General features: G+C 64.9%; 49 protein-coding genes, 2 tRNA genes, 1 rRNA gene and 1 pseudogene (1 of these 53 running past the window's edge). 23 read left to right on the top strand and 30 right to left on the bottom strand.

Annotation, left to right across the window (positions count from 1 at the left end; translation table 11 throughout):
• On the top strand, positions 1-1029 hold the 3' portion of the coding sequence (locus CH291_RS26880; protein WP_179276608.1) for a hypothetical protein. It extends 252 nt beyond the left edge of the window; 1029 of the gene's 1281 nt are visible here — the last part of the coding sequence; its start codon lies off the left edge, out of view; the stop codon is at positions 1027-1029.
• A 114-nt stretch (positions 1030-1143) separates the two neighbouring features.
• Positions 1144-1476 (top strand): hypothetical protein, encoded by a 333-nt coding sequence (locus CH291_RS18950; protein WP_094688367.1) that lies wholly within the window; start codon positions 1144-1146, stop codon positions 1474-1476.
• Positions 1477-1520: 44 nt separating this feature from the next.
• Here CH291_RS18950 and CH291_RS18945 read toward each other — a convergent pair whose 3' ends face one another.
• Positions 1521-1880, bottom strand: coding sequence for a hypothetical protein (locus tag CH291_RS18945; RefSeq protein ID WP_094688366.1), 360 nt, complete (start codon positions 1878-1880; stop codon positions 1521-1523).
• Positions 1881-2734: 854 nt separating this feature from the next.
• Here CH291_RS18945 and CH291_RS18940 point away from each other — a divergent pair.
• From CH291_RS18940 to CH291_RS18930, 3 genes are all read left to right on the top strand, one after another.
• Positions 2735-2965 carry a hypothetical protein gene (locus tag CH291_RS18940; RefSeq protein ID WP_094688365.1) on the top strand — a complete coding sequence of 77 codons (231 nt, stop codon included), beginning with the start codon at positions 2735-2737 and terminating at the stop codon, positions 2963-2965.
• A 390-nt stretch (positions 2966-3355) separates the two neighbouring features.
• Positions 3356-3844, top strand: coding sequence for a hypothetical protein (locus CH291_RS18935; protein ID WP_094688364.1), 489 nt, complete (start codon positions 3356-3358; stop codon positions 3842-3844).
• A gap of 76 nt (positions 3845-3920) precedes the next feature.
• Positions 3921-4490: a hypothetical protein gene (locus CH291_RS18930; protein ID WP_143545954.1), complete on the top strand. Its 570-nt coding sequence runs from the start codon at positions 3921-3923 to the stop codon at positions 4488-4490.
• Between the two features lie 300 nt (positions 4491-4790).
• Here CH291_RS18930 and CH291_RS18925 read toward each other — a convergent pair whose 3' ends face one another.
• From CH291_RS18925 to CH291_RS18910, 4 genes are all read right to left on the bottom strand, one after another.
• Positions 4791-5213 carry a hypothetical protein gene (locus CH291_RS18925; protein ID WP_094688362.1) on the bottom strand — a complete coding sequence of 141 codons (423 nt, stop codon included), beginning with the start codon at positions 5211-5213 and terminating at the stop codon, positions 4791-4793.
• 98 nt (positions 5214-5311) lie between these two features.
• Positions 5312-5692 (bottom strand): hypothetical protein, encoded by a 381-nt coding sequence (locus tag CH291_RS18920; RefSeq protein WP_143545953.1) that lies wholly within the window; start codon positions 5690-5692, stop codon positions 5312-5314.
• Positions 5693-6087: 395 nt separating this feature from the next.
• The gene (locus CH291_RS18915) at positions 6088-6846 is read right to left on the bottom strand and encodes an SMI1/KNR4 family protein (protein WP_179276607.1); all 759 of its coding nucleotides are present in this window, start codon (positions 6844-6846) and stop codon (positions 6088-6090) included.
• Positions 6847-7305: 459 nt separating this feature from the next.
• Positions 7306-7632, bottom strand: a complete 327-nt coding sequence (locus CH291_RS18910) for a hypothetical protein (RefSeq protein ID WP_256980906.1) — start codon at positions 7630-7632, stop codon at positions 7306-7308.
• A gap of 189 nt (positions 7633-7821) precedes the next feature.
• Here CH291_RS18910 and CH291_RS27275 point away from each other — a divergent pair.
• Positions 7822-8025 (top strand): annotated as a pseudogene (locus tag CH291_RS27275) (IS110 family transposase); the annotation flags it as partial.
• Between the two features lie 169 nt (positions 8026-8194).
• Here the strand turns inward: CH291_RS27275 and CH291_RS18900 are convergent.
• The gene (locus tag CH291_RS18900; protein ID WP_094688359.1) at positions 8195-9136 is read right to left on the bottom strand and encodes a hypothetical protein; all 942 of its coding nucleotides are present in this window, start codon (positions 9134-9136) and stop codon (positions 8195-8197) included.
• 622 nt (positions 9137-9758) lie between these two features.
• Between CH291_RS18900 and CH291_RS18890 the strand changes: the two genes are divergently transcribed.
• Entirely contained in the window at positions 9759-10379 is a 621-nt protein-coding gene (locus CH291_RS18890; protein WP_143545952.1) for a hypothetical protein, read from the top strand.
• A gap of 49 nt (positions 10380-10428) precedes the next feature.
• Here the strand turns inward: CH291_RS18890 and CH291_RS18885 are convergent, their stop codons facing one another.
• Positions 10429-11001 (bottom strand): CGNR zinc finger domain-containing protein, encoded by a 573-nt coding sequence (locus CH291_RS18885; protein WP_094688356.1) that lies wholly within the window; start codon positions 10999-11001, stop codon positions 10429-10431.
• A 24-nt stretch (positions 11002-11025) separates the two neighbouring features.
• Here CH291_RS18885 and CH291_RS18880 point away from each other — a divergent pair, with 24 nt between their 5' ends.
• Positions 11026-12111: a threonine aldolase family protein gene (locus CH291_RS18880; protein WP_094688355.1), complete on the top strand. Its 1086-nt coding sequence runs from the start codon at positions 11026-11028 to the stop codon at positions 12109-12111.
• 696 nt (positions 12112-12807) lie between these two features.
• On the opposite strand, the gene CH291_RS18875 is transcribed toward CH291_RS18880, so the two are convergent.
• The 3 genes from CH291_RS18875 to CH291_RS18865 form a co-directional block, all read right to left on the bottom strand.
• Positions 12808-13620 (bottom strand): hypothetical protein, encoded by an 813-nt coding sequence (locus CH291_RS18875; RefSeq protein WP_094647464.1) that lies wholly within the window; start codon positions 13618-13620, stop codon positions 12808-12810.
• 581 nt (positions 13621-14201) lie between these two features.
• A tRNA-Lys gene (locus CH291_RS18870) sits at positions 14202-14275 on the bottom strand.
• 92 nt (positions 14276-14367) lie between these two features.
• Positions 14368-14589 (bottom strand): DUF3618 domain-containing protein, encoded by a 222-nt coding sequence (locus CH291_RS18865; RefSeq protein WP_032375974.1) that lies wholly within the window; start codon positions 14587-14589, stop codon positions 14368-14370.
• 77 nt (positions 14590-14666) lie between these two features.
• Between CH291_RS18865 and bcp the strand changes: the two genes are divergently transcribed.
• Positions 14667-15140 (top strand): thioredoxin-dependent thiol peroxidase, encoded by a 474-nt coding sequence (gene bcp / locus CH291_RS18860; RefSeq protein ID WP_094688354.1) that lies wholly within the window; start codon positions 14667-14669, stop codon positions 15138-15140.
• On the opposite strand, the gene CH291_RS18855 is transcribed toward bcp, so the two are convergent.
• Positions 15129-16493: a dipeptidase gene (locus tag CH291_RS18855; protein WP_094640365.1), complete on the bottom strand. Its 1365-nt coding sequence runs from the start codon at positions 16491-16493 to the stop codon at positions 15129-15131. The two genes, bcp and CH291_RS18855, sit on opposite strands and share 12 nt — an antisense overlap.
• Before the next feature lie 74 nt (positions 16494-16567).
• Complete coding sequence (locus CH291_RS18850; RefSeq protein WP_094688353.1) at positions 16568-17905, bottom strand: hypothetical protein; 1338 nt, start codon at positions 17903-17905, stop codon at positions 16568-16570.
• A gap of 339 nt (positions 17906-18244) precedes the next feature.
• Here CH291_RS18850 and CH291_RS18845 point away from each other — a divergent pair, with 339 nt between their 5' ends.
• Positions 18245-18964 carry a TetR/AcrR family transcriptional regulator gene (locus CH291_RS18845; RefSeq protein WP_094688352.1) on the top strand — a complete coding sequence of 240 codons (720 nt, stop codon included), beginning with the start codon at positions 18245-18247 and terminating at the stop codon, positions 18962-18964.
• Positions 18965-19041: 77 nt separating this feature from the next.
• Here CH291_RS18845 and acpS read toward each other — a convergent pair whose 3' ends face one another.
• Positions 19042-19434, bottom strand: a complete 393-nt coding sequence (acpS, locus tag CH291_RS18840) for a holo-ACP synthase AcpS (protein WP_008715184.1) — start codon at positions 19432-19434, stop codon at positions 19042-19044.
• Positions 19434-28733: a type I polyketide synthase gene (locus CH291_RS18835; protein WP_094688351.1), complete on the bottom strand. Its 9300-nt coding sequence runs from the start codon at positions 28731-28733 to the stop codon at positions 19434-19436. Before CH291_RS18835 ends, acpS begins: the two co-directional genes overlap by 1 nt.
• Before the next feature lie 435 nt (positions 28734-29168).
• Here CH291_RS18835 and CH291_RS18830 point away from each other — a divergent pair, with 435 nt between their 5' ends.
• Positions 29169-29900 carry a hypothetical protein gene (locus CH291_RS18830; protein ID WP_094688350.1) on the top strand — a complete coding sequence of 244 codons (732 nt, stop codon included), beginning with the start codon at positions 29169-29171 and terminating at the stop codon, positions 29898-29900.
• Here the strand turns inward: CH291_RS18830 and CH291_RS18825 are convergent.
• Complete coding sequence (locus CH291_RS18825) at positions 29867-30658, bottom strand: TetR/AcrR family transcriptional regulator (RefSeq protein ID WP_094640443.1); 792 nt, start codon at positions 30656-30658, stop codon at positions 29867-29869. The genes CH291_RS18830 and CH291_RS18825 overlap by 34 nt on opposite strands.
• Before the next feature lie 108 nt (positions 30659-30766).
• On the opposite strand from CH291_RS18825, the gene CH291_RS18820 reads away from it, so the two are divergent.
• The 4 genes from CH291_RS18820 (at position 30767) to CH291_RS18805 (ending at position 32411) form a co-directional block, all read left to right on the top strand.
• A tRNA-Leu gene (locus CH291_RS18820) sits at positions 30767-30851 on the top strand.
• 62 nt (positions 30852-30913) lie between these two features.
• Positions 30914-31570, top strand: coding sequence for a maleylpyruvate isomerase family mycothiol-dependent enzyme (locus CH291_RS18815; RefSeq protein WP_068050422.1), 657 nt, complete (start codon positions 30914-30916; stop codon positions 31568-31570).
• A gap of 89 nt (positions 31571-31659) precedes the next feature.
• On the top strand, positions 31660-32061 hold the full coding sequence (locus tag CH291_RS18810) for a transcriptional regulator (protein ID WP_068050413.1): 402 nt from the start codon (positions 31660-31662) through the stop codon (positions 32059-32061).
• The gene (locus tag CH291_RS18805) at positions 32058-32411 is read left to right on the top strand and encodes a DUF3817 domain-containing protein (protein ID WP_068050412.1); all 354 of its coding nucleotides are present in this window, start codon (positions 32058-32060) and stop codon (positions 32409-32411) included. Before CH291_RS18810 ends, CH291_RS18805 begins: the two co-directional genes overlap by 4 nt.
• 2 nt (positions 32412-32413) lie before the next feature.
• Here the strand turns inward: CH291_RS18805 and CH291_RS18800 are convergent, their stop codons facing one another.
• From CH291_RS18800 to clpS, 8 genes are all read right to left on the bottom strand, one after another.
• Positions 32414-33217, bottom strand: a complete 804-nt coding sequence (locus CH291_RS18800) for an esterase/lipase family protein (RefSeq protein WP_068050421.1) — start codon at positions 33215-33217, stop codon at positions 32414-32416.
• Positions 33218-33226: 9 nt separating this feature from the next.
• Entirely contained in the window at positions 33227-33841 is a 615-nt protein-coding gene (gene rdgB, locus CH291_RS18795) for an RdgB/HAM1 family non-canonical purine NTP pyrophosphatase (RefSeq protein WP_094688349.1), read from the bottom strand.
• Positions 33834-34619, bottom strand: a complete 786-nt coding sequence (rph, locus tag CH291_RS18790) for a ribonuclease PH (protein WP_094688348.1) — start codon at positions 34617-34619, stop codon at positions 33834-33836. Before rph ends, rdgB begins: the two co-directional genes overlap by 8 nt.
• Before the next feature lie 21 nt (positions 34620-34640).
• Positions 34641-35399: a cyclic nucleotide-degrading phosphodiesterase gene (locus CH291_RS18785; RefSeq protein ID WP_179276606.1), complete on the bottom strand. Its 759-nt coding sequence runs from the start codon at positions 35397-35399 to the stop codon at positions 34641-34643.
• Positions 35400-35510: 111 nt separating this feature from the next.
• Positions 35511-36140 (bottom strand): rhomboid family intramembrane serine protease, encoded by a 630-nt coding sequence (locus tag CH291_RS18780; RefSeq protein ID WP_094688529.1) that lies wholly within the window; start codon positions 36138-36140, stop codon positions 35511-35513.
• A 59-nt stretch (positions 36141-36199) separates the two neighbouring features.
• Complete coding sequence (locus tag CH291_RS18775; protein WP_068050409.1) at positions 36200-37285, bottom strand: P1 family peptidase; 1086 nt, start codon at positions 37283-37285, stop codon at positions 36200-36202.
• A 9-nt stretch (positions 37286-37294) separates the two neighbouring features.
• Complete coding sequence (gene aosR, locus CH291_RS18770) at positions 37295-37864, bottom strand: oxidative stress transcriptional regulator AosR (RefSeq protein ID WP_068050408.1); 570 nt, start codon at positions 37862-37864, stop codon at positions 37295-37297.
• A gap of 44 nt (positions 37865-37908) precedes the next feature.
• On the bottom strand, positions 37909-38268 hold the full coding sequence (clpS, locus tag CH291_RS18765; RefSeq protein WP_176460293.1) for an ATP-dependent Clp protease adapter ClpS: 360 nt from the start codon (positions 38266-38268) through the stop codon (positions 37909-37911).
• 58 nt (positions 38269-38326) lie between these two features.
• Here clpS and CH291_RS18760 point away from each other — a divergent pair, with 58 nt between their 5' ends.
• On the top strand, positions 38327-39676 hold the full coding sequence (locus tag CH291_RS18760) for a nicotinate phosphoribosyltransferase (protein ID WP_094688347.1): 1350 nt from the start codon (positions 38327-38329) through the stop codon (positions 39674-39676).
• Between the two features lie 50 nt (positions 39677-39726).
• On the top strand, positions 39727-41775 hold the full coding sequence (locus CH291_RS18755) for an ATP-dependent DNA helicase (RefSeq protein WP_094688346.1): 2049 nt from the start codon (positions 39727-39729) through the stop codon (positions 41773-41775).
• 7 nt (positions 41776-41782) lie between these two features.
• Here CH291_RS18755 and glgP read toward each other — a convergent pair whose 3' ends face one another.
• Positions 41783-44305 (bottom strand): alpha-glucan family phosphorylase, encoded by a 2523-nt coding sequence (gene glgP / locus CH291_RS18750; RefSeq protein WP_094688345.1) that lies wholly within the window; start codon positions 44303-44305, stop codon positions 41783-41785.
• Between the two features lie 205 nt (positions 44306-44510).
• Here glgP and CH291_RS18745 point away from each other — a divergent pair, with 205 nt between their 5' ends.
• The 3 genes from CH291_RS18745 to CH291_RS18735 are packed head-to-tail and all read left to right on the top strand — an operon-like array spanning position 44511 to position 50179.
• Positions 44511-46517, top strand: coding sequence for an alpha-1,4-glucan--maltose-1-phosphate maltosyltransferase (locus CH291_RS18745; RefSeq protein ID WP_094640374.1), 2007 nt, complete (start codon positions 44511-44513; stop codon positions 46515-46517).
• Positions 46518-46528: 11 nt separating this feature from the next.
• On the top strand, positions 46529-48730 hold the full coding sequence (glgB, locus tag CH291_RS18740; RefSeq protein ID WP_094640448.1) for a 1,4-alpha-glucan branching protein GlgB: 2202 nt from the start codon (positions 46529-46531) through the stop codon (positions 48728-48730).
• The gene (locus tag CH291_RS18735; RefSeq protein WP_068050403.1) at positions 48731-50179 is read left to right on the top strand and encodes a metallopeptidase; all 1449 of its coding nucleotides are present in this window, start codon (positions 48731-48733) and stop codon (positions 50177-50179) included.
• A gap of 9 nt (positions 50180-50188) precedes the next feature.
• On the opposite strand, the gene CH291_RS18730 is transcribed toward CH291_RS18735, so the two are convergent.
• The 3 genes from CH291_RS18730 to CH291_RS18720 form a co-directional block, all read right to left on the bottom strand.
• Positions 50189-51076 (bottom strand): tetratricopeptide repeat protein, encoded by an 888-nt coding sequence (locus CH291_RS18730; protein ID WP_094688528.1) that lies wholly within the window; start codon positions 51074-51076, stop codon positions 50189-50191.
• A 104-nt stretch (positions 51077-51180) separates the two neighbouring features.
• Positions 51181-51552: a DUF3817 domain-containing protein gene (locus CH291_RS18725; protein WP_176460304.1), complete on the bottom strand. Its 372-nt coding sequence runs from the start codon at positions 51550-51552 to the stop codon at positions 51181-51183.
• Positions 51553-51621: 69 nt separating this feature from the next.
• A complete protein-coding gene (locus tag CH291_RS18720) occupies positions 51622-52812 on the bottom strand; it encodes an acetyl-CoA C-acetyltransferase (RefSeq protein ID WP_094668831.1) in 1191 nt (396 codons plus the stop codon).
• Positions 52813-52917: 105 nt separating this feature from the next.
• Here CH291_RS18720 and mce point away from each other — a divergent pair, with 105 nt between their 5' ends.
• Entirely contained in the window at positions 52918-53400 is a 483-nt protein-coding gene (gene mce / locus CH291_RS18715) for a methylmalonyl-CoA epimerase (protein ID WP_373454768.1), read from the top strand.
• Positions 53401-53459: 59 nt separating this feature from the next.
• Positions 53460-54410 (top strand): hypothetical protein, encoded by a 951-nt coding sequence (locus CH291_RS18710; RefSeq protein WP_094688344.1) that lies wholly within the window; start codon positions 53460-53462, stop codon positions 54408-54410.
• A 30-nt stretch (positions 54411-54440) separates the two neighbouring features.
• On the opposite strand, the gene CH291_RS27270 is transcribed toward CH291_RS18710, so the two are convergent.
• Together CH291_RS27270 and nucS are read right to left on the bottom strand one after the other, a co-directional pair.
• A complete protein-coding gene (locus CH291_RS27270; protein ID WP_082898788.1) occupies positions 54441-54758 on the bottom strand; it encodes an ATP/GTP-binding protein in 318 nt (105 codons plus the stop codon).
• Between the two features lie 41 nt (positions 54759-54799).
• Positions 54800-55471, bottom strand: coding sequence for an endonuclease NucS (gene nucS, locus CH291_RS18700; protein WP_094640377.1), 672 nt, complete (start codon positions 55469-55471; stop codon positions 54800-54802).
• 42 nt (positions 55472-55513) lie between these two features.
• Here nucS and CH291_RS18695 point away from each other — a divergent pair, with 42 nt between their 5' ends.
• A complete protein-coding gene (locus tag CH291_RS18695) occupies positions 55514-57103 on the top strand; it encodes an adenylate/guanylate cyclase domain-containing protein (protein WP_068050400.1) in 1590 nt (529 codons plus the stop codon).
• Positions 57104-57574: 471 nt separating this feature from the next.
• On the opposite strand, the gene rrf is transcribed toward CH291_RS18695, so the two are convergent.
• Positions 57575-57671 (bottom strand): 5S ribosomal RNA (gene rrf, locus CH291_RS18690); the annotation flags it as partial.

Genomic DNA, 57671 nt, shown 5'->3' with positions numbered 1-57671 from the left:
TGGCAACAGGTCAGCGAGGACCGACTCGAGATCGGTCCTGAGGGTGTCCTTCAGATCGATTCGACGACCATGGACCCAGTCGATTGCCTCATCCCGCCCGGCGACTATCTGGTGCAGGTCAGCGGGCGCGGCTTTGTGAACTACGGGTGGCCCGGTAGCACCACTCCCGGCGACGTGTGGCGAATCCGTCTGTGGCCATCGCACGCAGCCGCGACTCGCGCCGCGATCCGCTGGGACATGCCGGGCTACGGAGTCCCGGACGACGACAAGCCCGTCGTCGATGATCCAGGTCCAGCGTCCGAACCGTCCTCTTCTGCTTCGGACTTTCACGTCGACAGTTCCGGGTCGCAGTCCGAATCACCTGCCTTCATCACCATCTTTCACGAGGACGGAACGACGCAGTTACTCAGCAGCGCCGAGCTGACACAGCAGAGAATCGATCGTGAACGATCTGCGTGGGGTGGTGAGCCGATCCCACAAGTGTTGTCCTACAACGGCGGACAGGACCTCACCCGGTTCGACCGAGAATTGGTGATGTCGATACTCGCCGCCGACGACGCCACCGCGCGCAGTATCGCTACCTGGTGCGCCATCGCAGCCGCCGAGTTTTCCGGCCTCTCGGACCGGCCGTGGGTGCGACCGGCACTCGATGCCCTCGCCGCGGGGCGAGCGTTGCCGTCGCCGTTCACCGGCTACCACGAGATCGGCAGAGTCTTTGCGCAACTGGGCGCGGATCGGGAAGCCGAACTTGCCGCGCACGAGGACATCGACGACGAGACCGAGACGACGTCGGTTTCGTACTCGGGATCCTACGAACGAGTGGACGAAACCCTCGACAACCCGTATGACATCGTGGTCGACGCCGCCTCCATGGCGATCCCGAGCGTGCTCAGCGCCGCCGACGAAGATCCGCACAAGGCGGCTGTGGAGACGCTCGGACACGCGTCGCACGCGTATGCGGCAAATGTGGCAGAACTACACGCCGAACTGAGGTCTGCGTTTCCAGGCTTACAGAAAACCGCCGATTGACGCAGAGCAAGTGCAGCGACTCTTTCCGTCTTGGCCGAACGAACACGAATCAATCGGCACCAAGAATAAGGCGAACGTCGACCAAACGTTCCGTACCCCGAGGATGGCAAGCGCATGTCCAGCGATGACAACCTGGTCGACAAGATTCTTCACGGGATCACCGAAGTTGGCGACTGGCTCTCGATCGCGGATGTACTGAAGCTCATGGGGACTAACTCGTGGCATGCAGTTCGCTCGGATGTCAGGTCAATCCTCGATTGCGTCAACAACAGCGATCTCTTGAAGCTCGGAAAGGTCAGCGACAGGTATGACGAAATTCCGAAACCAGTTCCGGTAGAGGCTCTGCTCGATCACATTTTCGGACCGGTGGACTCCTCCGATAGATCTGGGCTGATGATGGCGCTCTTCCTCGCCGATGTTGCAGCGCCAGGTCGACCACCTGATTAACGGGCGGCCCGGTAGGTAAGCGATTTGCCGACCGACTCGCCAAGTTACGGATCTATTCGTTGATCGCTGACACGTGGCCACCTTGGCCCAGCTGCGATCAAAGCGATCGCGACCCCGCAGAGGATGAGTACCGCAAAGTTGTCTATCGGAATCACCGGATCACTCGATGTGTACCGCACCTGCTCGTAAAAATAGCTTTGCCCGAACTGGAACGCCGCCAACGCAGCTACAACCACCGCGGCCCACCTGTTGCGCCATCGGGATGTGAACAGCCCGAACGCAATTACTACTTCAGACGAGGCCATGACGGCGAACGCGATCCACAACGATTCCTCGAAAATCGACAACCCCGTCCAGGACAGGACAAGGATGACGACGAGCCCGGCCATGATGCACTTCTTCATGAATACCTTCCGATTTCAAACCGCAAGCGGGTATTGAATACGTCCCGTTGCGCTTCTTTGTGGACGTTTGTGCTGGGCAGCGCGCCTGCTCGCGACACGTGGTGCATCGGTTTCGGACATCGCGACCGGAGTGACGTCGAGTGGCGGGCTAGTGGTTCCAACGCTCGCACACCGAGGTAGCGGGCGATAGAGTAGTAACACCTACATCGATAGGGACAAGCTGTCGGCGGCGACCACATGCGTCAGCGAGGCTCTGCAACGCACACCCTTGCTGAGTGCTTGTATGCAGCCGGTCGTTTGCACCTAATGCTGAGCGTGGAGTGTGTAATCCAGGCACTATTATCGGACTGGCCGCAATTCAGCAATTCCTGGTATGCAGAGTTACCAGAAAACGTCTGCATGCACTGTGCTGCAATAGGTTTCGATGATCTGCGCGTTTTACCGCAGATAACGAGCAGTGTCTGGTGACGCCGACCAGCAGCCTGGCTTATCGGGCTGCATCGACGTTGGTGCTGCCGTCTACCCGCAGTGGCGTCGCGGTTCTTCCGGTGGCTTTCCAGGCAACCGTCCGCGCTGGCTGTAATCCCAGGGCCTCCTCCGGGCCGAACAGGGAAATCGACAATGACGCGTTTTACATGAGCGCTGCCTGTAGAGCGCTGCTACCGATCGTGCCGAACGTCAGACCCTGACAAGTACGCTCGGATCACGCGGTAACCGCTCTTCGAGGAGGTCGAATGCGACGATACGCCGCCGCTGGCGCGGCACTGGGCGTAGTGACAATCGCCTGCGCAGTTGTCTTGGTGCTCACTGGCGGACCGACTGCAGGGCAACCGAACGAAAAGGAAGGACCAGCGATGTCGACGAGCGAAAACACTCCCCCCGATCTGCCAGAAGTCATCGAAGAACCAGCAATCGACTATCTCGAGGAACCCTCGATCGACGGACCTGAACCAATGACCCGCGAGGAGTTCGCGCGAGACTCCAAACCGGACGCGAACACCGCAGACCAGCCTCCTCAACCCATCGGTGAGGAGGGAAGCGCCAGCGGCGGCGAATCTTCGGTGATAGAACGCACTACTGAGTAATCCGTCGGTGATGCGTACACAGTGACGGCAAGGAGAGCAGTCCCGATGGATCTGGACCCTCAGGGAACCTTGACAGCGGCTGCCCGCGCATGCCCCCGCGTCGGGGCGTAGGCAATACGACCAGTTCTGGTATGCAGGGTAGCCAATAAGCCTCTGCATATGCTGTACCGCACTGCATTTCAATCGTACCGCCATTCAGGGGCTCATCGGGTGCACCACTGTCGATGAGACCCTGGGCGAGCACACCAGTTCAAAACCTGGTTCAGCTACGAGGTATGGAACCGCAGTTCGACATCGGAGACACGGACTTCTCGGCAGGTATGTCACAGCGCGATACTGCCGGATGGCAGCCGTCAAAACTTGTGCGACGATTCGGGTATGTCTTGCTTTATGACCGACCCGTCGAACGCGCACGAGATCGGCGCGGTCGCGCACGGTCCGTTGGTGCTGACTCGAAACGAGGGCATCACGGTCGCTCTGCGTTCGATCACGGCCTACTCACGCGGACTCGAAATCGCCGTCACGGTCGTCGGCCGCGGAATCCATGCCGAGGCAATCCAACGTCAATACACCGCGCCCGCGGTCACAGATCCGGAGACCGGCCGGAGTCGCCCCGGACAGAAGCGCGATCGACCCATGAAACTACGTGCACTCGACGACCCGATCCTGCAGCCGGTGCTGCGAGCCGATAGCCAAGGTTGGTACAACACAATGGATCTGTATCAACGCGAGTACCTGTACGAGATCTCCGACCTGCCGAACACTCGCCACCTTCCGCTGATCGCCGAGTGGCCCGAAGTCGGCCTCAACCCGGCGACGACCGATCTGCTGCTGCCCGAGCCGGCCGCCCTGGCCGCGTCGATCATCCCACTGACATGACACGAGCAAGAAGACCATCGAAGAACATGCTCATCGGCGTCCATGCGGGAACTGCACAGATGGGTAGGTGGGAACTGTGAGCTTCGAATACTCGACCTTCGACGAGGCGATCCGCAGTGAGCGACCAGTCGTGTTGCCGGAGACTCCGGACCTGAACCGAACCGGCAGCGCGCTCATCTGGCTCTCGGGCGTCCACGTCTATTCGTTCGGAGTGATTCTCCATGTCGCAGCTCTGACCGAGCAGTCGGATTATGGCCTCGCGCTGAACGATTACGACATGGCCGACCGGTGGTCGGACGAAATTGCACCGATTCGGTTCGGGATCGAGTTCTCGGACGGCACCGCCATAGCGTTGGACCGCGCCGCGCCCGCCGGGACCGTCTTCGAGGTCCGGCGCAGTTCGGGCAATCCCGGTTCACTATGTGCCACCGTGTTTCTTCGTCCCATACCTCCACCCGGGCCCGTTCGGATCATCACCGCCATCCCGAAGCTCGGCGTCTCCGAGGCCGAAGCCAGCATCGATGGCCAACAGATCGTTTCGGCCTCGGAGAGTGTGGAGCGCCTGTGGACCACCACGCCACGGACATCGCGCGGACTGGGCGGAGCAGGGCTCCGCGGCGGCACCTGGTTCAGCCGCTGGGACTGAAGACTCCGCGACTCGCCGACGATGGAATTCGTGCCTTGCGGTCGGAGATCGTGACGGCGATGGGGTCAGCGTTCATGTAGATCGCACCAAGTTGGGCTCCACGCTGCGTGTTCCGACACCACACTCGAAACCGCGGCACGTCCGGTTCGCGAACCGTATCTCCGAACTGGGGCAGTACGACGAGTCCTGACTTACAACACATCCGGTGAATATCTGAATATCTTGTGTCGCAATATAATTCGCTAACGCGTGTTGGACCCGTCTGAGGCTAGCGCAGCGGGCGAACGCGAGCTCTTCTCGTCAGTAGCGGTAGGAGACTTCTGCAGGTGTTCTCCGTCGTGGGGCAGCCGGTTGGAACGTCGCGGCAATCGCTCCGACGGCGGCGATGGGAAGAGCGAAGATGAGCAATTCTGAGTAGGAGTCACTGGTGACGCTCAGTAGCCCTACGACGAACAGACCGAGGAGGACGACGACGGCGAGCCAGGATATCGACTTTCGCATTGCGATGGCCGCCACCGCGGGTGGCGTTGCGAGTAAAAGTCCGACACCGACCAGTGGCCATACGCCCAGCACATCTATCGCTCGATCACCACATTGGTAGGAACTGCCCTCGGCGATTTTCGAGCATGACATCGACACATCGAGCATTGTCAGCGATGCCGCGTTCCACGCGGTGAATGCCAGCGCGGCCACGGCCAAAGCCCACCACACTGCTCTCGCCATGCCAACAGCCTAACCTTCACGTGCGGCGAGACCGAGCCTCAGCGTCGAGCGCGACTCCACGGAATCGCGATGGTCCGGCTACCGGCGGCGCTGCAGGTCTACGGAAAGTCCCAGTAGAGTTCGCCGCCCTCGACGAAAGGAACCCATCCTTTGCACGGGTTGCTGGTCTCGAGGGAGTCTGCGACGTCGTGCAGCATCGCTCCGATCGAGGGCCAGCGCATGGTGCCTTCGTCGACGACGTCATCGCTCGCGAACCCCACGACGCATCCTGCGGCGTCCCCGTCGCGAGTGTCGACGACGAGTCGGCAGCGGGTGTCGTCCGACGCAATCGGGATGAAGCCGGGAAGGTAGGTGAACGCGGTCGTTCCGGCAGGATCTACCGTCAGCTGCCGACCTTCGATCTCTTCCAACGCTGTGGTGGAGTCCGCCCAAATCCCCACGAGGCTACGCCAATCGACGACGAGCTCCGTAACAGTCATCGGCCTATGACCCGGCAAAACCTGAGGGAAGGCGCGGCCCTGTTCGCTACCGTTGTGCAGAGCGAACCACTCCCTCAACTCTGGCGTCCATGTCCGACCCGTCGCACTCTCGGCGTCTCGAACAGTCCTGAGATCGGAGGGTGGGTTGAGTCCAGCGGCTGTGGCGGGCGCGTACGCGTCGCACCAAGAAAGAAGTCGCGCCCACTGGTCCGCAAGCTGCGTCATGGACCGATCGTAATGGCAGAGCAAAACACGCCTCGAGTCATCCGGGTGCGTCATTCGTGCGAATTCGAGAAGCGATCCTTCGAGGTCGCGACGAACCCTTCGTATCCGCCGATACCGAGTGAGTCCAAGGCCTACAGCCACACGATTGCGGAACTCGGTGAATGTCGCTGTCAGCCTGTCCACGTCCACGTCAATTGGCCGTCGACGACGTCTGGACTCCAACCGCCAGCGAACGCACGGGTGCCATCCAGAGCGTCTGCGAGGTCCGCCAGTAGGGCACTCAGGGACATCCATTGGGGTCCCGAGTTGTCGGCGAACGTTTTGTCGAACCCGCTGATGCAGCCGTGCAGAGATCCTGGCCTGGTGTCGACGAACAAGAAATTTCCGTCGACTCCTGCGAACGGAATGAACTCACGTAGCCATGTATTTGCGACGACCCCCGCTGGCTGATCAACTTCGTCGCCGCTGAACTCAGCCCACACTTCCAACTCGACTTGCCGCTCATCGACAACACGGTCGAGATCGAACAGCTCGTGCTCGGGGAGCAAGTTGATCCACTGTTCCATGGGAAATCCGTTGACAAGGGCGAAGAAGGTGCGAAGCTCTTCGGGCCAGTCGGCCTCGGTACGCGTGGCCGTCTCGTTGACAGCATCCGGCATCGCCTTCGGAATGTTCGGTGATGCGAGATGCCCACCGAGCCACTCTTCGATTCGGCACCACTGCTCTACTACTGAGCTCGCAGGTGTGGCGTACCGCGTGGGACCATGCGCGGCGAGAGGGACGGTTTCAGGCGTAGGCAGTGGGGATCGATCCCGTTCGTTCTCGATGGCCGCCTGGATCATCCGGGCCATCTCGTCGTCGGTTACGTTCTCGTCGCCGAACGGCACCGAATAACCCCGCTCCCCGTCGATTCGGACTTTGCCGAGCATGCTGATCAGCGTTTCCGGCTGAGGGCGAGCGAGCGAGCGGCCTGCAGTGATTACCTGTTCTATCGCGGATCTACGATTCGGTGCGTCGCCGCTCAGGGACCGATTTTGTCCACGTGCGGCGTCCCACACTGATGCGAACCATTCCATGTGCTCAGCCCCTCAACTTTCACGATCTGAATTGCGGCAGCATCCACTACATGGGGACTCCGCCTGTCCTAGCCCTAGGAGATTTCCTCCCGGCGCGATGCACGGTGCCCCGGGAGTGGTGGGTTGAGGCCGGCTGCGGTCACTGGCGCTCGTTTGCCGCCACGAGACTATGCGCGCCCACTCGTCGGAGAGTTGGTGCATAGGCGAACCATAGCCGTGCAATACGGCCACGTTTCGAGTAGGTCGACGGCCGTTGGACGGCCGTATCGTAGGCTTCTGTCAGCTATGCGCTTTCGCGACCTGATGCGGCGTCTACCCTTGGCCGCAGAGGGATCCGATATCGGCCACAATGGTTCGGTCGTGCGGGTCGACCCATTGCGCACCGGTTTCGCTGGCTTGTGCACTCAACAGATGCCGTCCCTTACTCGGCCACTGCACGAACTCGTACCCAGCCAGGTCCGTTTGCACTGTCTCCGCAACCCACGCGGCCGCGTCTGCGTACGACGCATCCATCGACATACCCTCGCCGCGATTGAACCCGCCGATGCCATCGACACTTCCCCAACCGATACCTACGTAATAATCGGAGTTGATCTCGAACTCCCACACCAGGCGATCCAGTGTGACCTCGCGTCCCACCCGACAGCACCTCAAATCGCGGGCGACCGCATCGAGCGCACGCATCCATGCCTCGGGCGGCTCGAACTCAGGATTACCCATCGACTGACCTCCACCCGGGTAGAGAGGAAATCGCCAGACCAGACTGTCGTACCGCATCCAGTCGAAAAGGCTGTGCATCAGTTCCTTTCGTTCGATCTTCCTCACTATGCGCTCAACAGCTCCCAACGCGATAGACCGTCGCGGGAGTTCTACCAACGCAAACGTGGCGAGAAGCGATCGGCCGTCCACGCGCTGATCGCCCTGGCTCGCCGCCTCGTCGACGTCGTGTGGGCGTTGATCCGCGATGATCGCGAGTGGACCCGCACCGTTCCAAGTCCCGGGGACACCCACTCTGCACCGGTAGCCGCATGAGCTGGTAAAGGTCGGGCACTCAGTCAGCTGGTCACCGTTGTCGCGGGGGACTGGTTCCTGCACTGTCACTTCGAATGCCCGGAACCGTCGGTAAGAGTGAAAGAGACCTTCCTCGTCGACGACACCGGCCACTCCACGAAAACACTCGAACGGTGTCCGGCGACCGCGACTAACTTCTTATCTGCCAGTCGAGTTCGCCATCGGTGACGGACGGCAGCCACATGCGATCGAAGACGGTCTGACCCGCAAGGCTGTCGGCGAGGTCTGTCAGCATGGAACTGATGGACACCCACTTGGGGCCGGCCTCGTCGTTCGATTCGCGGCTGTATTCGGCGACGCACCCGTGCATCGGACCCGGGCGGGTGTCGACGAACCAGAAGTATCCATCCAGTCCAGCGAACGGAATGTACTGCTGGATGAAGGCGTAGGCCGGTGTTCCCGCGGGTTGCGCCGACGCGCTCGCGTCGACCATCTCAGGATCTTCGGCTGCCAACCCCGCCCAGACCTTGGACATCGATCGGCGTGCACCGTGAATCTGTTCGACGGTCAGCAATGCATTCAGCGGCAGAAGTCGATAGGGCGCACCGGAATACAGCTCGAGGAACTCGACGAGCTCGTCCGGCCAACCGTCGATGCCCGTCAATTCCTGTGTCGGCATACGATTGTCAGCTGTGTAGTCGGTGTTCACTGTCAGCCAGGATTCGACGTCGTGCCACGCCTCGCGTACCGAGCCTGCGGGCGTGGGGCTCAGTACCGGGATGGCGTCGATCTCGCGTTGACGGCGTTCGCGTTCGGCATCGGCGGCGGCGATGGCATCGTAGGCGGCGGTGATTCGAGCGACGATGTCGTCGACGCTGAGATTCGGGTCGGTGATTCCCTGGACCTGGGTGTGCTTTCGGTTTACGTGGAGTGCGGTGCGGTCGATGAACGGGCCCGGCTCTTGGGCCATGTAGGCCCGGGCCTTGACGACCATGTCGTGCAGGGCGGCCTCGTGTGTCTGCGAGCGACCCGCCAGAGGCACCGGACGATTGGCCGCCGTGAAGACGCTGATGCGCCAATCGAATTCGCCGATGTCGTCGCGGTCGGGCCACTGCGATGAAACGATCGTCACTGAAGCTCTCCTGGTCTCTGTCGAATCCGGCGTTTCAATCCTATGGTGATGACGCTAGCCGCCGAACTCAACCTGCTCGCGATCGAGCGGATACTGCACATCCGCCGATATTCAAGCGAGATGTTGGCGTGCTCGATTCATAAACCCGATGCTCGAATCCGTGAGCAGCCGTACCTCTATAGTCGGCCAATGACTAGTTCGCGAAAGAATGTCCACCACTGACCGGCTAGAGGAGTCGCTGCAGGTCTCGCAAGCAGTGAGCTCAGCCCACCAGAACGAAATCAGCCGGTTTCGAAACTGGGTGCAACGAGCAATCATCGCCGGGTTCCGCTCCGAAGATCGGATCGCTGCCCCCGATCGCCTCCGCGGGCCGTCAGTCGTTGATCGCTCCACCACCGTCTCCGTCCGTCACAGTTTTTCGCCGACCGGGCGGGACCTTGCCTCACCCACACTGATATCTCCAAGATTCTTTCGCATCGAGGTACGAAGCTCGATCTCACCAGGACTAAACCCGGCGTCGACGGCACCCACGGTGACCTACTCAGAGGCTGAAGGGTGGCTCCGTGCAGCACTAGGCCCACACTGGGCCGACTACGCGTACCACCTCGTCAGCGGATCGCCCGTGAATTTCTACGAGCCGGCTTCATCGGTGAGGTTCGCGGTCATCATCGACTCGGCTGGCAGCCCGCTGCTCGCGCCGACTGACCTCGAATGGCCCAAGTTCACCAAGCAGGACGATGTGGCCGTCCGCAAGATCGATCCGCATCCGCAGAATCGTGTCTTGATTGCGAATCTTATTCGCAATGGCCCTTTCGATGTTCCGAGTGGCAAGCAGGCACGTGGGATCATCCGCGACAAGCAAATCGATCTCATTGTCATGATGAACCGGCCCGAACCATCATCAATCCCTGCGTTTCGAGCGTTGGTGTCTGCATTGAGAACGCCAGCCAGGGTCGATAGCCGCTTCCTACCTCTGGCCGCGACCCTCAATGGCACTACTGGTTTGGTCGAGTTTCGGCGGGAGGGCCACGAACAGGTGTTCCATGAAGCGTTCCCTGTTCCAACGTACGAGCATCTGACTACCGTGCCGTCCTCTTCCGAATCGTGGACTGCTCGATTCGGGTTTCCCTCGATGTCCATTCCTGCAACACCGCGCACGTGGGCCGCGGGACTTTGTGCCCACTGGCGCGAGGGGGTTGCTTACGGAGGGCTTGGTGCGCCCATCGACCGAAAGCCAAGCTAGAGCTGGTGTTTTGGCCACCGGACTGGAGAATTCTCAGCCTAGTAGCCTGCTAATGCCGTTCTTGTCGGACAACTGACGTTCGGGTATGCACGCGTCGGTAAGCAGCCGACTTCTCGCGGTTCTGACACTGCAGGCTGCAATAGCGTCGCTGTTGATTGCGCCCGCGGTCGAGGAACAGTCGGTCGCAGGAGCGACCGGTGCAACGACCGATGCGGGATGCCTGATCAGTGCTGTAAGCAAGTGCGAGGGCGGTGTAGATTCCGCCGGCCCAGCCGTCCGCGAAAGATGCTGTGCTCGTGTGGAAGTGAAGTACGCAACCGTCAGGGCCATTGTCGACATACGGGGTGACATCGAACTCGGAGAGCTCGTTGTTGATCTTTTCGATGGCCGTGTCGTGATCGCCGGCGGCGATGCGGTGCAGCAAACCGTCGAGTTGTTCCGCGAGTTCTGCAACGTCGCTCCAGTCGCAGGCGATGTCGGGGGGTTGGTAGTGGTGAGTTTCGAAGATCCGCGCGGGACCGGTGTTTTGGCCGCCAGGTAGTAGTGTCGCGGCGGCGTGGGCGTTCGCTAGCTTCACTGCTACGGCAATCCGTTCGAGAACGTCACTGTTGAACGTGTCCACGGGGCCTCCCTACGCTCACTGGTCATGGACTTTACATCAGTGACGGCGACGCCGATCGTCTCTGTTCACGGAACCGATCGTCGTACACCGCGGGCCGAACTCGCCCGGATGTCTAGGGCGTTGGAGCGATATCCCGAGGTGGCCACCGATCCACTTGCAGCCGTGACTCTCTTACAGGGCAGCGTCTGCTCGAAGCTGGGAAAGCAAGCGACACTGTTCATGCCGACCGGCAAGATGGCCCAGCAGATCGCCCTGCGCGTGCACGCCGACCGAAGATCGGGAAGACGCTCCTTCCTCGCGCACCAGACCAATCACCTGTCCGAGTGGGAGGACGAGAACTATGCGGTGCTGCACGACATGCACGCGCGGTTGGTGGGTGACCGGAACGAACTGATGACGACTGTCGACCTACGCGCCGGCCTCGGCGAGGAAGCAGCGACGGTGGTCTGGGAGCTACCGCAACGTGAACTCGGCGGGGAACTGCCTTCGTGGACGGACCTGCAGACCCAGCTGTCCTATGCCGCAGCGGCGGGCGTCGCCACACATCTCGATGGGGCGAGGGTCTGGCAGACCACGCCCTTCTACGCCCGGCCTCTCGACGAGATCTGCGCCGGCTTCGACTCGGTGTACGTCTCGCTTTACAAAGACCTCGAAGCGCCGCGAGGCGCGGTCCTGGCCGGAGACGAAAACTTCATCGCCGCAGCCCGTACGTGGCGGCACCGCTTGGGCGGCACCGTCGACGAAGCGTGGCCCCTCGCACTCCTCGCTCTCGACGGAATGGAACGGGCGTCAGCTGCGATGCCCGCGTACGTAGCGCACGCAAAGACCGTCGCAGCCGCAATCATGGAACGGACACCGGCCACGATCCGACCGGACCCACCCCACACAGCGATGTTCCACCTCCATCTGCCCATCGCACCAGCCGCCGCCCGGTACGCGCAACAACAACTCATCGAGGACGGTCACCCCCGGCTGGGTCTGCGCATCCGTACGAGCCCGAACCCGGTGCAGTGCTCGATCGAGTGCTCCTTCGGTGAAGCGTCGCTGGCTCTGGACTCGACTCTGATCGCCGACACAGTGAAGAAACTGATCGACCTCGCGAGACCCTGACGTCCATGCAGCGCGAAGGCAATTACATCTACGTCAACTCTGTGTGGGAAGGTCGACGAGGCTTCCCCCGTACAGGCCGGTAAAGGTATGCGCTTCGTCGGAAGCCAATGCCAGCTTTTCCGCGGCCACGTTGCCGACTCGGCGCGCGCGTCTGACACGGTCACCACGCCGGTGTCGTTGTGCCGAAGGATCACCGAGTCGTCGTCCCAGTCGATCGAGGCGGCGCGTACATCGAGGGGTCCGTGGGCGGCGATGATGTCGAGGTCGGCGTCGATCGGAAATGACTCGTGCTGCACCCGCCGCTGAAACTCATTATCGAGCATCTGGTCCTGCGTCAGCGACGCTACAAACCACGGCCTCACCGTGCCAGTTGTAGAAGCCCGGATCAGCAGCGCCGTCACCGCGCCCACCGACCCCGATCCTGAGTTCGTCACCGGCGCAACCACAATCGCCACGTTCTCGTCGATCACCACCACCGGCGCTCCGCCCAGACCCACGGATCGATCGGATTCCGATGCCGTTCCGAACGTGTCGTCGAAATCGCCCGACAGCAGCTGCTCCAGCAGTGGGCCCGTCGCGCGGCGCGCCACCGCCCACCGATCCCCACGCGCGATTGCCTCAACCAGGATGCTGACGTGGGCGACCATTCCCCCACGGCCCGTGGCCGCCGCGAGCCGGTTCACAGTCACAGTGCGGTCACCGATCTTCGTGTCGCGGTCGCGCCTGCTCGTCGACCACACTGCGAGCGGGGTTGTCACTGGTGGCGTGTGCCTCGCGGCCGGTGACGCCGGCGCCTTCGGGTGGGTGTGCGTACCAGCCGCTAAGACCGTCCGTAGCCATGGGCGCGCGAACCCCCGACCAGCCGATAGAGCGTGCTTCGGTGAGGATGTCGCGTTCGACACCAGCACGTTCAACCGGGAATTGGCGCCACCGAGCGAGGAGCCCCTCAACGAGTTCGAGAACGGTGACTTCGGGGCCGCTGCCCGGGTGTGCCCGCGGAGCGGCAGGAACATCGCTCCAGATGTGCGCCCCGATCACAGGATGAACGAACCCATCTGCAATACGCGCGGACATCATCCTGCTGTGCGCTCTCGCCCCGGCAGCACGTGCGCCGTCCCCACGATCACCACCGAGACGGGTGAACAATTCCTCCGCAAGTCGGTACTGGTCCTCGTTGATGCGCGACCCATCCGCAACGCGCTCATCTCCGGATTTGAACGGTGTGAAACGTGAGAGCACGTCCGCCACCACGTCGGCGGCGTCGGGAGGTATCAGTGGCGGCACCAACGTGAGGTCGCCGTGCACGGCCGACATGTAGCCCAAGCTAGCGATGGGAAATCTGCTCCAGTCGCTCTCCCCCACCGCTACGGCCGTGGCGGCAAAGACGAAGTTGTCGAACAGATCTCGGTGCACCGGCGGTAAGCGACGCATCGCGTTCGCGTCGGCCAACGAGACACCGTCGTAGATGAATTGTTCGAGGATTCGACCCTCTACTTCTTGCAACCACATATGAAAACCCGCGAACTAGGAGGACCGTTAGACGAAGCCGACGGGCGCGGGTCACCGAACGCCAGTAAACACGCCCGGCCATTTCTCCACAAGCCACGGCCCGAGGCGTCGTGGTCAGCTCGCCCTCGTCAGTTGCCGCGCTGTTGCCTTGGTGGTGGCAGGCGAATCAAAGTCCGGGCGCGGGCGGGTTCACTCTGTCGCTCTCAGGCGTGACGGGATCGGTGGGAGTAGTCCGAAATGGCCTGTAGGTCCACCTGAGTGAGTCGCCCTTGCACGGTTCACTTGCGTTCGATTGCAAGTTTCAAAAAGATGAGTAAGTGATGACTGGAGCGTCCACAGGCGTCCATCGGCTACCCGGCGGGGCGAATCCGGCGCACAAATCGCAGGTCAGCAGCGTGGCAGCCCGAACCTGACTCCCAGTATTTGCGATTGAGAGTCAATTCTCCGAAACGCCCTCCGCCGCTTGAAAACCAGCAGGTCACAGAGTTGTCCATTCTTGCCAAGCTTGCGGTCGCCTACACGCACCCGGACAACAAAAAGTGCCCCTGACCAGCGTTTAAGCTGTTCAGGGGCACTTGCTGTGCGCCATCAGGGATTCGAACCCCGGACCCGCTGATTAAGAGTCAGCTGCTCTAACCAACTGAGCTAATGGCGCCGATCCGCACCGCGTGTTCTCTGCGGTGCGGGAGAAACATTAACAGCAGATGCCGCCAGATGTGAAATCGGCTGGTCGGAGCGCCTGTCGTGTCAGTTGAAGATCCTGCGAACCACGAGAACTGCCACCACTGCGCCCACTCCGAGGAGGGTGAACTTCACTGCCGGCTCGTTGAGCTTGGCCACCACGGACTGCTTGGTGTTGGCGACGATGTTCTTGGGGCTGGCACGGACGCTCAGCTCGTCCAGGGTGCTGGCGAGCTGATTGCGAGCGGCCTCGATCTCGCGCTCGATTCGGTCGGTGTCCTTGGCCACGTGTCCTCCAACTTGTTGCAAATAGTCTCGGTCGCAGTCGAGCCTAGAGCACGGCGATATTTCGATACTCTCGTGCGGTGACCGAATACAGCAAGCTCGAGCCGGGCGACACCGCTCCGGCGTTCACCCTGCCCGATGCCGACGGCAACGACGTCTCTCTCGCCGACTACGCAGGCAAGAAGGTGATCGTGTACTTCTACCCCGCCGCGAGCACCCCGGGCTGCACCAAGCAGGCCTGCGATTTCCGAGACAGTCTCGCCGAGCTCAACGGCGGAGGCCTCGAGGTCATCGGCATCTCCCCCGACAAGCCGGCCAAGCTCGCCAAGTTCCGCGACAAGGAAGAGCTGACGTTCCCGCTGCTCTCCGACGAGGAGAAGACGACCCTGCAGGCGTGGGGCGCATTCGGGGAGAAGAAGAACTACGGCAAGGTCTACGAGGGAGTCATTCGCTCCACGTTCCTCGTCGACGAGGAAGGCAAGATCGAGGTGGCGCAGTACAACGTCCGCGCCACCGGCCACGTCGCCAAGCTCCGCCGCGATCTAGCTGTCTGACCCTGCGAGCCGCTGCAGGAACAACGCCTCGGCGACGGCCATCTTCTGGATTTCCGTCGGGTCCACGCTCTCGTTGGGAGCGTGGATCCGGCACCGAGGTTCCTCGACGCCCATCAGCACGATCTCGGCGTCCGGCAGCACCTGAGCCAACGCGTTGCACAGCGGAATCGACCCGCCCTGACCTGCCGTCCCCATGGGATGCCCGAAGGCCTCCGCCAACGCTTCGGACAGCGCCGCGTAACCCGGCCCATCGGTTCTGGCCCGAAACGGCGACCCGATGGCCTCACGCTCGACGGTGACGCGCGCATTCCATGGCGTACGCGCCTCCAGATGAGCCACCAACGCATCCTGAGCCCGCTGCGGATCCATCCCCGGCGGCACCCGCAAATTCAGCCGTGCCGACGCACGAGGCGAGATCGCCGCAGCCGACCCCACGACCGGTGGGCAGTCGATCCCCAGGATCGTCAGAGCAGGCCGCGCCCACACCGCCTCGGCCACCGAACCCGAACCCGCCAGCCCGACGCCATCGAGCACGCCGGCATCGGCACGGAACTGCTCGGCGTCGTACTCGACCCCGTCCCAGGTCTGCGTTCCGTCCAGTCCGTCGACCACGGTGTCGCCCTGCTCGTTCCGCAACGTCGAGAGCACGTACACCAACGCGGCGAGAGCATCGGGCGCAGGCCCGCCGTACATGCCCGAGTGCACCTCTCCGGCAAGGGTTTCCACATGCACCACCACGTTGGCGATACCGCGGAGCGTGGTGGTGACCGTCGGCAAACCCACCTTCGCGTTGCCGGTATCGGCGATGACCACCATGTCTGCCGAAAACAGTTCGGGGCGCTGCTCCACGAGCGCTTCCAACCCGCCGGTGCCCATCTCCTCCGAACCCTCGCAGACGATCCGCACGCCGACCTCGAGCGACTCCCCCAGCGCCCGTAGCGCCAGCAGATGCATGATCACGTTGCCCTTGCAGTCCGCCGAACCCCGCCCGTACCAACGACCGTCCCGTTCAGTCAGATCGAAAGGCTCACTGTCCCAAAGTTTTCCGTCACCCGGAGGTTGAACGTCGTAGTGCGAGTACAGCAGAACGGTGGGCGCTCCTGCCCGAGCCGGCCGTGAACCGACGACGGCCAGTGAGCCGTCGATCGTCTCGATCAGCTGGACGTCGGGAATGCCTGCGTCGACGAAGGCCCGTTGCACCCACTGCGCCGCACCGGTGCATTCCTCGGCCGGAAACTGCCGTGGATCGTGCACCGAGGTGAAGCGGACCAACTCTGACAACTCGGATTTCGCTCGGGGCATCTGCGATGCGATCGCAGATCGAACGTCGACGGGTCGCGGATCGGCGGGCATGAGTCCTCCAAACGAGAAAATGACAGACGGGCCGTAGCCAGTCTGTCATCACTCGTCTCGAGAACGATTCACCGTCAGCGGCCGGAGAACTCCTGATGAATCCACTCACCGGTCTGCTGCCAGTGCCGATCCCACGCTTCCTGCTCGAGCTGTTCGGGCGACTTGCCCGGCTCCGGAACGGGAACAGGAACGGTGAACTGCGGAGGGGCCACCGTGGTCGGTGACAGTACCGGCTGCGGGGCCGCCACAGCCTGACGCGGCGGTTCCTGCGTCGCCCACGCCTCGGTCGTCGGTGCCGGCTCGACAACTGTCGATGGGTCCATCGTCGGAGGAATCGTCTCGGGCGGCGGCGCAATCGCCGGCACCGGCGCAACTACTACCGCACCCGGATCGGACGTCGTCGGATCCACCTGCCTGGTTGCCCCCGCCAGATCCGCACCGGCATCGCGTCGATCGACGACCTGCTCGGCGGTCGTCTCGGATTCACCCGGCAACGTCGCAGCGACCGCGACACCTGCGGAGAGCACTCCGGCCAGCAGCACTGCGGCGAACACGAGTTTGCGCCCGGAGCCTCCCGACCGGGCCGGCTTCGTGCCGATAGCCGAGGGCGCTGCAGGCACCGGAAGCGGCACTACCACCGTGTCGAGATCCGTATCCTTCGCTACCTCGACGGTCTCCTCGGGCTCGGAGTCGGCAATGTCGGCGTCGGACTGGTCGGCCTGGTCGACTGCCCCGACCTCGGTGTCGGCGGCCCCGTCCGGCTCCGAATCATCGGTCGCCGCCTGCGCGGTGGCAACCGCAGCCGGCTCGTCCTGGTGTGCCAGCAGCGCAGCTCCTCGCGCCGCGACCTGGTCCGCGTCACCGACGCGCACCACGGGTACACCGAGTCCGAGAGACAGGATGTCCACCAGGTCTCGATTGCTCGACGAATCACCGAAGAGGGCCACGAACTCGGGCTTCTTTCCGGACTGATCCACCACTTCCCACGCCAGTGGGATGGTGCTGCCGATGCGCTCGGGCGACATCGAGTCCAGCGCAGCGGTCTTGGCCGGGGTGATGGAGGCGTGCGCTGCGTCGGCGAGAGAGATGGAGACGCCCGTGTCGCCCATGTAGTAGAGAAGGACGGTGTTCGCGTCGGCGAATTCCTTCGACGTCGCGAGCCAGCCGAGGAATGCCTCGGACGCGGACGACAGGACTGCGGGATCGTCGCCGAGAGCGGCTGCGAACTCGGCGCGCTCGTCCTCGGTTCGGTACACCACACCCACTGCGTCCACGCTTGCATGAAGCTCTGCCGCCTCGGCGAGCATCGTCTCGATCGCTGTCGTAAGAACCGAGGCCGCATCGGGATCGAGCGGGGTAGTCCGATCGGCGAGTATCTCGCCGGACGTCGGCTCGACAAGAATTGTCTGCATCGAGCCAGATTCGATCGCTACACCAATAGTTGCCATGGCAGTCTCCCTGTGCTCAGGGTGGAGGCACCCGACCATGAACGTCATCCAGCGGATCCGAACGACGATCACCCTGCACGGAATTTGATTCTGTTACCTGAACCATACCTGTTGACGGTTAAATTGGTCCGAATCGGCCTTGGAGTTTGTCACAGTATGGGGAACCAGCAGTTGTCGTCGACCCCAGGTTTCTTCCATACCTCCAGCTGAAACACGCGTGTCCGACCCCGAAACCGGAACCGGTGGGAGTGACCTACCGGACCGTTGTGGATAACGAGCACCCGCGCCGGATAGCCTGACCGGGTGGAATCCTCTGCTCGTGCCCAGTCCTCGCGCCGTCTCGACGCCGCGCTCGAGTCGACGGCACAGACACAGGAACTGAGGCCACGACGACGACCCACCCAGGAACGCAGCCAACGGAAGTTCGACGCACTGCTGCAGGCCTCACGCGAGTTGCTCAGCGATGTGGGTTTCGAGTCGTTCACCTGCGAGGAAGTCGCGTCACGCGCCGAACTGCCGATCGGCACGCTGTACCAGTTCTTCGCCAACAAGTACGTCATCGTCTGCGAGCTCAACCGCCAGGACCTCGTGGGGGTCCAACAGGAACTCGCCGAGTTCGACGGCGAGGTCCCGTCCCTGGACTGGGTGCGGTTCCTGAACAACTTCGTCGACCACATGGCCGGCATGTGGATGACCGATCCGTCGCGCCGTGAAGTGTGGCTCGCCATGCAATCGACACCGTCGACGCGCGCAACCGGGGTGATTCACGAGCGGGAGTTCGCCGAGCAGGTCTCGCGCATGCTCGGACCGCTCACTCCGCGCACGCCACGGCACCGCCGCAACCTCATGGCTCAGGTGTTGGTGCACATCGTCTACTCGATGCTCAACTTCTCCGTGCAGGACGGCCAGAGCCACGAGGACGCCGTCGCCGAGCTCAAACGCATCATGATGGCGTATCTGCTCGTCGCCGAGAAGGAGAGCAGGCGTTCCGGCGGCTCGACGAACGAGAGCGAACCAGCCTGAGCAACCCGAGCCCGCACAGACGAAAGGCCCGCCCGATCACCTGGATCGGACGGGCCTGTTTCGTTCTCGGAGCGAATTCACTCCTCCAGAATCGCCACCGCGGCGGCGATGTCGCCGTCATGTGTCAGCGACAGATGAATCTTCACCGTCGGCAGGAACTCCTGTGCCATCCCGTGCAACTTGATCGACGGCCGACCCCACGCATCGTTGACGACCTCGATCAACGGATACGGGTTGTCGCCGATCTGCGGCGGACGCGCGAATCGCGATGTCGCCCATGCCTTCAGCACCGCTTCCTTGGCGGCCCACCGAGCCGCGTAGTGGCGGGTCGGGTCGGAACTCTTCGTTGCTGCATGACGCCGCTCGCCCGCGGTGAAGCTGTCGCGGATCATCGTCGTGCCGACCTTCTCCATCTGCTCGGCGAAGTCGGACACCGTCACCAGGTCGAAACCCACTCCCAGGATCGCCATCAGATGGCACCCGGCAGACCGGAGGAGTAGACATCGTCCGCGCCGAGGCGAGCGGACTCGTTGAGCAACACGTTTGCCTCCAGTTCGCGTGACGCCTTGGCCGGCGTCCCGTCATGTCCGAGCCGTCGATCGTCCGGCCGCTCGTAGAGGGAGTCTCCTCCCACCATCGCGGAGATCAGCCTGCGCTGACCGGCGATGCGACGCTCGTTCGCCTTCGCGATGTACTGCGCACGTCGATCCGCCGGAACGGCCTCGAGGAACGCCTGCGGGTGCACCAGAGCGATGAGTCCGGACACGTGGCCGAATCCGAGCGAGGTGAGCAGACCTGCCTTGAGCGGCACCGAGTCACCGAAGCGCAGCGGCTCCCGTGCCCACACCAGATGCTCGAAGCCGGTCATCTTGTCGTCGACGCAGTCGAGGCTGCGGTTCGGCGGAATGACACCGTTGGCCAGCACCTGGCACAGGCCGATCAGCTGCCAGGCAGCCGCTCCACCCTTCGAGTGTCCGGTGAGGCTCTTCTGCGAGACGACGAACAGCGGAGCGCCGTCCGAACGGCCGATGGCCTTGGCGAGGCGAGTGTGCAGTTCCGCCTCGTTCGGGTCGTTGGCTGCGGTGGAGGTGTCGTGCTTGGAGATCACGGCCACGTCGTCTGCACTGACGCCCAGTGCGTTCAGCGAAAGCGCGAGCGCCGAATCCTTGCCGCCGCGACCGGCACTGAGCGCGCCGAGCCCCGGAGCCGGGATGGACGTGTGCACTCCGTCGCCGTACGACTGTGCGTAGGCCACCACTCCGAGGACCGGCAGGCCCATCTCGAGTGCCAGGTCTCCGCGAGCGAGCAGAATCGTTCCGCCGCCGTGGGATTCGACGAATCCACCGCGCCTGCGGTCATTGGCCCGCGAGAACCGTCGATCGCTGATGCCCTTGGCGGTCATCGCTGCCGAGTCCGCGGTGGCCGACATGTCGCCGAAGCCGATGATGCCCTCGGTGCTCAGGTCGTCGAAGCCGCCGGCGACCACGAGTTGCGCCTTGCCCAGCTTGATCTTGTCGACGCCTTCTTCGACGGAGACCGCCGCGGTGGCACAGGCGGCGACAGGGTGAACCATCGCGCCGTAGCTACCGATGTACGACTGAACCACGTGCGCAGCAACGACGTTCGGCAGAGCTTCCTGCAGGATGTCGTTCGCACGAGCGTCGCCGAGCAAGGTGTCGATGTACAGCGAGCGCATCGATTCCATGCCGCCCATGCCGGTGCCCTGCGTGTTGGCGACCAGCGTGGGGTGTACCCAGCGCATCAGCTCCGACGGGTTGAAGCCCGAGGAGATGAACGCGTCGACCGTGGTGACGATGTTCCACAGTGCGACTCGGTCGACCGAGCTGGCCATGTCGGGCGAGATGCCCCACTTGGTGGGATCGAATCCGGTGGGAATCTGTCCACCCACGGTGCGGGTGAGCTTCATCTTGCGCGGAACGCGAATCTCGGTGCCCGCCTTGCGGGTGACCTGCCAGTCGCTCGAATCCGGGACCGGGGTGATGAGCGTGTGCTCGGGGTCCGCTGCTGCGAACGACCGGGCGTCGATCTCGGTTCCGACCACGAACGTGAGGTCGTTGTCGAGGAAGATCGAGGTCATCAGCGGAGCGGTGTTGCCGACCATCGCGCCGTCGTCGCCGTAGGTACGGATACCGCACTTCTCGACCACGATGTCGTGGTACTTGTCGGCGATGCCCTCCTCCGGCACCAGGTCACCGGACTCGATGTCGTACCAACCCGGCTTGGGATCGTTCTCCCAGGCGACGAGGCCGGTGTTCCAAGCGAGTTCGAGAACGCCTGCGGCAGAGAGCTGCTCGTCGACCTCCATCTCGAAGCGGGTACGCGCCGAACCGTACGGTCCGAGCTCGCCCGCGCCGACGATGACGACCAGGTCCTTCGGGTCGACGTCCAGTGTCGGCCAGGCCGGAGCCGTGGTCGACGTGGACAGCCGCGGCGGTGCGGGCAGCGCCGCGATGACCGAGTTGTCCACTGCCTCTTCGGTCTTCTCGGCAGCGGCCGCAGCCGCGTCCCGAGCGAGCTCGACGAGGTTGAGCTTGGTGTTGGCCAAGCCGCCCGTGAGATCGACGACGATCGGCTCCTGCGCAGCCTGACGGCGAGCGGTAGGTGTGCACAGTTCGAGCAGTTCGGTCGCCATCTCGTCGGTGGACCAGGTGCGAACGCCTTCGGCCTCGACGGCCTCGACGATGGGATCGTTGCCACCCATCAGGCCGGTGCCGCGCACCCACCCGATGTGAGCGTGGGCGATGGACACCCGCTCGGCCCAGTTCTTCTCCGAGCCCCACTTGGCGACGACTGCGTCGAGTGCGGCCTTCGATTCGCCGTAGGCACCGTCTCCACCGAACATTCCGCGGTTCGGCGATCCCGGCAGCACCACGTGCAGGTGAGTGTCGATGTCGGTGTCGTAACCGACCTTCGACAGTCCGGTGATCAAACGCTCGACGGACCAGAGCAGCACGCGCATTTCCATCTCGGCGCGAGCTCCGGCGTCGGACATCTCGCCCATGACCCGCGGAGCCGCGAACGGGAACAGCATCGTCGGAGTCGTGGCGGCCTTGACGAGAGTCTTTGCGCCACCGGCAGTGTCGATGTAGTCGCTACCGATCCACTCGATGAGAGCATCGACGTCGGTGTACGACGCGATGTTGGCCGGAACCACCCAGAGCGACGCTCCGCTCCGTGCGCTGTCGCGGTAGAGGCTGCGGTAGAAGCCGAGTCGCTCGTCGTCGAGCCTGGAGGTGGTGACGAAGACCGTCGCTCCCCCGGCCAGCAGCTTGGCCGTCACCGCAGCTGCGATGGAGCCCTTGCTACCGCCGGTGACCACTGCGACCTCGTCGGCCCATGGGCCCTTGTCCTCGGATGCGACCGCGATGTCCGCGATGCGTCCGAAGGTTTCGGCCAGCACTGCCTTGTTCTCGTAGTCGGCCTTGGCCTTCCACCACTGTGCTTGAGCTGCAACGGCATTGCCGGCACCGGCGAAGGACTCGACGGCGACGTCGCCTGCGGTACCGAGCCACAACCGGGCCAGGTCCTCACGGGCGGTGGCCCACCGGTCGTCGATCAGGACGGCGCGCTTGGCGTCGAACGCCGGGGCGACGAGGCGAGGCCAGTCGGATCCCAACTCGGCCGAGACCAGCTCGACCAGAGCAGCGTCGGGATCCTCGGCCAGCAGTGCGTTGGGCGCATCGGCCAGTCCGAGCTGTTCGAGCACCAACCGGGCTGCGGAGGCGAGGACGCCGTCGCGGCCGGTGATGTGCTCGGTGAATTCACCGAGAGCAGCAGCGTCGACGGTTCCGCCGGCTCCGCCGCCTGCCTGCGGCATCGAGACTGCAACGCCGCGGCGTGCGGCCACCGCGGCCACTGCCGCGTCGATGACGTTGTCGACTGCGTTGCCGTCGGCGAGAGCGCCGTCGGCCAGGCCACCGAGCGCGCCACCACGAACCGAGGCACCGTCACGGGTACCGAGAGCGACCTCGGCGGTGACGTGGTGCGCCCAGCCGTCGCCCAGTTCCCAGGTCTTCTTGACGCGATCGGCGATCGAGGCCGGGCGCCGACCCGAGGGGCCGAAGACCTTGCGGAGATGGTCGTTGATGGAGTCGCTGAGCACCGGACCGAACGGCTTGTACGTACGAGCCAGCTTGTTCACCGTGCCCGAGAGCGCACCCATGTCGGCATCGGCTGCACCGTCGATGGCACCGAGCGAGAGCTCGGAACCGAGGTCGACGAGCAGCTGATTACGACGCGAGGACACACCGTCACACAGAGCCTCGATGGTGTCGGCAGGCCCGATCTGATCGAGCTGCAGCTTGGTCCACAGACCGATGAGGATCTTGGTTGCATCGGCGGCGACGAACGCGATGTCGTCCGGACGAGGTCCGCCCGACGGTGCTGATGCCGGAGCGGGTGCTGCGACCGGAGCTGCAGCTGCCGCCGGAGCAGCGGCCTCCACGGGTGTCGACTCTTCCTCGTCGGCCGGAGCCGGATCGGTGTCGGTGCCGTAGATGATCGCAGCCTCGCGCTCGAGGTTCAGAACCTCGACCGGGTGGCCGAAGCGGCCCGGCAGCTTGAGGGTCTGCGACGCGAGGTTGGCCACGGTCGGGGTTGCCCCCAGGCCGATCTCGACGAAGCGCTCGACGCCCATGCCGCCGTCGGACTCGTCTGCGAACAGCAAGTCCTGGGTTTCGATCCAGCGCACCGGGCTGGCGAACTGCCATGCCAGCAGCTCGGTCAGGATCACCCGGCACAGAGCGCTCGGCCGTGCTGCCCACGAATCGAACTCTGCGAGAACGGTGTTCAGCGGCTCGGACGGAACCAGATCGGCGATCTCCTGAACGAACTCGCGCTCGAGCGAGAACGGCTTGGGCACCAGGTTGGGGATGTAGCGCCCCACCAGGATCGCCGGATCGATCTGCTCGGGGAGCAGCGTCTCGAGGCGGTTGCGGAAATCGTCGACTCCGCCTCGTAGCACCGTGGAGTGGAACGGCACGTCGATGCCGGGAACCATGATGTAGGCGGCCTTGCCACCGAACTCCGCTCGGCGGATCGCGATCTTCTTCTCCAGCTCGCCGAGGCCGGCAACCGTGCCTGCGATGGCGTACTGCGAACCGCGCAGGTTGAGGTTGACGATCTCGAGGAACTCACCGGATTCTTCTGCGACACCGGCGACGAAGCCCTGCACGTCCTGATCGGCCAAGCCGATCTGCGACGGGCGGATCGCTGCCATGCGGTAGTCACTGCGGCCGCTGGCATCACGCGGAACCAGCGCGTGCATGGCCGAACCACGCTGGAAGACGACCTCGAGGACGGCTTCGAGCGGGAGCACACCGGCAACGGCTGCGAGAGCGTTGTACTCACCGACCGAGTGGCCCGCGAGAATCGAGTTCTCCACGAACGCACCGGATTCACGCAGTTCGGCAACCTGCGCGACGCCGAGAACAGCCATCGCAACCTGGGTGAACTGCGTCAGGTGCAGCACACCGTCGGGGTGCTTGTGGGTGACGCCGCGCGCCTTGAGCGACGTCGGATTGTCGCGCACCACAGCGAGAATGGAGAAGCCCAGTGCGCTGCGGGTGTGCTTGTCGGCACGCTCCCACACCTCACGTGCGGCCTTCGAGCGAGACCGAGCGTCCAGGCCCATGCCCGCCCGCTGGATGCCCTGGCCCGGGAACGCGTAGACGGTCTTCGGCGGCGCGGTGCGAGCGGTGGCGACCATGACCAGTTCGCCTGCGACACGGCAGGAAACCTCGATCAGTTCGGCACCCTGGTCGAATCCGGTGCGGTCGACGCGAACATCGATCTCCGCTCCGGGTCGAACCATGCCGAGGAAGCGTGCGGTCCAGGCGGTGAGGCGACGCGGCGGAGTCTTGGTGTCCGCGTGGTCCACTGCGGTGACCGTCTGCTGGGCGGCGGCAGAGAGCCACATGCCGTGCACGATCGGGCTACCGAGGCCGGCGAGCAGCGCCGCGGCGTCCGAGGTGTGGATGGGGTTGTGATCGCCCGAGACCTGAGCGAACGCGGCCATGTTGCGCGGGGCCACGATGGTGGCCTGACGGCGACGACGACGCGGGGTGTCCTTGGCGTCGGCGCTCACCGAGCCGCCGGCGCGGGCCGGATCGACGAGTTCGCCCTTGCCGGTGCGTCCACGAATGGCGAAGCGCTCCACGAGAGTTGCGACGGCGGGGGCATCGAGGCCCTCGCCGAGCATGGCACCGATCTCGACGGTGACCTCGACGACGCGGCCGAGGTCGGTGTCGAGCACCTCTCCGGCCGCGGCCTTGACCACGAGAATCGAGGTGTCGGTGGGCAATTCGCCGACCAGGTTGACGCTGTGGTCGAGGTGCACCAGGTCGAGCATGCCCTCGATGACGTCGATGCCCTCGGCATTGCGGGTGGCACCCAGCACGGCGAAGACGGCGGGCCAGCAGGCACCGACCAGAACGTCGGGGACGGCCTTGCCGCTGACGGTCAGCGAGTCCGGCAGTCCGGATCCGGTGACGCCTGCGTGATCGGCGATCAGATCGGGGATCCATGCGATGTTCAGCCGGGCGACGCCGCCCTTGACGGCCGGAAGGTCCTGGCCTGCAGCAACTCCGAGCAGAGCCGACATGGCCTGCTGTGCGTCCTGCGCGGTGACGACGGGAGCGCCGCCGTCGATCGTGGAGGCCGGAACCGTCAGGCGGATACGTACTTCCTTGCCCGGGGCGAGCGGAACCAGCAGCTCCACGTGCTCGGAATCGAGCACGGTCAGCGTCGAGCCGGTCTGCGGGTGCGCCGCGACCGTCTCGGACTCCACGGTCCAGTCGGCCGGATCACCCAGGCGTGCAACGGGGTTCTGCGTCATCCGCGAGGCCCAGGTGACGTCGGGAGCAGCCAGCACGATGCCGAGCAGTCCGGGTGCGATCTCGGCGTGGCGACGGCTCGCGATGGCCGTGGGCTCGACGCCCTCGGCGAGAAGCTGATCCGCGGTGGCCTTCTCGAAGCGATCGAGCAGCTCGCCCACGGGCTCGTCGACGCGAGTGATGCCCGCGACGGCGACGGTACCGGGGATGATGCAGACCTGATCGGCCGAGTAGCGAGCGTCGTGTGCCTGCCACAGCGAGTCACTGCGCCACCAGCGGCGCACGTCGCCGTCGACGACGGGGACGAAGTTGACCGGCTTGCCGGGCATGCGGCACAGCGAGGTGAAGAAGGTGATGTCGGCCGGGTGCAGAACCACGTCGGCGGCGTCCGGGAACTGTGCGAGCAGCGACTTCAGAGCTGCACGCGGGCGTTCGAGAACCTCGGCATCGGCGAACAAGGTGGGGATGGGTCCGCGATCGACGGGGTGCAGCCGAGCCTCGGCGCGCTGCAGCATCTCCAGGAAGCGGGTACGCCAGGTGACGTCGAGCCACACCGACTCGCGTGCCTCGGAAACGGCATCGGTGAACTCGCCGCCGCAATCGAAGTCGCTGCGCGAGTCGGTCCCGATGGCCAGATCGAGGTAGCGAACGAGCCACTGCTGGTACGTCATCTCGGCGACGTCGCCGAAGAAGGGCTTGGCGGTGCCGTCCAGTGCGGCGATGATCTCGTCGCGACGCTCGGCCACGGCGTCGGCGTTGCCTGCGACCTCGTCGAGCAGTCGGCCGCACCGCGATGCCGCATTGTCGATCTCGTGGATGTCGGCACCGAGCTGGCTACGGCCCGAGGCCATTCCGCCGTTCGCGGTACCGGCACCGACCCAGTCGGGGGTTCCGGGTGTGTCGACCAGAAGCTGCTTGACCTCGGGAGCAGTCGTGGCCTCCAGGGTTGCCATCGCGGCAGTGCCGACGAGGATACCGTCGAGCGGCATCTTCGGGTAGCCGTGCACAGCCGACCAGGTTCCGGTGAGGTACTCCGCTGCCCGCTCGGGTGTGCCGATGCCGCCGCCGACACAGACGACGAGGTTGGGCCGTGACCGCAGCTCAGCGTAGGTGGTCAGCAGCAGGTCGTCGAGGTCCTCCCACGAGTGGTGTCCGCCTGCGCGGCCACCCTCGATGTGGACGTTGACCTGGTACGAGGGAACCTCGTTGGCGATACGGATGACGGCGCGAATCTGCGCGACGGTGCCGGGCTTGAACGAGACGTAGCTGATGCCTGCCTCGGACAGCTCTTCGATGAGGGCCACTGCCTCTTCGAGTTCCGGGATGCCTGCGGTGACGACGACGCCGTCGATGGCCGCACCCGCCGCGCGAGCGCGCTGCACGATGCGGCGTCCGCCGAGCTGCAGCTTCCACAGGTACGGATCGAGGAAGAGCGAGTTGAACTGGATTGCGCGGCCGGGCTCGAGAAGCGTGGAGAGCTCGGCGACACGATCGGTGAAGATGTCCTCGGTGACCTGGCCGCCACCGGCGAGCTCGGCCCAGTGGCCTGCATTGGCAGCTGCGGCAACGATTTTGGCGTCGACCGTCGTCGGCGTCATGCCGGCGAGCAGGATCGGCGAACGTCCGGTCATCTTGGTGAACGAGGTCTCGACCACGACGCGGCCGTCGGGCAACGTGACCGGAGTGGGGGCGTAGGCGGACCATGCGGGCTGGACCTCGGGAGCAGCTCCCGGAGTGAGCAGGTTGCGGTGGCCACCGCGCGAGGACGCGGCGATGATGCCAACGCCCTGTCCACGCAACGCCGGGGTGGTCATGCGGGTGAGCAGGTCGCCCGGACCGAGATCGAGAATCCAGTCGGCACCGGCGTCGACGACACCGTCGATGGCGTCGACCCAATCCACGGAGTCGACGAGGATCTTCTGTGCGAGCTCGCGTGCGAGGTCGACGTCGAGCCCACAACGCTGCGCCCAGGCGCTGACGAGTTCGACGGCATCTGCCAGGGCGGGGTGATGGAAGCCGATCTCGACGGGAAGCTGCTCGAAGACCGGGGCGAACACGGCACCGCCACGCTTCTTGGCGTCGCGGTCACGCTCTTCCTCGGCAGCGATCTGCTCGCACTTCTCCTGCACGCGAGCCAGCTGGGCCGGCGGCCCGGAGAGTACGACGCGACGACGGCCGTTGCGGATGGCGAGAGCTGCGGATCGCTCCGGCGCTCCGTCGATCGCGAGTTCGGCGATGATCGCCTGCAGTCGTGCGGGTTCGACGTTGGCAACCGAGACCATCGGCGCGCGGTCTCCGGCACCGATGATGCCGCGGCGGCGGCCGACGAGACCTGCCGCTGCACCCACGAGCTGGGCGATAGCCAGGAAGTTCGCATCCTGTGCGCCATCGGCTGCGACGGACTCGGCGGCGATGAGACCCTGCGAGTGTCCGACGACCTTGACGGGCGGGGTCTGGGCCGGATCGAGCCCCTGCAACTTCAACGCACGCAGTGCTGCGACCTGGGTGAGAAACACTCCGGGAAGCGAGACGGCAGCGGAGGTCAGTGCCGCCTCGGACGGTCCGTACGAGCCGACGGTGTCGTCGTCGGCGAGGTCCTGTTCGAGCATCCAGCCGATCGGGTCGAAGCCGACCGAGCGCACGACCAGCAGCTCGTCTGCCACGGGCGCGAGAGTGACTGCTGCCTCGTTGACGAGATCGGTCAGTTCGGGTTCGAGCGCGGAGTCGCGAGCCAATTCCTCGAGGGAGCTGAGCCACGGTGCGCCCTGGCCGCCGAAGGCCAACGCGTACGGCTCGCCCGCGGCGAAACGATCTGCCAGAGTCCGAGAGCCGCCATTGCTTCTAGGGGATTTGTCTGCGTTGCCGGTGCTTCGCGAGCCTCGTCCGTGTGATGGTGTGCTCTCGTTGATCGTCAAGGCTGAAGATTCCTCTCGTGGACGCCTCGGGGGTCGGGGCGTTCGCTGTGATGACTGCCCCATGGCGTCGTGGGCTACAGGGTCGAAGCGGTGAGCCGGTCTTCGTCGACAGGTCTCCTCCGCGCTGCTCAAGATTGACACAAAATCATGAGGAAATCCTCAGGTTTGCTCGGACGTCCGAGTGCTACCAGCGAGTACGTCACTCGAAGTGGCTTTACCTTTTGTTTACCCGACTCGTCGGTAACCCGTATCCACGCTGGCGAGAGCGTCGAGCGGAACACCAGAACATGAGGAAAGCCTCGCATTTTTCGTTATCTTTTCGTGATGTGATCTCGAGCACAGACGAGCAGCTCCCAACCTTGTCGGTGCGGTCCTCTACCTTGTGCGAACGAGCCGCTCGCCGGGAGAGCGGTCGACGAAATCCGGGGGGAATTCATGTATTCATCGGTAACGGATATCTGCACCGAGGACGAGCTCGACGCGATGCTTCTGCACATCGAATCGCATGCGCCGCAATCCCGTTCGCCACACTGGACACCGGGGTGGCGGGGCGAGAGCGAGGTGGCGTTGCTGGATGCGATCTTCTCGGCGCGCGCTCCCTACGGCGGCCCTTCGAGCGGGGTCCGTGCGGTCGTCCAGCGATGGCGATCGCATCGCGGCGATAACCGACTCGACGACTTGACAACCCTCGCCGAACTGACCAACAGTCCGGATCTACTCGTGGAGATTCTCTCCAACCGTCAACTGGTTCCGGGAAACAGTCGAACCAAGGGTGCTGCCGCTGCCGTGGCTGCTCGGACGTTGATCTCGGTGGGCCTGAGTCGTTCGAGCGACTTCGTGCAGCACACCGAGGACCAATTCGAGGCGTTCTGCGCGATTCCCGGGCTCGGCGAGACCACCTGGGAGTGCATGCTCATGCATCTGGGAGTGCGCACCGACAAGGCGACCGAACATCTGAACTCGTTCGTCGCCGACGCGCTCGAACCGCTCCACCAGAACCTGTCCGTCGGCATTGCCGAGGACCGCGCGTCCGTGATCCTTGCAATGACGGCGGACGCACTGAGCACCGAACTCGCCTCACTCGAGCACGCAATCTGGCGATATCAACACAAGTTACGCAGGCCGAAGAAGCGTCACTCCGAGGCGGCACTTCGACCGACGGGCTGACTTCGCGAGATCATCGCCTCCACACCGTCGAGAATGCACTCCAACCCGAACCGGTAGGCGTGCACGGGGTCGCTGGCGGCGTCGTACGACGTCGCCGCGGCCGTCCCGACCCGAGACGACACCGGAAAGCGCTCGCGGTCCATCACCCGTTCGAGGATCGGCGCGGTAGCCGCCCACCACTGGGCGTCGGACATGCCCGACTGCTCCTTGACACGGGTCACGCCGGCCAGGGCTCGCGCGGTACCGGAGACGTGAGTGAGAACCAGAGTGAGAACGGAGTCGATCTCGACGTCGCCCAGGCCGATGCCTTCGAGAGGGCGCAACTCGGCCTCGTACTTGTCGTTGGTGTGCGGACCGAGCACGGGCCGTGCCCCCTCCGCCTCGAGAAGCCACGAATGTTGTTGATACAGAGACCAATTGCGCTCGGCAACGAAGCGCATCGCTGGACGCCATCCGCCGGCGACGGAAGCCGGCTCGTCGACGTGCGAGTAGAGACCCGCAAGCGCTCGATCGATCATCAGATCGGCCAGCTCTTCCCGGCCCGGAACATGTGTGTACAGCGACATCGCGCCGACACCGAGATGCTGTGCCACGTTCCGCATCGACACCGACTCCAGACCGGTCGCATCGGCCAGTTCGATGGCGGCATCGACGATCGCATCCACGCTCAGTCCGGTCCGACTCGGCTTGGCACCGACTCGCCACAGAAGCCCGAGTATCCGGGCCGGGTCGAAGGGGACGTCCTTTTTCGATGCCACTCGGCGAGTGTAGCGACACCGTACGGTGTACACCGCATGACGTGGGCACACAGTCGAGCAGACCGCGGCACTGACAACAACCATCCGGGTTGTAGACTTCACCGGCACGCGCGAGTGGCGGAATTGGCAGACGCGCTGGATTTAGGTTCCAGTGTCTCAGGACGTGGGGGTTCAAGTCCCCCCTCGCGCACCACGGTCGTTCGGCCCGGCTTTTCTCGAGACTTCTGCAAGTTCCGACGTGTGAAGGCGGTTCGAATGCCCGAGGAATCGAACGACACGATCTTCGCCGAGATCGCAGACGAGAGACGTTCTCTCGCAAGAACTCTCGAGACTCTCACCCCCGAACAATGGGGCGCCCAATCGCTGTGCGAGGCCTGGACCGTCCGAGACGTCGCCGCCCATCTGGTGGTGCCACTGATCGTCCCGCTCTGGCAGTTCGGACTCGTCATGGTGCGCACCCGAGGCAACTTCGACCGAGCCAATCAACTGATGACCACGCGCGTTCGTCGCGAGCACGAAGACGAATTGCCCGCCTTGCTCACCGCCCACGCCGACAAGAAATTCACCCCGCCTGGCCACGGTCCGCTGGCCCCCTTGTCCGACGTCATCGTGCACGGATTGGACCTGTGCACGCCGCTGGGAATCGAACACCACGTCCCCGACCACCGCATGATCACGATGCTCGACTTCCTGGTGCCCGCGAGCGGTGCCGCACCGTTCAAAGGCCCCGAGCTTCGACTGCAGTGGCGCGCGACCGATCTCGACTGGAGCCGCGGCGAGGGCCCGGTCATCGAAGGATCGGCCGGCACCCTGGCACTGGTTCTGACCGGACGCAGCAGAGCCCTGGCGGATGTGACCGGGCCCGGTGCCGAGCAACTCGCCCAGGCACGGGCCAACCGTCGTCGGGCGTGAGCCGAACTCGAACCGTCCATGGTGAGAATCACCGCCGGGCCGCAGCACGCGACTACCTGCAGTAGTAGTACCTCCGGTACCGTCGAGGGGTGACTTCATCCCGCCCGAACCGTCGGCCAGCACTGATCGCGCTGGTCATCGTGTCCGCGGCGGTGTGTCTGGGCCTCGGCTGGTGGCAGTGGGAGCGCTTCGAGGCAGTGGGCGGAAACGGCCAAAACCTCGGATATGCCTTTCAATGGCCTCTGTTCGCAGTGTTCGTGATCTACGCCTACCGCAAGTTCGTCCGCCTCGAAGACGAGGACCCGGACGAGGCGGCAGCAGCGCGACCCGACGGACCCACAGAGGTGCCCCTCGACCTGCTCCCCAAGCGCAGCGCGCCTGCGGCGGACGCCCGAGACCTCGACGATCCCGAGGCTCGGCAACTACTCGAATACAACAGCTACCTCGCGGAGCTGAACGAATCCCGCGGGACCGACAGGAGCACCACGTGAGTTCGGCACCGGAGAAGACGCAGGCGTCTGCGAACAAGACACAGAAGATCGCGTCCGCGTTGCTGCGCTACCGCGTTCTGGCGTACGCCACGGGAATCTGGCTGCTCGTTCTCGTGACCGAGATGGTCGCCAAGTACATATTCAAGGTCGAGAACGTGCCCAATTGGATTGCCGTCGTGCACGGTTGGGTCTACCTCGTGTATCTCGTGCTGACCGTCGATCTGGCGATCAAGGTACGGTGGCCTGCTGCCCGCACGATCGGCACACTGCTCGCCGGGACCATCCCGTTCCTGTCGTTCTACGTCGAGCACAAGCGCACCAAGCAGGTCAAAGCCGATTTCGGCGTCTGACCTCAGCAGTTGATCGGCTGTGCGTTCTCCGGATCCAGTGCGTTCTGCACCAGCCGCTGAGCAAGCGGATCGTACGAGATTCCGGTGTGCTCGACGGTGTTGGCCGGGCACACGTCCTGCAGCACCACATTCGTGTTTCCTGCGCCGCTGAGCAGCGAGGCAGTGTACGGAACGACGATCTGGTCGTAACGGGTGACGATCGTCGTGTATTCGATGCCCGAGACGGTGTCGCTGCCCTCGTTCAGTCGCTCGAGCACGTCGTCCTGCACCGGCGGGCCCGCCGTCGGGTAGTTCGGCGGAGACAAAGCCACGATGCGCGCCACCGTTCGGTCTCCACCGAGGAAGCGGGCGTAGTAGCGCGGCACCGTGCCACCCTTCGAGTGGCCGACGATCGACACCTTCTGCGCACCTGTTGCCTCGAGCACGGAATCGACGAACGTCGACAGTTCCGCGGCACTCTCCGGGATGGGCTCGAGCGCACCGAACGCCCGAACCGGGCCGGTGTTGCCGTAGTCGATCGCGAACACGCAGTATCCGGCTTCGGCCAGCTTCGGCGACAGCGATGCCCAGTTGTCGTAGGAGTTCTCCAGGAAGCCGTGCACCAGCACCACCGGCTCCGGGTGTTGCGCGCTCGGAACACACGAGAAGTCGTTCGAGCCCGGAGGAGTCACGCCCGGGTGCGCGATCGAGTACGCGAACGCCTCGGCGAAGGAGCCCGCGGCCGGTGCCGCGGAGGCCGGGGCAACTGCCAGGCACAGCGCAGCGGCGGCGAACACAACCGACGTCCGCGTCAGAACGGTTCGCATCGCCACGAGCTACCGCCCCGTCAGTTCTTCGAGGGCCGGAACGAGCTTTCGCAGTGCGTTACCGCGATGTGAGGCGGCGTCCTTCTCGTCCGGGCTCAGTTGCGCGGCACTGCGGCCGTCGCCCTCGGGCACGAAAATGGGGTCGTAGCCGAAGCCGTTCTCCCCCACCGGCTCTCGGCCCACTACTCCGCGCCATTCACCGCGGACCACGGTCTCGGTGCCGCCGGGAATCACCAGCGCACACGCCGAGACGAATGCGGCTCCGCGACGCTCGTCGGGGGTGTCACTCAACTGCGCCAGAACCAGTGCGGTGTTGGCCTCGTCCTGCCCGTGTGTACCGGACCAGCGAGCCGAGAGCACCCCTGGCATCGCGTTCAGGGCATCGATTTCTATTCCGGAATCGTCTGCCACACAAGGTAATCCGGTGGCCGCAGCTCCGTCACGCGCCTTGGCGAGTGCATTCTCCTCGAAAGTCGCTCCGGTCTCGGGTGCCTCCGGGAACGGCGGCACCTCGTCGAGGCCGACCAGCTCGATCCCGGCCACTCCGGCGGCGTCGAGCACCCGCCGGAGTTCACGCAATTTCTTCGCGTTTCGGCTCGCTACCAGCAGCTCGGTGTCAGCCACCGAACTTCTTCTTCGATTCCGCGGCCGCAGGCTCGGGCAGATCGCCGGGGTACGGCAACGCCAGTGCTTCCTTCTGCACCTCGAACAACTTCTCGATGCCGACGAATGCGGAGTCGAGCAGCTTGTCGAGTGTGGTTCGAGGGAAGGTCGCACCCTCTCCGGTTCCCTGGATCTCCACCAGCGTGCCGGTGTCGGTGGCGACGACGTTCATGTCGACCTCGGCGCGCGAATCTTCCTCGTAAGGCAGATCGAGGCGCACTCGGCCGTCGACGACGCCGACACTGACGGCGGCGATCATGCACGAGATGGGCTGCGGATCGGCGAGGCGTCCCGCTGCTCGCAGGTAGGTGACGGCGTCGTCGAGAGCCACGAACGCTCCGGTGACAGCTGCAGTTCTGGTTCCGCCGTCGGCCTGCAGTACGTCGCAGTCGAGGGCGATGGTGTTCTCGCCGATGGCGGCCAAATCGATGCAGGCACGCAGTGAACGCCCGACCAAGCGGGAAATTTCCTGGGTACGCCCGCCGACCTTGCCCTTGACGGACTCACGGCCGTTGCGAGTGTGCGTCGCGGCCGGGAGCATCGCGTACTCGGCGGTGAGCCAACCGAGGCCGGATCCCTTCCGCCAGCGCGGCACGCCCTCCTCGACGCTGGCCGTGCACATCACCCTGGTGTTGCCGAACTCGACCAGCACCGACCCTGCCGGGTGGCTGGTGAAGCCGCGGGTGATCTTGATGTTGCGGAGCTCGTCGTCCGCCCTGCCGTCTTCTCGTCTGGACACGACTCGAAGCCTAGCGCGTCCTCAGACGGTGAAGACGTCCCCTGGGAGAACGGCATGCACCGGTCCACTGAACTCCGCTTTGGCCTCGGCGATGACGTCCTCGCGGGACGTCCACGGCGGAATATGGGTGAGCAGCAGCTCCCCCACCCCGGCCTCACGAGCGATGCGGCCGGCCTCGGTTCCGGACAGGTGCACGCCCTCGGGCCGTTCCGGACTGTCGGTCCACGACGCCTCGCACAGGAACATGTCGGCCCCGTGCGCCAGGTCCTGGACTGCCTGACACATTCCGGTGTCTCCGCTGTAGGCGAAAGTGCGGCCTTCCGCCGTGGTGACGCGCATGCCGTACGACTCGGGGGGATGGAACACCTGCCGAGCGAGGATCGACAGCTTGCCGAACTCCACTGTGCGTCCGTCCACCCAGCGACGCAGGTCGATGGTGTCGGACATGTCGTCGATCTGCCCGCCGCACTCGGCCGAGGCGACTCCGAGCCGGAACGCCGTGTCCTTGGGTCCGTAGACGATCGCTCGTCCCTCCGGCGGGCTGGGATGGTAGCGACGCCACACCAGTAGTCCGGGAACGTCGAGGCAGTGATCGGCGTGCAGATGCGAGAGCAGAACGCTCACATCTCCCGGATCGGCGTAGCGCTGCAACGCCCCGAGGATGCCGGGACCGAAGTCGAGGACGACCGGCGCGGTCTCCTCTTCTTCCAACAAGTAGCCCGACGCGGGTGAATCGGGTCCGGACACACTGCCCGAACATCCCAGGACGGTAATTCGCATGAAAGCCATGCTGCCACGCCGAGCGCATCACTCGAAACGTTCGGGCAGTATTCACAGCGCGAGTCGGCGAAATTCACCGCCGAACTCAGGTGTGTCCGGAGTTACCTCGAACTACGAAGTGGGCCGATCGAGCGATTTCGCGCGCGCCCTCCCGGCTCGCGCGTCGGCGGACAGCAGTCGAGCGGCAACCACTCCGCCTACCGCGCCGAACAGATGCCCCTGCCAGGAGACGTTGGGCTCGCTCGGCAGCACGCCCCACAGTGCGCTGCCGTACAGCACGAACACCACGACTCCGATCGCCAGTTGACCGAGCTTGCGGGTGAAGAAGCCACGCACCAACAGATATGCGATGAAACCGAAGATCAGGATCGACGCGCCGATCGTGTTCGTGTAGGAACCGGCGGTCAGCCAGGTACCGAACCCGCCGACCACCCAGATGATCCCGGTGGCAGCCAGACCACGCGTCAAACCGGAGAGCAACACCAGAAATCCGAGTACGACTATCGGCACGGTGTTCGCGATCAGATGCTGCCAGTCGTCGTGCAGCACGGGCGCGAACAGAATGCCCCACAAACCCTCGACCGAGCGGGCCTGTATCCCGTTGCGTTCGAGCCTCGAACCGCTGGCCACATCGATGAACTCGATGACCCACAGCAACACGGTGAATGCTCCCACCAGAATGGCGGCCTGCATCCAGACCGGCCGCGCACGCTCGGCGGGACGGTTACTGATATCGCTCATGATCGCCTCCGGAACAGTTCCCTCCACGGTACCGGGCAGAGGTATCGCGCCAGCTGAGCTCAAGCTCCCGATCCACCGAACGCGGACGTGAAGATCTGGCGGTACGTGGGGATGCCGGCCACCGAGGTGGCGTCGAGCAGGGCCGCGACGATGGCTCGCTCGACGACGATCGCCGCGGCCTCGGTGACCGCGGCCAGTACCGGGAGTTCCGCGGAGAACGCGGCGGGCACCGAGGACTCCGCGGTGACGGGTCTGGTGCCGGTCGACACTGCGAAGATCGTGTCGCCGTCGAGCGGCGAGTGTGCCGGTCGCACGGCCCGCGCCAACCCGTCGTGACCGGCGACGGCAATCCGCTTGCACGACGCGGACGACAACGCAGCATCGGTGGCGACGACACCGATCGTGGTGTTGAGCGCAGTGCCCTTCGGCTCGAGGGCGAGCGCGGACCACAGCTGGTTCACGTCGGGCTTGCGCATCCCGAACGCCGCGGGCCCGAGCGTGCCGACGCCCCACAGCAGGCCGGTACGCGGGTCGAACACCGCGCCCACCGGATTGGCGACCATCAGCGCCGCGACGGTGACCCCGTCCGCCGGACCGCCTTCGATCACCGTGCTCGCGGTACCGACACCGCCCTTGAGAACTCCGGCGCGGGCACCGACACCGGCCCCGACCGATCCCGTCGCGAAATCGGTTGCCGCTGCGGCCGCGGCGAGATAGCCGAATTCCGCCGTCGGCCGAGAAGCCCAGTCGCCGACCGGAAGATCGAAGATGACCGCGGCGGGGACGATCGGTACGACGTGATCGGGACTGCCCATCGGGATGCCCTGACCGTGCTCTTCGAGCCACCGCATGACACCGTCGGCCGCGGCGAGCCCGTAGGCACTGCCCGCGGTCAACAGGATCGCGTTGACGTGCTGCACGGAGTGGCTCGGATCGAGCAGATCGGTCTCGCGAGTCCCCGGCCCGCCGCCGCGAACATCGACGGCCGCCGTCGCACCACCCAGCGCACGCACGACGGTGCAGCCGGTGGCCGAACCGGAGCCCATCGCGGCGTCGTCGTCGAGTTCGTGATGATGACCGACCAGCAGACCGGCCACGTCGGTCAGGGAGTCCCGCGGTCCGGGAGTCTGGAATGCAGCGGTCACGCGTGCGTCCTAGGGGATGAGGACCTGTACGAGTGAATCCTGCATCCAGGTCAGCCAGTGGTAGACGTCGAGATGTGGAGCGCGAGGATCACCCTCGTCGAGAACGTCGGGTGTGTCCGCGCTGATCCCCAGCGTCGTGCCGAGCGCCAGCCTCACGTCGTTGAGGCCGGTCAGCCAAGCATCCGCTTGCTCCTGGGTCAGCACGATCTTGCCACCGGACTCGGGAAGCGTGGCCAGGATCATCGATCCGGCAGCCAACTTCTCGTCGATGATCTCGGGCTCGTGCAGTCCGCGCAGGGCACCGTTGAGGTCGGTCGGATCCTCCTCGTCGCGGCCGGGGTCGGCGCGGTGGAAGTCCGGCAACAGCCGCGCCAGTGCGGCATCCTCGGGCGGGCTGTTGTGCCCGGTGCGCAGACCGGTCAGCGCTGCGAGTTCGTCGGTGGGCGCAGCGGCGGAACGGTCGCGCAGCAATCCGAGAACCGAGCCGACAAGCGAACGGAGTACGGCGGCCTCACGAGCGTCGATCTCGGACTTGATCTTGACCCCGGACAGCGAATTCCGTCTCGTCCACGTGCGCACTGTTGCTGATGTCCTTCTCTGCCGAAGAGGTGATGAGCGGTTGACTACTTGTCCTGCTGCATGGTGGCCCACAGACCCGCCGCGTGCAGCCGTCGAACATCGTTCTCCATCGCGTCGCGCTCGCCGCTCGACACCACGGCCTTGCCTTCGGAGTGCACCTGCATCATCAGCTCGGTCGCCTTGGCCTTGCTGTAGCCGAAGAGCTTCTGGAAGACGTAGGTGACGTAGTGCATCAGGTTGACCGGGTCGTCCCACACGATGGTGACCCAGGGGGTGTCGTGAGATTCGTCGGCCGCAACGGCCTCGGTCTGGGCCGGGACCGCTTGCGGTGACGCAGCAACGACCTCACGTGCCGAGAGGCCGTCCACGGGCAGAAGCGAGCCGTCCACCGTCAACCAAGGCATGCCCAACAGGGTACGGCGTATCGGGCCAGCGTCCCACGCTCGCCCCTTCGCTCGTAGTGTGGGCGAGGTGAGCAACGACGCGACCACAGATCACGCGAATCACAGCGACGGTGCCAGCACCGCGCTGCTGACCGATCAGTACGAATACACGATGCTCTCGGCCGCCCTGGCCAGCGGCTACGCCGATCGCATCTGCAGCTTCGAGGTCTTCGCGCGCAGGTTGCCCGGTGGCCGTCGATACGGAGTTCTGGCCGGCACCGGACGCATTCTCGACGCGATCGCGCGCTTCCGATTCGGGCCGGACGAGTTGCGGATCGTCGCCGAATTCCTCGACGCCGACACCGTCGAGTGGTTACGCAACTACCGGTTCACCGGCGACATCGACGGCTATCGAGAGGGAGAGCTGTACTTCCCCGGCTCACCTGTTCTGACCGTCCGCGGCACCTTCGCCGAGTGCGTGGTCCTCGAGACCGTTGTGCTCTCGATCCTCAATCACGACAGCGCCATCGCGTCCGCTGCAGCGCGGATGGTGGCGGCCGCGAAGTCCCGTCCGATCATCGAGATGGGGTCGCGTCGAACCCACGAGGAAGCCGCTGTCGCCGCATCACGCGCGGCATATCTCGCCGGATTCACCGCGACGTCCAATCTCGAAGCCGTTCGCCGGCACGGTGTTCCCGGAGCAGGCACCTCGGCCCACGCCTTCACCCTGCTGCACACCACAGCCGACGGCCCGGACGAACGGTCCGCATTCGCGGCTCAGGTGCGCGCGCTCGGTGTGGGCACCACACTGCTCGTCGATACCTACGACATCACCCAGGGCGTTGCCAACGCCATCGAGGTGGCCGGGCCCGAACTCGGCGGTGTGCGCATCGACTCCGGCGACCTCGGTGTGCTCGCCCGGCAGGTGCGCGACCAACTCGACGCCCTGGGTGCGCCGAAAACCAAGATCGTCGTCTCGGGTGACCTCGACGAATACGCCATCGCGGCATTGCGAGCCGAGCCGGTCGACTCCTACGGCGTCGGCACGTCGCTGGTCACCGGATCCGGTGCCCCGACGGCCGGCATGGTCTACAAACTCGTCACCGTCGACGGCATTCCCGTCGCCAAGCGCAGCAGTCACAAGGAGTCGCGCGGTGGCACCAAGGCGGCGCTGCGTACCGCGCGCCGCACCGGCACCGCAGTCGAGGAGATCGTGTACCCGTTCGACGCTCCCCCGACCGTCGACGACGATCTGACGGCGGAGACGTTGACCACGCCGTTGGTTCGCGGCGGCGAACGAGTCGCCGACCTACCGACGCTCGCCGACGGCCGCGACCTGCTGGCCAGGCGCCTCGTCAGCCTCCCGTGGGAGGGCCTGAAGCTGTCCCAGGGCGAGCCGGCAATACCCACCCGGTTCGTCGAGGGGTGAGAGCGGTGTCGGTACCGAACCGGGTGGGCGATCGGCAGTAGTCTGCTTCGGTGCCGTCGAAGACCGAGTTGCCAACCGTTCCCGCTCTCCTGCAGGTCGCGGTGCACTCGCTCGGCGGCAAGGAACGCAGCAATCAGCTGACGATGGCCTCGGCGGTGGCGCACTCCATCGACACCGGCGAACATCTGGCGGTGCAGGCGGGCACCGGAACCGGTAAGTCCCTCGCCTACCTCGTCCCGAGCATCAGGCACGCGGTGGAGTCGGGCAAGACCGTCGTCGTCTCCACGGCCACCATCGCGCTGCAGCGGCAGCTGGTCGACCGCGATCTCCCCCGCCTGTCCGACGCCCTGACCGAGGCCGTCGGCCGTCGCCCCAAGTTCGCAATCCTGAAGGGCCGCAACAACTATCTGTGCATGAACAAGATCCACACCGGTGCCGCGCAAGAGGCACCGGATGCGGAACTGTTCGACCCTTTCGCTGTCTCGCGGATGGGACGCGAGGTGGTACGGCTGACGGAGTGGTCGTCCGAGACCGAAACCGGCGACCGCGACGACGTCGTGCCCGGAGTCAGCGATCAGGCCTGGCGTCAGGTCAGCGTCACCGCGCGTGAATGCCTGGGCAAATCCCGCTGCCCCGTCGGCGAGGACTGCTTCGCCGAGCGCGCCCGTACCGAGGCCGCCCAGGTCGACGTCGTCGTGACCAACCACGCCCTGCTCGCGATCGACGCGATCACCGGAATTCAGATCCTGCCCGAGCACGACGTCGTGGTCGTCGACGAGGCCCACGAATTGGTCGACCGGGTGACCGGCGTGGCCACCGAGGAACTGTCGGCCGCGACCGTCACCGCCGCGGCGCGTCGTAGCGCGAAGCTCATCGAGGAGGAGACGGTCGACCAGCTCGAGGGAGCTGCCGAGAACTGGGCCGCGATTCTGGACGAGCTGCCCCCGAGCCGGTGGCAGTCCCTACCCGACGGCGTCGGCCCCGCGCTCGCGTCCATTCGCGACGCGGCCTGGGCGGTACGCACCGCGATCGGCCCCAACAAGCAGGGCATGGCCACCAGTGACCCCGAGGCCGCCGCGGCTCGCAGCGCCGCGCTCGTGGCGGTCGACGAGGTCCACGACAGCGCGGTCCGTGTTCTCACGGCATTCGACGAACCCGATCCGGCCAAACGCAAGGACGTCGTCTGGCATGCCGTCGACGATTTCCGCGGCAACGTCAAACGCACCGTCCGCATTGCACCGCTGTCGGTGGGCGGGCTGCTGCGAGCGCGCCTGTTCGCCGAGTCCACCGTGGTCCTCACCTCCGCGACCTTGACCGTGGGCGGATCGTTCGACGGGTTGGCTGTCAACTGGGGCCTGCCTGCGGAGAAGCCGTCGCGCAGTGACACCGCGATGGCGTCGGGTGTGGAACCGCCGTCCGATACCGGGTCGATCAGGTGGAATTCGCTCGACGTCGGGTCGCCGTTCGACCACGCTCGGGCAGGGATCATGTACATCGCCAAGCATCTGTCGCCGCCCGGACGCGACGGCCTCTCCAGGTCCTACCTCGACGAGATCGAGTCGCTGGTCAGCGCCGCCGGTGGCCGCACACTCGGACTCTTCTCGTCCATGCGCGCCGCCAAGGCCGCCGCCGAGGAGATGCGGGAGCGCCTCGACACGCCGATCCTGTGCCAGGGCGACGACTCCACCGGTGCCCTGGTGCAGAAGTTCGCCGACGACGAGGCCACCTCCCTGTTCGGGACACTGTCACTGTGGCAGGGCGTCGACGTCCCGGGCCCGTCGCTGAGCCTGGTGATCCTGGACCGCATTCCGTTCCCGCGGCCCGACGATCCGCTGCTGGTGGCCAGGCAGCAGGCCGTCGAATCACGTGGCGGCAACGGCTTTCTCGCGGTCGCTGCCAACCATGCAGCCCTGCTGCTGGCGCAGGGCGTCGGTCGACTGCTCCGTAGCGTCGACGACAAAGGTGTTGTCGCCGTTCTCGATTCGCGCCTCGCGACCGCCCGCTACGGCGGCTACCTACGTGCCTCGCTGCCGCCGTTCTGGGAGACCTCGGACCCGGAGGTGGTCCGCAAGGCCCTCACCCGCCTGGCCGGAAAGTAGCTGCCCCTCAGGCAGTCGCCACCAAACCGAGCTCGGCATCCGAGGCCAGACCGCGGTGATGAGGAAGCACCCGCACCGTGTATCCCACCGTGCCGCTGTGCGGTAGCCGCGTCTCGCCCGCGTACACGTGCTCGCCGCCATCGGTTCCCACGTGCGTCATGGCCGTCGTGCGAATGTCGGTGAGGTTCTCGTCCTCGTCGACGCGTCCCACGACCGCCTGCACCACGACGTCCGAGGCGTCCAGTCCACCGAGATCGACGTTCGCGCGCAGCGAGAGCTCCGCACCGATCACCGGTGTGTCCGGCAGACCTTCACTGTCGACGCGGGTGACTTTCACTGCGCCCCATGCCTGTTCGACGCGCCGGCGGTACGACGCGACGTCCGTGGCACCGCGGTGGTTCTCCGCCGACGCCGCGCGGGCGGATTCGGCTGCGGGCGCGTAGTAGCCCAGCGTGTAGTCCTGAACCATTCTCGACGCCAGCACTTTCGGGCCCAGCTGCTCGAGGGTGTGCCGCACCATTTCGATCCAGCGGCTCGGCACGCCGTCGTCCCCGCGGTCGTAGAACTTCGGCAGCACTGCCTGTTCGAGCAGTTCGTAGAGCGCAGCGGCCTCCAGATCGTCACGGCGATTGTCGTCGGTGACGCCGTCGGCCGTCGGGATGGCCCAGCCGTTCTCCCCGTCGTACATCTCGTCCCACCACCCGTCGCGAATCGACAGGTTCAAGCCGCCGTTGAGCGCGGACTTCATGCCCGAGGTACCGCACGCTTCGAGCGGGCGCAGCGGATTGTTCAGCCACACATCGCATCCCCAGTACAGGAAGCGCGCCATGGACATGTCGTAGTCGGGCAGGAACACGATGCGGTGCCGTACGTCGGCCTGATCGGCGAACCTGACGATCTGCTGGATGAGCGCCTTTCCTCCGTCGTCGGCGGGGTGCGATTTGCCCGCGACCACCAGCTGGACCGGGCGAACCGGGTCCAGCAACATGGCGCGCAGTCGCTCGGGTTCGCGCAGCATGAGCGTCAGCCGCTTGTACGTCGGTACCCGTCGAGCAAACCCGACGGTGAGTACGTTGGGATCGAAAACGTTTGCTGTCCAACTGATCTCGGCCTCGGTGGAGCCACGTTCGAGCGCCGAGCGCCGCACCCGACGCCGCACCTCGTCCACCAGTTGCGCGCGAAGGGTGTTGCGCGTGGACCACACGCGGTCCGAGGACAGCTCCCCCTCCAGCGACCATTCCCGGGCAGACCACGTCGGAGCGTGAACGCCGTTGGTGACCGATCCGATCGGCACCTCGGAGGCGTCGAATCCCCGCCACAGGTCGTTGAACATCTCGCGGCTGACGATTCCGTGCAGCTTCGACACCCCGTTGGCGCGTTGGCCCAGGCGCAGCCCCATGTGCGCCATGTTGAACACCGAGGCGTCGCTCTCGCTGCCGAGGGCGAGGATTCGGTCCATCGGCAGACCCGGCAGCAGCGCCGACTCTGCGCCGCCGTCCGCACTTCCGAAGTAGTGCCGCACCAGATCGGCCGGAAACCGGTCGATTCCGGCGGGGACAGGGGTGTGAGTGGTGAAGACGGTGCCGGCTCGCACCGCGGCCAGCGCCGCGTCGAAGTCCAGGGTTCCCGAGGTGACGAGTTCGCGGATGCGTTCGACGCCCAGGAAGCCGGCGTGGCCCTCGTTCATGTGGAACACCTCGGGATCGGGCAGTCCGTGTGCACGGGTGTAGGCCCGGATCGCTCGAACTCCGCCGATACCGGCGAGTATCTCCTGCTTGATGCGGTGATCCTGGTCGCCGCCGTACAACCGGTCGGTGACTCCTCTGAGCTCGGGGTCGTTGTCGGCGATGTCGGAATCGAGCAGCAGCAGCGGGACACGTCCCACCTGGGCGATCCACACCCGTGCCCGCAGAACCCGAGATCCGGGCATGGACACGTGGATCAGCACCGGAGAGTCGCCGTCGTCGGTGAGCAACCGCAGCGGCAGACCGTGCGGGTCGAGGGACGGATAGCGTTCGGCCTGCCAACCGTCGGCCGTCAGCGACTGGCGAAAGTATCCTGAGCGGTAGAGCAACCCGACGCCGATCAACGGCAACCCCAGGTCGGAGGCCGCCTTGAGATGGTCACCGGCCAGGATGCCGAGCCCGCCGGAGTAGTTGGGCAGCACCTCGGTGACGCCGAACTCCATCGAGAAATACCCGATGCCCGACGGCAGAACACGCCCCTCGGCCAGTTCGTTCTGGTACCAGAGCGGACGGGCGAGGTAGTCGTGCAGATCCGCCTCGGCGGCGTCCAGCTCGGTCAGAAAGCGCTCGTCGGCCGCGAGTTCCTCCAGACGCGCCGGTGCGACGGCTCCCAGTACGGCCACCGGATCGCGCTCGAGTTCGGTCCACAACAGTGGATCGATGTGCTCGAACAGATCCTGCGTCGACGAGTGCCACGACCACCTGAGGTTTGTCGAGAGCTCGGCGAGGGCATTCAAGCGGTCGGGAAGATGGGCTCGGACGGTGAATCGGCGCAAAGCTTTCACAGAGTCGAACCCTACCCACGGACACCTGTGTCGATGGGCGGCTTGCACGAAATCTGCTCCACTGTGTCCGTCGCGGGCAGTATGCGTCGGCGCACGCGCCATCTGCATTGCTGCACTACGGTTGACGAGTAGAAGCACACCGAGATCGGTTCGATCAGAGGTTGCGCCCGCGCAGCCATACCTCTAGCGAAGAATGGAGTGTGAAGTGACAGGTCGACTTGGTATCGACAATGTCCTTCCAGATACGACGACCGGGAAGTACCCCGCGAAAGCGGTGGTGGGCGAGACGTTTCCAGTCTCCGCCGACGTCTGGCGCGAGGGTCACGACGCGGTGGCCGCGACACTGTCGGTGCGCGGACCGGGAGGCAAACTCGAACGCATCCCGATGACACCGGGCCGCGAACCCGACACGTTCGACGCGGTGTTCGTCCCCTCTCGGCCGGGTTACTGGATCTGCCGCATCGAAGCGTGGAGCGATCCGATCAGCACCTGGCGCCATGCCGTCGAAGCCAAGCTCGGAGTGGGCCAGAGTGCCCACGAACTCGCGAACGATCTCGAGATCGGCGCACGGCTGTTCCTGCGGGCTGCCACCGGTGTTCCTGCCGAGAGCAGGCAGATGCTGGCCGATGTCGCCGCCGCGCTGCGCGACACCGACCGCCCGCTGCCTGCCCGGGTCTCCTCCGCGTTCGCATCGTCGGTCGCCGAGTTGCTGTTCGCACACCCCCTGCGCGAACTGGTGACTCGATCGCGCGCGGTGAACGTGTGGGTCGATCGCAATCTCGCACTCAACGGTGCCTGGTACGAGTTCTTCCCGCGGTCGACCGGGGGATGGAACGAGGACGGCTCTCCGCGGCACGGCACGTTCGCGACGTCGATCGAGCAGTTGCCCCGCATCGAGCGGATGGGATTCGACATCGTCTACCTGCCGCCGATCCACCCGATCGGCACCATCAACCGGAAGGGCCCGAACAACACGCTGACCCCGGGACCGGAGGACGTCGGGTCGCCGTGGGCCATCGGTTCCAAGGACGGCGGACACGACGCCATCCACCCCGAACTGGGCACCGAGGACGACTTCCGCGCGTTCGTCGCCGCTGCACACGAACACAACCTCGAAGTGGCACTCGATCTAGCCCTTCAGGCTGCTCCCGACCATCCCTGGGCTGCAACACATTCCGAGTGGTTCACCGTGCTGCCGGACGGCACGATCGCCTATGCCGAGAACCCTCCGAAGAAGTACCAGGACATCTACCCGGTCAACTTCGACAACGACCGACGCGGCATCTACGAAGAGGTGCTGCGCGTGGTCCGATACTGGATCTCGCTGGGAGTCAAGGTCTTCCGAGTCGACAACCCGCACACCAAGCCGCCGGACTTCTGGGAATGGCTCATCGCCGAGGTCAAGAAGACCGACCCGGACGTGCTGTTCCTCGCCGAGGCCTTCACCCGCCCGGTGCGCATGTACGGACTGGCGCAGCGCGGCTTCACGCAGTCGTACACGTACTTCACCTGGCGTACCGCGAAGTGGGAGCTGACCGAGTTCGCCGAGGAACATGCCCGACGCGCCGACGACGCGCGTCCGAACCTGTTCGTCAACACTCCGGACATCCTGCACGAGAGCCTGCAGCACGGCGGGCCCGGAATGTTCGCTCTCCGAGCAGCTCTCGCGGCGACGATGGCCCCCACCTGGGGCGTCTACTCCGGCTACGAGCTGTTCGAGCACCAAGCTGTGCGAGAGGGCAGCGAGGAGTACCTGGACTCGGAGAAGTACCAGTTGCGTCCACGCGACTTCGAGGGTGCGCTGGCCCGCGGCGAGTCGCTCGAGCCCTGGATCACCACGCTGAACGCAATCCGGCGTGCGCATCCGGCGCTGCAGCAGCTCCGCAACATCCACTTCCACACCATCGACAACGAGGCGCTGATCGGGTACTCCAAGTTCGACCCGCAGACCGGTGACTCGATCCTGGTGGTGATCAACCTCAATCCCTTCGGAGCCGAAGAAGGCACCATCCACCTGGACATGCCTGCCCTCGGCCACGACTGGCAGGACACCCTCACGATCAAGGACGAAGTGAGCGGAGTCCATTACGACTGGGGCCACACCAATTTCGTCCGGCTCGAGCCCTGGACGTCGGTGGCGCACATCTTCACGCTCCCCCACATCCCGTACCCGGCTCGTATCGAACTGGCCTACCGCGGCAACCGAAAGTGAGTGGATTCAACGTGACCGAGAATCCGACGACGCCCGAAGACACCGTCGCAGCCCCGTCCGACAACGATCTCGAACTCATCGCTGCAGGGCGGCACTACAACCCGCATTCCGTCCTCGGAGCCCACCCGGTGGCCGGTGGAACCGCGATCCGCGCCCTGAAGCCCGATGCCGAGAAGGTCGTCGCCCGCGTCGGTGGCGTCGACCACGAACTGACCCACGTCGCCCACGGAGTCTTCTCGGCTCTGATTCCGTTCGAGGACCTCATCGACTACCGCCTCGTGGTGACCTGGCCCGGTGGACACGTCTCCGAATCTGCCGACGGATACCGGTTCCTGCCCACTCTCGGCGAACTCGATCTGCACTTGTTCGGCGAGGGCAGGCACGAGCGGCTGTGGGACATTCTCGGCGCGCACCAACAGTCGTACGCGACACCCGACGGCCCCGTCACCGGTACCTCGTTCGCGGTCTGGGCTCCTGCAGCTCAGGGTGTCACCCTCGTCGGCGATTTCGACGGCTGGACCGGTCGAAGCTGGCCGATGCGCGTGCTCGGCTCGACCGGCGTGTGGGAGCTCTTCGTACCCGACATCGCTCCGGGTGCGCTGTACAAGTTCCGCGTCCACGGTGCCGACGGTTCGGTCAAGGACAAGGCCGATCCGATGGCCTTCGCCACCGAGATCCCACCGTCGACGGCCTCGGTCGTCACCGCGTCCTCGTACACCTGGAACGACGAGTCCTGGCTCGACACCAGGGCAGGCATCGAGCCGACGCAGGCACCGATGAGCGTGTACGAGATCCACCTGGCGTCCTGGCGACCGGGCCTGGGGTACCGCGAACTGGCCGAGCAGTTGGCCGAGTACATCACCGAGACCGGCTTCACGCACGTGGAGTTGCTCCCGGTCGCCGAGCATCCGTTCGGCGGATCCTGGGGTTACCAGGTGACGTCGTACTACGCACCGACTTCGCGCTTCGGCAGCCCCGATGATTTCCGCTACTTCGTCGATCACCTGCACGGTGCCGGAATCGGCGTCATCGTCGACTGGGTGCCCGCCCACTTCCCCAAGGACGAATGGGCCCTGGCTCGGTTCGACGGCGGCCCGCTCTACGAGCACGGCGACCCGCAGCGCGGTGAGCAACTCGACTGGGGCACTTTGGTGTTCGACTTCGGCCGGCGCGAGGTGCGCAACTTCCTGGTCGCGAACGCGCTGTACTGGATCGACGAGTTCCACATCGACGGACTGCGCGTCGACGCCGTCGCGTCGATGCTGTACCTGGACTACTCCCGCCCCGAGGGCGGCTGGTCGCCGAACATCTACGGTGGCCGCGAGAACCTCGAGGCCGTGACCTTCCTGCAGGAGATGAACGCGACGGTGCACAAGAAGCACCGCGGTGTCGTCACCGTGGCCGAGGAATCGACGGCGTGGCCCGGCGTCACCCGGCCGACGAACGTCGGCGGACTCGGGTTCAACATGAAGTGGAACATGGGCTGGATGCACGACACTCTGGGCTTCCTCGGCCGAGATCCCATCCATCGCAGCTACCACCACCACGAGATCACCTTCTCTCTGGTCTATGCGTGGAGTGAGAACTACCTGCTCCCCATCAGCCACGACGAGGTGGTGCACGGCAAGGGAACGCTGTGGACTCGGATGCCCGGCGACGATTACGCCAAGGCAGCCGGCCTGCGCGGCATGCTCGCCTACATGTGGGCGCACCCCGGCAAGCAACTGCTGTTCATGGGACAGGAGTTCGGGCAGACCCGTGAGTGGTCCGAGGAACGCGGACTCGACTGGTATCAGATCGACGAAGAACCTCTGCACAACGGCGTCAAAACCCTTGTGTCCGATCTGAACTCGACGTACAGGTCCCACCCCGCACTGTGGACACTCGACACCTCGCCGAGTGGATACTCGTGGATCGACGCCAACGACACCGAGAACAACGTGCTGAGCTTTCTGCGGTACGGATCCGACGGTTCGGTCATCGCGTGTATTTTCAACTTCTCCGGTACCGAGCACGGCAGCTATCGTGTGGGACTACCGGAACCCGGCCGTTGGACAGAGATCCTCAACACCGACGCAACGGAGTACGGCGGCTCCGGTGTGGGCAACCTGGGTGAAGTGACGGCAACATCGCACTCGTGGCACGGTCGACCGGCATCAGGCCAGGTCGCCCTACCCGCCAACGGGGCGATCTGGATAAAACTGGAGCGATAGATGAGTGGCGGCCGCACACCCCGACTACTGGCCGCGGCCGCCACTGCAGGGCTGATTCTGTTGACCTCGTGCGCGCAGACCGTCAGCGGAAACGCCGTATCGATCTACGAGAACCCGTTCACCGTTGCCGGACTCCCGGTGACGAGCGGGCCCAGCGGGCCCCGGCCCGATGCCCCCGATTCGACCATCACCGTGGAGAACGCCGAGGGCACCGACTCGGACATCCTCGCCACGAACGCGATCGACGACATCCAGCAGTTCTGGGCCGAGCAGTACTCCAGCTTGTTCAAGGGCACGTTCACCCCGGTCTCGAAGGTCGTCTCGTGGGACGCGTCCGAGGACGAGGGATCGGGCATCAGATTCTGCGGAGACCGAACCGGCGGTATTCCCAACGCTGCCTACTGCACCCGTGACGACTCGATCGGCTGGGACAGGACCATCCTGCTACCGGCTCTGGTCGACGCGTTCGGACCGATGTCGGTAGTGATGGTCATCGCCCACGAATACGGCCATGCCATTCAGCACCAGTCGGGGCTCGTCGGCGACGACACCCCGACCATCGTTGCCGAGCAACAGGCCGACTGTTTCGCCGGTGCCTTCATCCGCCACGTCGCCGAGGGTGATGCGCCGCACTTCACCATCAACACCTCGGACGGACTGAACGGCGTCCTCGCCGCAACCGTCGCCGTGCGCGACGTGGATCCCAACGATCCGGAATCGGTACACGGCTCTGCCTTCGAGCGCGTCACCGCAGTGCAGATCGGCTTCACCGACGGTGCCGGGGCCTGCACGAGCATCGACGAGGCCGAGATCGACTCGCGTCGAGCATCGTTGCCGCAGAAATTCGACGATCCTGACGACTCGGGTGAACTACCGGTCACGGAGGACTCCCTCGACGCCTTCACTCGATCCTTCGAGCAGGTACTGCCCGTCGCAGATCCCCCGGCCGTCGACTACACCGGATCGGACGTCGGATGCGCCGACGCCGAAGCCACTGCGCCGGTGTCGTACTGCCCCTCGACCAACACCATCGGCGTCGACGTCGAGGGCCTGGCCGAAGTCGGCCAGCCCGAGACCCCGCAGCGAGGAGACATATTGCCGCTCAACGTCTCCGGTGACTACAGCGCCTACGTGCTGTTCGCCTCGCGCTACACCCTCGCGGTGCAGAAGGAAGCCGGCCAGACCCTCGACGACCCGCAGACCGCTCTGCGTTCGGCATGCCTGTCCGGGGTCATCACCTCGGCGATGAGCGCCGAGAACGGTGACACCGGCCTCGAAGTCTTTCTTTCCCCAGGCGATCTCGACGAAGCCGTGTCCGGACTGCTCAGCGACGGCCTCGCAGCCAGCGACGTCAACGGTACGACGCTGCCGTCGGGGTTCTCCCGAGTCGACGCGTTCCGTTCGGGAGTTCTCGGCGGCAAGGAACTGTGCGACGCGCGCTACAGCTGAGTCCTGCTGTCAGTACAGAGCGGACGCGAGCTTGCGCCGCGCGGAGACCACCAGCGGATCGGCCGAGTCGAACAGCTCGAACAGCTCGAGCAGTCGAGTGCGCAGTGCAGTGCGGTCGTCGCCTGCGCTGATCTTGATTCCGTCGATCAGACGAGCGAAGGCCTGCTCCGGTTGCTGACCGGCCATTTCGGCGTCCGCTGCATCGATCCGAGCCTGTACGTTTCCGGCGTCGGCGTCGGCGAGGGCAATCGCGTCCGGTGCCAGGTTCTGCACCCGCGCGAGGAACTTGACCTGGCGCAGCGCAGCAACCGCCTCGGTGTTCTTCGGTTCGGCGTCGATGATCGCCTGGTAGGCAGCTTCTGCCTTGTCGAAATCACCCTCGTCGATGGCCTCTTCGGCTGCAACGATCCGCGGATCCTCGATCTCGGGTTCCGCTTCGGCAGCAGCCGCCCCGGGAGGCCCGGTGAGCTTTCCTGCAGTCGCCTGCTCGACGGCTTGTAGCCACTGACGCAACTGCTCGTCCGACTGGGTGCCCTGGAAGTCGGCGAGGGGCTGGCCCGCTGCGACGGCAACCACCGTCGGAATGGCCTGTACGCCGAAGGCCTGTGCGATCTGCGGATTGGAGTCCACCTCGACCCGCGCGAGCACCCACGTACCCGCGGCTTCCACGGCCAGCTGCCCGAGCTGACGCGTCAACGCCTGGGACTGCGGCGAACGCGCCGAACCCAGGTCGACGATCACCGGTACCTGCGTGGACCGCTGCAACACCTCGGCCTCGAACGTCGCCGCGGTCACGTCCACGATCGGTGCCATTCCTCCCGCGTCGCCTGCGGGTTCGGCTGCAGGTGCAGGTGCCGGACGGTCCTTGAGAACGGACAGGTCGACGGCACCGGCAATGGATGCGGGAACGACGGCTGACGGGCGGACGGGAGGACGGGAACCGGGTCGAGTCACGCCCTACAGTTTGTCACTAACGCGATGCGTCATCCACTGGCGGGCAGTCAGGAGAGAACCTTGGCATCGGCGGCGGATCGGCCGGTGCTCAGCTCGGCGAGACGGCCGGTGCGCGCGGCCCAGATCTCGAAGATCACGGTGCCGAAGGGGGGGAACGCCGCGACGAGAGCGAGCAAGGTCGCCTTGACGTCCCACTTGAGCTTGATCGCCGTCAACACGGCAACGGCCAGGTACACCACGAACACGCCGCCGTGGATCGGTCCGAAGATCTTCACGCCGATTTCGTTGCCGTCGGCGGGGATGTACTTGAACGCCATTCCGATCAGCAGTCCGAGCCAGGTGAACGCTTCGAGCACGGCGATGAAACGAAAACGTTTGGCCGTGCTGCTCAGGTCGAAGAAGTTGGTCATGCCAGCTATTGTGCCCGGTCTGCTACGACGGAGCGTAGTGGCTCTGGTCTCAGTTCTTCTCCAGAGCCACTACGAGTCCTACTGCTTCGGCACTCGAACGATGAGGGCGTCGCCCTGTCCACCGCCGCCGCACAGTGCGGCAGCGCCCACTCCGCCGCCGCGACGCTGCAGCTCGAGAGCCAGATGCAAGGCGATGCGAGCTCCCGACATGCCCAGGGGATGCCCGATCGAGATCGCTCCCCCGTTGACGTTGACGATCTCGGGATCGATGCCGAGTTCACGCGTCGACGCGATTCCGACCGCTGCGAACGCCTCGTTGATCTCCACGACGTCGAGGTCCTTCGGGTCGATGCCTTCCTTCTCGCACGCCTTGGCGATAGCGCGCGCAGGCTGCGACTGCAAGGTGGAGTCGGGACCGGCCACCACCCCGTGTGCACCGATCTCGGCGAGCCAGGTCAGACCGAGCGACTCCGCCTTCTCCTTGCTCATCACCACGACGGCGGCAGCACCGTCGGAAATCTGCGACGCGGATCCCGCAGTGACGGTGCCGGCCTTGTCGAAGGCGGGGCGAAGCTTGCCGAGGGAATCGACCGTGGTGTCGGCGCGAATGCCTTCGTCCGCGGTGAACTGGATCGGCTCACCCTTGCGCTGCGGGATCGAGACCGGGACGACCTCGTTGTCGAATACCCCGTTCTTCCACGCCGTGGCGGCTTTCTGGTGCGACGCGGCAGCGAAGGTGTCCTGCTCCTCGCGGCTGATCGCCTCGGAGCTCTGGTTCCGCTGCTCGGTCAACGCACCCATGGCCTGATCGGTGAAGATGTCGTACAGACCGTCGTAGGCGAGGTGATCACGCATGGTGACATCGCCGTACTTGAATCCGGCCCGCGACTTCTCGAGCATGTGCGGCGCCTGGGTCATCGACTCCTGACCGCCTGCGACGACGATCTCGAATTCACCCGCGCGAATGAGCTGGTCGGCCAGTGCGATGGCGTCGACTCCGGACAGGCAGACCTTGTTGATCGTCAGTGCGGGCACGGTCATCGGAATACCAGCGGCAACCGCAGCCTGCCGCGCCGGGATCTGACCGGCACCAGCGGTGAGAACCTGGCCCATGATGACGTAGTCGACCTGATCCGGCGCAACGCTGGCCTTGTCGAGGGCACCCTTGATGGCAATTCCGCCGAGATCCGATCCCGAGAAATCCTTGAGTGCGCCCGAAAAACGTCCCACGGGTGTGCGAGCGCCGGCGACGATGACTGTTGTGGTCACGATTTCCTCCGAAAGTATGAAGACGGCCTTGTCGAGATCAACGCTCCGACGCCCCCTACCGATACCGGCCGGGCGGAGCACCGAAACGCAGCTGGCGCTAACGTCATGGCCATGACCTCCAGCACGCAGTCTTACACGGGAGCCCCGCTGCGCTCCGATCTGGTGACGGCTATCGATCATGTGGGCGTCGCGGTGCCCGATCTCGACGCTGCCATCACCTGGTACACCGACCACCTCGGCATGGTTGCAGTGCACGAGGAGATCAACGAGGAGCAGGGCGTTCGCGAGGCGATGCTCTCCTTCCCCGGAGCCACCGAGAAGTCCGCTGCACTGCAGTTGCTCGCGCCGATCGACGAATCGTCCACCATCGCCAAGTTCATCGGCCGCAACGGCCCGGGACTGCAGCAGTTGGCCTACCGCGTCACCGACATCGAAGAGATCTCGACCGAGCTGCGCGCTCGCGGCGTTCGGTTGCTGTACGACGCCCCGCGCCGCGGCACCGCCGATTCTCGGATCAACTTCGTCCACCCCAAGGACGCCGGTGGCGTACTGATCGAATTGGTCGAACCCAACCCCGCCGGGCACTGATCGAACTCTGTGAACGAGCCGTATGGCTCTCTACTTGACTCACCGGTAAATTGACGGCCATGGCCATCGATCATGAGCGCACTTCCACGGTGCAACTTCCCTTTTCCATCGTTCGGAAGGGGTTCGATCGCGACGAAGTCACCAACTACTTCGAGCGGTTCGACGCCGAACTACGTTTGACGACCGCAGATCGTGATGCGGCCGCCGCGCAGGCTCGTGATCTGGCCAAGCAACTCGACGACGCTCGCGACGAGATCGACGAACTCCGCAAGGACATCGATCGCCTGTCGGTTCCGCCCACCACGGCGGAGGGGATGAGCGATCGCATCTCACGAATGCTGCGACTGGCCTCGGACGAGGCATCCGAGGTCCGCGCGAAGGCGCACTCGGAGTCCGAGGAGATGATTTCCGTTGCGCAGCAAGAGAGTGCCCGACTCCGCGGACGGCACGAGTCACTGGTGGCCGAACTCGAAGAGCGCCGAACGGCACTCGAAGCCGAACACCAGCAGACCATGGCTCAGGCGCGCACCGAGGCAGCTCGAGTAGTCGAGGCCGCGCAGGCCGAGCGCGACAAGTTGGCTGCCGAATCCGAGGCAAAGCGCGCCAAGGTTCAGGAAGACTTCGAGATCACGATGGCCGAGCGCCGCACCAAGGTTCTCACTGCTCTCGAGGAACTCGAAGCGTCGAGCAAGGCCGACGCTGCCCGCCGCATCGAGGAAGCGACCACCGAGGCTGCCCGACGGCTTCAGTCCGCGAGTGAGCAGGCCGACCGTCGCATCGCGCACTCCAAAGAACTGGCCGAGGAGCTGCGGGTGCTCCGCAGTCGCGTACTGGCACAGCTGCTCGGAATTCGGGGCCAGCTCGATTCGGTTCCGGCGATGCTCGCCTCGGTCAATCGCGAGAGCGAACTGCTCGACAATCCCGACCCGACGGCCATCCTGAAGAAGGAAGAAGAGAAGGCAGCCGCGAAGGCCGAGGACGAGAAGGAATCGGCCGACTCGGCGTCCTGATTCAGCAGGTCCCGCGCCTGGCCTCCCCCGCTACGACCATCTGCGGGTGAGGCCTCGCGTGTTTCGGCCGGACCAACATCCGGTGTGCCAATGTCTGCGATTGTCGGCACCACCGAAATCGTCCGACGGCCACGCGACGACATGTGCGACGCCCGGCCGCACCTCGTGATCACAGCCAGGGCATCGATAGGTCTTCACGGCCTTGGCACCCGGAACCATCCGCGTCGTATACGTGTCACCGTCCGGACCGACCTCGATCCGGTTGCCGCCCAGCACGGAATCGGTAGCCGGAGCGAGATCACTCGGGCCGCTCCGATTCGGTCGGCGGGGTTGGTTACGACGAGGCACCCGTCCAGTGTAGAGAACGGGCCGATTCGTGCCGACCGCCGTCAGAAAAGACGGAACTCGGTGCTGTCGGTTCCCCGTAGGACGTCGTAGTCGAGTGTGAGACAACGAATGCCGCGGTCGGTGGCCAGTGTCTTCGCCTGAGGCTTGATGACCTGCGCAGCGAACACTCCACTGACCGGGGCCAGCAGCGGATCACGGTTGAGCAGCTCCAGATACCGAGTCAGCTGTTCGACACCGTCGATCTCACCACGTCGCTTGATCTCCACTGCCACCGTTCCGCCATCGGCGTTGCGGCACAGCAGATCCACCGGTCCGATGGCCGTCATGTATTCGCGTCGCACGAGCGTGTATCCGTCTCCCAAGGTGCTGACGTGCTCGGCCAACAACTCTTGAAGGTGAGCCTCCACACCGTCTTTCACCAAACCGGGATCGATACCCAACTCGTGACTCGAGTCGAGTTCGACGTCGTCGATGGTGATGCGAAGTTCCTCACCGGCCTTGTTGGTGACGATCCACTTGGTCGTCTCGTCCTCGGTGGTCTCGACCATCCAGCAGGGCGGAGACATCCAGTTGAGGGGCTTGTAGGCCCGGTCGTCCGCGTGCACGCTGACCGATCCGTCGGACTTGACGAGGAGCAGTCGGCGAGCGGACGGGAGGTGTGCGGTGAGGCGGCCGACGTAGTCGACTTGGCAACGAGCAATAACTAGACGCACTCGACCACCTTAAAGCAGGAGCCCCGATAGTCTGTGACGACCATGCCGCAATTGAGACGATCTGCCGCTCCGCTGGGCTCCCGACTGCTCGGCGACACCTCCGAATCACCTCGCCGACGGCGGGTCCGAATCCAGATCCTGCTGACCGTCTTCCTGATCCTGTCGAATCTGATCGGCGCGGTCATCGTCGGTGTGTTGATCAGCGTCGTGGTGCCCGGCCCGGACGTCCTCGATCCCGACAAGTACTGGTGGGTGAACTACATCGTCGTCCCGGTCTACGTGTTCGTGGCATTCGTCGTCGGTGCGGTGTGGGGCACCACGCACGCTCTGCGAAGTTTGCGGTGGGCAATCGAGGACCGGCAACCCAGCCGCGAAGAACAGGTCGCGACACTGGCGATGCCATGGCGACTGACGCGAATCCAAATTCTGCTCTGGATCGGAGCCTTGCTGCTGCTCACCACGATCGACGGCATCATCGACTCGGCGTCGATCCCGAAGGTGGCCTTCACCATCGCCGCCGGTGGCACAGTCGTCTGTGCCTTCAGCTATTTGCTCAGTGAATTCGCCCTTCGTCCTGCTGCAGCTCGGGCACTCGAAGCCGGCGATCCTCGACGGATTCGTATTGCCGGAGTCATGGGCCGCTCGATTCTCTCGTGGCTGCTGGGCACCGGCGTGCCGGTCAGCGGTTTGATGATCATCGCGATCTTCCGCTTCATCAATCCCGAAACGACAGCGACTCAGCTCGCCGTGTCCATCCTTTCCCTCGGTGGCATCACGATCGTGTTCGGCCTTGCGCTGACCGTGCTCGGAGGTTTCGCCACGACATCGCCCATCAACAATGTGCGCGCGGGGATGGCCGAGGTGGAGAAGGGCAACATGGATGTCCGTCTCGCTGTGTACGACGGCACCGAGCTCGGTGAACTGCAGAGCGGATTCAACCGAATGGCCGACGGTGTGCGCGATCGGGAGAAGATCCGTGACCTGTTCGGCAGGCACGTGGGTCACGAGGTCGCCGAGAAAGCACTGCAATCCGACAGCGAACTCGGGGGCCGGGAACGCGATATCGCAGTGTTCTTCATCGACCTCGTGGGATCGACGGAGCTGGCGGCGTCTCGACCACCCACCGAAGTCGTTGATCTGCTCAATCGATTCTTCGCCGTGGTCGTCGACGAGGTCGACGAGCATGGCGGTTTCATCAATAAGTTCGAGGGTGACGCCGCGCTCGCTATCTTCGGAGCTCCCAACGAAATTGCCGACCACTGCGGCTCGGCGTTGGCCGCAGCACGAGCAATTGCCCGACGGCTGCTGGTCGAAGTGCCCGAATGCAGTGCCGCTGTGGGTGTCGCAGCGGGACGCGCAGTCGCCGGCAACGTCGGTGCGAAGTCCCGATTCGAATACACCGTGATCGGAGACCCGGTGAACGAGGCTGCCCGCCTCTCCGAGCTGGCGAAGAACGCTCCAGGGGCGATCCTGGCCTCCAAAACGGCAGTCGACGGTGCCGCAGACGAGGAATCGGGTCGCTGGGAATTCGGTGACTCGGTGACTCTTCGCGGACGCTCCGTCGAAACAGTCCTCGCGAATCCGAAAGATGTGAAAGTCACCGCCGACGAGCCCGTTGCTGTGCACGCCTGACCTGTATCGCAGGTCAGGACAGTTGCTGCCGCCTAGGCATCGCCCGCGAATGCGCGCGCGTTCGTGAAGTGCGCGGGAATTGGGGGCTGGTCGGGGCGCGATTGTGCGCGCGATGGCAAACGCGCGCGCGTCTGCGCCGGAGTACACAGTCCGCTGTCGCGTCGTCTGCCCGCACCCCAGTTCAGACACAGACCCGACTGCCCCGACTCCGCTCGCCGCAAGTGCGCGCGCGTTCGTCGGGTGCGCGGGAAATGGCGAGTGGTCGGGGCGCGATTGTGCGCGCGGATAGCGAACGCGCGCGCGTCTGCGCTCCTATGAGCGTCCGCGGTCGCGTCGTCTGCCGGCACGAGGTCAGGCCCGGATTGTGGCGAATGCGCGCGCGTTCGTCGGATGCTCGTGGGTGTGGTGATGGGTGGTTTCGAAATGCAGAATGGCCCTCGACCGTGGTCGGGGGCCATTCTGGGATGTTGTGTTCGGCGGTGTCCTACTCTCCCACACCCTGTCGAGTGCAGTACCATCGGCGCTGGAGGGCTTAGCTTCCGGGTTCGGAATGGGACCGGGCGTTTCC

Source organism: Rhodococcus sp. 14-1411-2a (assembly GCF_002259485.1).
Lineage (GTDB): Bacteria > Actinomycetota > Actinomycetes > Mycobacteriales > Mycobacteriaceae > Rhodococcoides.
The sequence above is the reverse complement of the archived record's forward strand: the minus strand, read 5'-3'. Positions and strand labels throughout refer to the sequence as shown.

Excerpts from the sequence above, each read along its gene's own strand:
- CH291_RS18950 (WP_094688367.1), top strand. The coding sequence starts at position 1,144 with ATGTCCAGCGATGACAACCTGGTCGACAAGATTCTTCACGGGATCACC.
- CH291_RS18945 (WP_094688366.1), bottom strand. The coding sequence starts at position 1,880 with ATGAAGAAGTGCATCATGGCCGGGCTCGTCGTCATCCTTGTCCTGTCC.
- CH291_RS18940 (WP_094688365.1), top strand. The coding sequence starts at position 2,735 with ATGTCGACGAGCGAAAACACTCCCCCCGATCTGCCAGAAGTCATCGAA.
- CH291_RS18935 (WP_094688364.1), top strand. The coding sequence starts at position 3,356 with ATGACCGACCCGTCGAACGCGCACGAGATCGGCGCGGTCGCGCACGGT.
- CH291_RS18925 (WP_094688362.1), bottom strand. The coding sequence starts at position 5,213 with ATGGCGAGAGCAGTGTGGTGGGCTTTGGCCGTGGCCGCGCTGGCATTC.
- CH291_RS18920 (WP_143545953.1), bottom strand. The coding sequence starts at position 5,692 with ATGACTGTTACGGAGCTCGTCGTCGATTGGCGTAGCCTCGTGGGGATT.
- CH291_RS18915 (WP_179276607.1), bottom strand. The coding sequence starts at position 6,846 with ATGCTCGGCAAAGTCCGAATCGACGGGGAGCGGGGTTATTCGGTGCCG.
- CH291_RS18880 (WP_094688355.1), top strand. The coding sequence starts at position 11,026 with ATGGACTTTACATCAGTGACGGCGACGCCGATCGTCTCTGTTCACGGA.
- CH291_RS18875 (WP_094647464.1), bottom strand. The coding sequence starts at position 13,620 with ATGTGGTTGCAAGAAGTAGAGGGTCGAATCCTCGAACAATTCATCTAC.
- CH291_RS18855 (WP_094640365.1), bottom strand. The coding sequence starts at position 16,493 with ATGCCCGCCGATCCGCGACCCGTCGACGTTCGATCTGCGATCGCATCG.
- CH291_RS18850 (WP_094688353.1), bottom strand. The coding sequence starts at position 17,905 with ATGCAGACAATTCTTGTCGAGCCGACGTCCGGCGAGATACTCGCCGAT.
- acpS (WP_008715184.1), bottom strand. The coding sequence starts at position 19,434 with ATGGCGATCCTGGGAGTGGGTTTCGACCTGGTGACGGTGTCCGACTTC.
- CH291_RS18830 (WP_094688350.1), top strand. The coding sequence starts at position 29,169 with ATGTATTCATCGGTAACGGATATCTGCACCGAGGACGAGCTCGACGCG.
- CH291_RS18815 (WP_068050422.1), top strand. The coding sequence starts at position 30,914 with ATGCCCGAGGAATCGAACGACACGATCTTCGCCGAGATCGCAGACGAG.
- CH291_RS18800 (WP_068050421.1), bottom strand. The coding sequence starts at position 33,217 with ATGCGAACCGTTCTGACGCGGACGTCGGTTGTGTTCGCCGCCGCTGCG.
- CH291_RS18785 (WP_179276606.1), bottom strand. The coding sequence starts at position 35,399 with ATGCGAATTACCGTCCTGGGATGTTCGGGCAGTGTGTCCGGACCCGAT.
- CH291_RS18780 (WP_094688529.1), bottom strand. The coding sequence starts at position 36,140 with ATGAGCGATATCAGTAACCGTCCCGCCGAGCGTGCGCGGCCGGTCTGG.
- clpS (WP_176460293.1), bottom strand. The coding sequence starts at position 38,268 with ATGCCTTGGTTGACGGTGGACGGCTCGCTTCTGCCCGTGGACGGCCTC.
- CH291_RS18735 (WP_068050403.1), top strand. The coding sequence starts at position 48,731 with ATGAGTGGCGGCCGCACACCCCGACTACTGGCCGCGGCCGCCACTGCA.
- mce (WP_373454768.1), top strand. The coding sequence starts at position 52,918 with ATGGCCATGACCTCCAGCACGCAGTCTTACACGGGAGCCCCGCTGCGC.
- CH291_RS18710 (WP_094688344.1), top strand. The coding sequence starts at position 53,460 with ATGGCCATCGATCATGAGCGCACTTCCACGGTGCAACTTCCCTTTTCC.
- CH291_RS18695 (WP_068050400.1), top strand. The coding sequence starts at position 55,514 with ATGCCGCAATTGAGACGATCTGCCGCTCCGCTGGGCTCCCGACTGCTC.